The organism is Frankia sp. EI5c (genome assembly GCF_001636565.1).
GTDB lineage: Bacteria > Actinomycetota > Actinomycetes > Frankiales > Frankiaceae > Parafrankia.
On record NZ_LRTK01000007.1, the window covers coordinates 115,343 to 172,663 of the forward strand.

Here is a 57,321-nt window from a genome sequence, read left to right on the forward strand (position 1 = left end):
TTTCTCGAGTTTCGGGTCCTGGAACGCGGCGCCGGTCGTCTCGTGCCGCAGACCGGCGGCCAGCCCGTCGAAACCGTCCTCCTCCCACAGGTTGACGACCTGCGGCCACCGGCCCGTGGTCCCGACGACCCCCCAGACGCCGTAGCACAGCTGATTGCGTTCCTCCTGGCCGATCGGACTCCAGTTCGCCGTCATGTGATGGACGTACCTCCCACGGTTCGCGCCCTTGATATCAATGAACTCGTGCGTGTAGACCTTGGTATTCATGGACCACGCCCTCCTGGCGCACGAACGGCGCCGGAACATTCCCCAGACGACGTCGACAGAATAACTGGATCGCCGATCCCGTGGCTAGTGCCGGTTTTACCGGCGACAATCACCAGGACCCTTCCTGGCGCCTTCCCGGCGCGTGCCCGGCGCGTGCCCGCGGGCCGTTACCAGAGATTCGGGAGGATCGATGAGTACGTCGTTCAGCACGGAGCTGGAGGAACTGCGCTCGGCGGTGCGCTCGTTCCTCGACGACTCCACCCCGCCGGACACCGTCCGTGCATATATGGGCACGATCGCGCATTTCGACCGGGCGGCCTGGTCCGTCCTGGCCGAGCAGCTGGGCCTGCTGGGCCTGGGCATTCCGGAGGAGCACGGCGGAGCGGGCCATGGTTTCGCGGAGCTCTCCGTGGTCTTCGAGGAGATGGGCCGGGTCCTGTTCGGCGGGCCCTTCCTCGCCACCGTGGCCGCGGGTCAGGCGATCCTGCACACGGGTCACGTCACCGCCGCTGCTGAGCTGCTGCCCGGGATCGCGGCCGGCCGGACCATCGCCACCATCGCCGTCGCGGAGCGCGACGGCCGTTGGGAGGACGCCTCGGTACAGGCACGTGCCACCCGGGAAGGCGACCGGTGGCGTCTGGACGGCACCAAGATGTTCGTGCTGGACGGCTGCGTCGCGGACCTGATCCTCGTCGCTGCCCGCACCGAGCGTGGGGTCGGTCTGTTCGCCGTCGACGCNGGGACGGCCGGCGGGATGGAGCCGGCCGGGCTGCGCCGCACCCCGCTGGCGACCCTCGACCAGACCCGTGAGCAGGCCCGGATCGACCTCGACGCGGTCGAGGCACGGCTCATCGGCGAGGATGGCGCCGGCTGGGCGCCGATCGAGCGGACCTACCAGCGGATTCTCGTCGCGCTCGCCGCCGAGCAGGCCGGCGGCGCCGCCCGGGTGCTGGACATGGCGGTCGACCACGCCCGTTCCCGCCTGCAGTTCGGCCGCCCGATCGGCTCCTTCCAGGCGATCAAGCACAAGTGCGCGGACGTCCTGATCGAGGTCGAGTCGGCCCGCTCCGCCGCCTGGGCCGCCGCCGAGGCGGCCGCGACGGACGACCCGGAGCTACCGCTGCTGGCCAGCCTCGCGGTCGCCTACTGCACGGAGGCCCACCTGCACGCCGCGGCGGAGAACATCCAGATCCACGGCGGGATCGGGTTCACCTGGGAGCACCCGGCGCACCTCTACTTCAAGCGCGCGGGCAGCGCTCGGTTGATGTTCGGCGACCCGGCGTACCACCGCGAGCGGGTGGCGCGGCTCATCCCCGGCTGACCCCGGTCGCGGGTCGCGGGTGACCTCCAGGCGCCGGCGCGTCATGGAACTCACCCCGGTGATCTGACGATGACGGTCAGCATTCCGGGCGCGGGCGAGGGTGACGCGTTCGCACAACTAGAGGGCTTTGCGTGTCCTGCCCGGATGCCTCTTGACAACGACCACGCCGGATGGGCCGCAAGCCACTGGGGCCGGCGGACACAAGGTGCCCTTCAGTCACCGTCGGCGAACACCCGCGGACCCGCGGCGGGAGGCGGGCGACGGCTGCCGAGGGGCTTGTACGCGCTCTGAAAACCCTGGTAGCGGGCATCGGGGCTCGACGCCACGAGTGCCGCGGCCCGGTCGCCGCGCCCCGGTCACGCAGCCGCCGGCGACCGCGTCGCCCGGCGGGACCACCAACCGCGGAGCGGTGAACGAGCAGGAGCCCGCGGCGCGCGCCGGCCAGCCGCCCCGCCGGCCGCATGGCCCGCCCAACCGGCGGCATATCCCACGTGATCAGACAGCCCTGTCACCACAGCCCCGGTCAGCCCGACGGCCCCGACCGCCCACTAAACGTCGACGCGCTCGAAGATCGCCGCGATTCCCTGCCCGCCGCCGATGCACAGCGTCTCCAGACCGTAGCGGGCGTCCCGGCGGTGCATCTCCCGCAGCAGGGTCGCGAGGATCCGGCCGCCGGTCGCCGCGACCGGGTGCCCGAGCGAGATACCGGAACCGTTCACGTTGAGACGGTCCCAGTCGGCGCCGCTGAAGCCCCATTCGCGGGTGCAGGCCAGGACCTGCGCCGCGAACGCCTCGTTCAGCTCGATCAGATCGATGTCGGAGAGCTTCAGACCGGCCCGCTCCAGCGCGCGGGCCGTGGCCGGCACCGGTCCGATCCCCATCCGCCCCGGCTCGACCCCGGCGGCGGCCCAGCTCACCAGACGCGCCAGCGGGCGCAGCCCCAACCGCTCGGCGGCTTCCGGGTGCGTGACCACACACGCCGAGGCGCCGTCGTTCTGCCCGCTGGAGTTCCCCGCGGTGACCGTCGACTCCGGGTCCGTACGGCCCATGATGGCCCGCAGCGCGGCGAGTGACTCCAGGGTGGTGTCGGCACGCGGGTGCTCGTCGACGGCCACCAGCTCCGCTCCGCCGCGCTTCGGCACCGACACCGGGATGATCTCGTCGGTGAACCGGCCCGCGGCCTGGGCGGCCACCGCCTTCTGGTGGGAACGCAGGGCGAACTCGTCCTGCTCGGCCCGCGGGATGCCGTACTCGCGGCGCAGGTTCTCCGCCGTCTCGATCATGCCGCCCGGCACCGGGTGGTTCTCCCCACCGGCGGTGACCCGCCCGCGGGCCAGCGCGTCGTGCAGGGTGACGTCACCGCCCTTCGCCCCCCAGCGCAGCCCGGTGGAGTAGAAGGCGGCGTTGCTCATGCTCTCCGCGCCACCGGCGACCACCAGGTCCGACACCCCGGTCTGCACCTGCATGGCGGCGAGCGCCACCGCCTGCACACCCGACCCGCACCGGCGGTCGAGCTGCAGACCCGGGACGCTGACGTCGAGGCCGGCGTCCAGCGCGACGACCCGGCCCAGCGCCGGGGCGTCCATCGTCGGGTAGCAGGACCCGAACACCACGTCGTCGATGTCCGCCGACGTCAGGCCGGTCCGTTCGATCAGCCCGCGCAGCACGGCCGCGCCGAGCGCGTGCGCGCTCAACGGCCGCAACGCACCCCCGAAACGACCGACCGCGGTACGGACCGGCTCACAGATCACCGCTTCACGCATCACACACACCATCCGATCGTCCAGGCGCCCGCCCGCCGCGCCACGCGCCGCCACTCGTCCGCCGCTGTCCGCTTCATTCACCCACGGGCAACGCCTGCGGCGCGACCACACCTGTGGACGACGCCGGCGGCCGCGGCGGCTCGGGCGGCTCCGGCTTCAGCTCAGCCCACCGGGGCTCGCGTTTCTCGACGAACGCCCGCGGCCCTTCCTGCTGGTCCGGATGTCCCCATACCGAGACCAGCTCGTCGGCGCCGTTGCGGCAGGCGTCGCTCAGGCCGCTTTCCAGCGCCCCCCACAGCGCCCGCTTCGTCGCCGCCATCGCGGCGGGCGAGTTGCGGGCGATCGTCTCGGCGAGTTCCTGCGCCCGCTCCCGCAGCCGCTCCGGCGGGTCCACGAGCTCGCTGACCATGCCGAGGTCGTAGGCGCGCTGCGCGGGCATGCGCTCGTGCCGCCCGACCAGGGCCATCCGCATCACCGGCTCGAACGGCATCTTGCGCAGCAGGGCGATCACCTCGAAGGCGACCACCTGGCCGGCCGACACGTGCGGGTCGAAGAACTGCGCGTCGGACGCGGCGATGACGATGTCCGCGTCGGCGACGAAATGGAAGCCGCCGCCCGCGCACAGGCCGTTCACCGCCGCGATCACCGGCTTGCGGACCTTCCGGTGCCAGGCGGTGAAGTGCAGGTCCATCGCCTCGACGGAGGCGCGGTAGCGCTCCATGCCCAGCCCGTCGGTGGCGAGCTCGGTCATGTCCACCCCGGTCTGGAAAGCCCGCCCCTCCCCGGTGTGGACGATGACCTTCACCTCCGGGTCGGCGTCGAGCTCCGTCCAGGCGGTGGCGAACTCGTCCCGCATCAGGCTGCTCATGGCGTTGAGCTGGCGCGGGCGGTTGTTGATCAGCCAGCCGACCGGCCCGCGCCGCTCGACGATCAGGGTTTCGTAGAACGAATAGCTCACCGGTCCGCCTCTCTCCCGGGTGCGCCGGAATCGACCCACCGCGGCTCACGTCGCTGCGCGAAGGCCTCGGGGCCTTCCACCTGGTCGGGATGACCCCACATGCCCATCAGCTCGGCGGCGCCCGTCCGGCAGGCCTCGGACAGGCCGGCCTCCAGCGCCCCCCACAGCGCCCGCTTCGTCGCCGCCATCGCGGCGGGCGAGTTGCGGGCGATCGTCTCCGCGAGTTCCTGCGCCCGCTCCCGCAGCCGCTCCGGCGGGTCCACGAGCTCGCTGACCATGCCCAGCTGGTAGGCCCGGGCGGCGCTGATCCGCTCGTGCCGCCCGGTGAGCGCCATCCGCGCGACCGTCTCCGCGGCCATCCGGCGGCTCAGCGCGATCCCCTCGAACGCCGTCGCCTGGCCGACCGACACGTGCGGGTCGGTGAACTCCGCGTCGGCGGCCGCGATGACGAGGTCGGCGTCCGCGACGAAGTGCAGGCCGCCACCGGCGCACAGGCCGTTCACCGCCGCGATCACCGGCTTGGCGACCTTCGTGTGCCAGGCCGTGATCCGCAGCTCGGCCCGCCTCGTCTGCCGGGAGTGCGCCCGCAGCGCCGCCGGGTCGCGGCCGAGCTGGACGACGTCGAGGCCGGTCTGGAACCGGCGCCCCGCCCCGGTGTTGACGATGACCCGGACGGCGGGATCCGCGTCCAGCTCCGCCCAGGCCGACGGCAGGGCGCTGAGCATGGCGGCGTCCATGGCGTTGCCGACCTCGGGGCGGTCGAACACCAGCCAGCCGACCGGCCCGTGCCGTTCGAGGAGCAGCCCCTGGGCCATCCGTCAGCTCCGCGGGATGTCGCGCCAGGGCGTGCCCCGGTACGCGTCGGGCTCACGGGGCAGGCCGAGCACCCGCTCGGCGAGGATGTTCTTGTTCACCTCGGTGGTTCCTCCCTCGATGGTGTTCGCGCGGCTGCGGAGCATGCCCCGCACCTCGTGGACGAGCGACTCGGCGTACCGGGCGGCGGCCTCGTCGGTCCCCTCGGGTGCCGGCTGGCCGGCCTGAACGGCCGGGCTCTCCCAGGCCGCCCCCGCCGGGCCCAGCAGGTCGACGGCGAGTGCCTGCATGCGCTGGTTGAGGGTGCCCTGGTGGACCTTGCCGATGGAGCTCTCCGGGCCGGGCGGCAGGCCGGCCCGCAGCCGGCGCCGGACCCGCTCGTTGGTCCAGCCGCGGATCCGCTCCTCGCTGTAGAGCTTCACGATCTCCTGCCGGACGACCGGGTCGTCCCAGCCGCCGGGCAGCCCGTCCGCGCTGACCCGGCGGGCCAGCCTGAGCAGGTGGGCGATGCCCGAGCCGCCGATGCGGTCCACACCGCCGGAACCCGCGCCGGAGACCATCTGCCGCTCACCGGACAGCGTCGCCCCCGCCACCCGCCAGCCGTCGCCCACCGCGCCCACCCGCTGGCTGTCGGGGACGACCGCGTCGTCCAGGAAGACCTCGCAGAAGTCGACCTCGCCGGTGATGTGGCGCAGCGGGCGGACCTCCACCCCCGGCTGGCGCATGTCGATCAGGAAGTAGGTGATGCCGGCCCGCTTGGGCACATCCGGGTCGGTGCGGGCCAGCAGCACACCGAAGTCGGCGCGGAAACCCCAGGTCGTCCACACCTTCTGGCCGGTGACGATCCACGAGTCACCCTCGCGGACCGCCCTGGTCGCCAGCGAGGCGAGGTCGGAGCCGGCACCCGGCTCGGAGAACAGCTGACACCAGAACTCCTCGTTGCGCACGATCGGCGGCAGGAACCGCAGCCGCTGCTCCTGGGTGCCGTGCGCGAACAGCGCCGGTGCCGCGTTCGACAGGCCGAGCGGGTTCAGCCGGCCGAGGTTGAACGGACGCAGCTCCGCCTCGGCAACCCGGGCCAGGTCGGGGGGGAGGCCCAGCCCGCCGTAGGCCCGCTCCCAGGTGGGAGCCACCAGGCCGGACCGGCCGAAAACCGGGTACCAGCGCTCGTAGTCGTCCCGGGTGCGCACCTGCCGGATCGCCGCCGCGCCGCCGCGGGCGGCGGCCTCGCGCCACGCCGGCGGAACGTGCCTGGTCACCCAGTCCCGGACGGTGTCGCGGACCTGCTGCGCGCCGGGCTCCGGCGGCAGCCTCAGCCGGCCGTCCTCACCCACCGGATCGGCGCCCAGATCAGCGCCCACCAGGTCAGGGTCGTCCACTGACACCCGCGGCTCCTCCAGCATCTCGGGCTCCTCCACCGTGTCGGCCACCATGTCGGCCCTCTCCACACCCACACCCACACCCGCGCCGGACGCCGGTGACCGATCGCCGATCGCCGATCGCCGGGCGGCGGGCGGCTACCGGCCCTCGAACCGCGGGCGCCGCTTCTCCCGGAAGGCGGCGAGGCCCTCCCGGAAGTCCTCGCTGCGCGACGACAGCTCCAGCCCGAACCCCTCGTCCCGCAGCTGGCTCTCGAGATCCGCACTCGCGCCGGCATGCAGCAGCCACTTCGTCAGGCCGACCGCCACCGTCGCCGCGGCGGCTAGACCGTCGGTGATCTCCCGAACCGCCGCGTCCAGCTCGGCGGGCGGTACCGCCCGGTCGATCAGGCCCCACTCGGCGGCCCGCTCCCCGCCCACCCGGTCGCCGAGCAGCAGCATCCGCCGGGCGCGGACCTCCCCCACCCGGCGCGGCAGCATCCAGGTCAGACCGCTGTCCGGGGTGAAGCCACGGTCGGCGAAGGGCGCCCAGAACGTCGCGTCGGTCGTGGCCACCGTGACGTCGGCGGCGACCGCCAGCGCCAGCCCGATCCCGGCCGCCCAGCCGCGCACCGCGCACACCACCGGCGTCTGCACCGAAAGGACCACCGGGATCAGCCGGTGCGCCGCGGCCGGCAGCCGCCGCTGGATGCTGCCGGCCCGCGGCCGGCGACCGCCCGCCGAGGCCGCGTTGCGGGCGACGATGTCGGCGCCGCCGCAGAAGTGCTCCCCCTGGCCGGAGAGCACGATCACGCGGACGGCCTCGTCCTGGCCGGCCGCCTCGATGGTCTCGGTGAGCCCGCGCATCATCGCGTCGTCGATCGCGTTACGCCGGTCGGGGCGGTCCAGCCGCAGGTGCAGCACCCCGCCGTCGGCGCTCACCAGCAGGCCGNGGACGGCCGTCATTCCGCGAGCTTCATTCGGCGAAACCTCATTCGGCGAACCGTTCGATGATGGCGTCGAGAGTGCGGTCGAGGCCCTCGGTTCCGCCGGGCGCCTCGGGGAGCACCACCGGCCCGTGCTCGCGGCTCGGCAGCAGAATCGTCGCCGAGCCCGGGGTCGTCAGAGTGCCGCGCTGGTTGGTGGCGGTCAGGTCGACGTCCACCGCGGGGCGCCCGCCCTCGGCGAGATAGCGGCGGGCGACGGTGCCGCGTACCCGCTGGGTGTCGCCGACGTAGTTGAACGCGCGGAACTCGGCACGCAGCTTCCACAGCCAGGCGTCGTCACCCATCCAGTCGGTGCACAGGTGGATGAGCCAGGTCTCGCGCATCCGGCCGTAGTCGAAGGTGGTCGGGTTGCCGGAGCGGCGGGCGAACTCGGGGTCCCAGTGGACGCGCTGTAGCACGTCGGGGATGTTGAGCTCGTCGCGGTGGTAGAAGCCGGGGATGCGCCGCCGGTTGGCCGCGGCCAGCCGCAGCGGGACCACCCCGTAGAGGCCCATCCCCATGCCGACGTGCCAGCACACGATGTCGGTGACGGTGAGCGGCCCCTTGACCAGCGGGCCGAGCTCGTCGCCGACGGTGACGTCCTCCCAGTAGCGCGGGAGCGCGCCGCGGCGGGTCTCGGCGGCGTAGGCGGCCTCGATCTCGGCGATCTGGTCGTCGGTGTAGGGCGCCGGCTCGATTGCGGCGTACTTGCCGCGGCCGCGCGCTCTGGAGCGCTCCGTGCGGATCATCATCTTGTACTGGCCGGCCAGCGGCGTCCCCGCGGCGTCGGCGAAGACCTGGCCGGTCCACTCGTGGATGGCGCGACCGGCGAACTCGCTGCTCTTGTCGTGCACGCCGACGAGCGCGTTGCGGCGCCGTACCCGGGTGCCCGGTCGCAGCGGCGCCCACCACTCGCGCAGACTGGCGGAGTAGAAGGCGTGCACCCCGCGCAGCGGGTCGCCCTTCATCAGCTCACGCCGGTCGGCCGGGACCTCGGTGATCTCGTCCTCGCCGATCAGGGTGTCCCCGCCGACCAGCGGCGGGGGGGCGATCAGGCCCTGCCAGCGGGTCGCGGCGGCGTAGTCCTCGTCGCCGTAGAGCGGGTTGTCGTCGCCGTAGGCGGTCGCCACATGGCGGAACGCGTCCGCACCGGGCAGCCGGTAGTGCGGCGGACGGGGGTTGGGCTCGGGCACCCCGATCCGGGCCCGCAGCCGGGCGACCCCCTCGTCGGTGATCACGCCGCCGGGCCGCCGCGGCCGCCGCGTGCGGTCCGAACCGTCCGAACTCTCGGCGCCCCGGCCTTCGGGCGCTTCGGTCCGGGCTTCAGCCGAGACCGAAGCGGACGGGGACGGGGACGGGGACGGGGACGACTGCGACGCGGCGTCGGAACCGGAACCAGAACCGGAACCAGAACCGGAACCGGAACCGGTGCCGGTGCCGGTGCCGGTGCCCGTCACCATCTGCGTGACCTCGCACTCATGGATATTGTATATAACATGCCGCACGGCGGCGCGCCCTCCGCTCGCCCGAACACGTGGGGGCGGGTCAGTCCTCGGCCGCGGCCATTGACTCGATGACCGGCACGACCACCCGGGCCAGGTAGCCACGCAGCGCCGGCTCCGACGCCGTCCGGCTGCTGTCGAACATCAGCAGCGACAGCAGCCAGCGCACGATCGTCTCCACCACCTCGTCGAGGTGCGGCGCCAGGCGGGGGTCGTAGCCGACGATCGGGGCGATGATCGGCCGGGCGACCGCGAGCGCCTCCGCCGAAAGCGCGTCCGTCGCGTCCCAGGCCCCGCCCATCCCCATGATCGGCTGGAGGGCGGGCTCCGCCCGGAACTCGCGGCGGACCGCGACCAGCGCCTCGACCGCGAACTCGCCCGCCGTGCGGGCGCGGCGCCGGGCGGTGACCGTCACCCGCTCGGCGACCTGGGTGCCCACTCTCCCCAGGGCCGCCGAGACGAGCGCCTCACGGGTGTCGAAGTAGGCGTAGACGGTCGGGCGCGACACCCCNGCCATCACCGCAACCGCGCTGATCGACGTCCGTTCGATGCCGCGGCGGCGGNTGCACGCCACCGTCGCGTCGAGGATCTTCTCCCGGGCGGTGACGGAGCGGTCCGTCACCTGCGCCGCCCGGGTCGCCGGACCGGAGCCGTGCCCGGGACCTGAAGCGTGCCCGGAGCCGGGACCGGGAGCCCGACCGGACCAGGGGGCGCGCCGGGCTTTCGCATCGGTCTCGTGCGCGGGCTCCACCCGTCTCCTCCCAGGCCGACGGATGTCCAGCGGTGCGGGCTCGGGCCCGGCGGTGGCGGGCACACCGTGGGCCCCGGTGCCGCCGCGACCACGGTACCGATCCGATTCGGCGGTCAGCTTATCCTGCCCGTCAGCCGGTCCCGGCCGGCTGGCCGTCCTGCGGATCGGCGGGTTTCGGCTCGGGCGTGAGCAGCGGCGAGTGGGTGTTCGACGGCCACTGCGGCCGGTAGTAGCCGCGGAAGTGCAGCTTCCCGCCGCGCAGCTCACGGATCGTGAGGAAGTCACCTTTGTAACCCCGGTGGTCATAGGGCGCGAAGGTGATGTAGGCGCCCGGCCCGCCGTTCGTGCAGGGCATCCACTTGATCTTCTCCAGGCCGAGCCGGACCTCGCTCGGCACGGCGATCGACGCGTTGGCGATGCCGTGGATGCCGGCGCGCGCCGTGTCATAGCCCAGCGCCACGACGACGTTGCGGGTCACCCGCCCGAAGCGGGCCTCGAACCGCCTGGTCATGGCCTCGTAGTTCGGGTTCGCGCCGTCCTCGCCGAGCTGGTCGACGCCGTGCCAGCCCTCCAGCCCCTCCGCCCAGGCGTTGGAGTTCGAATAGAACATGAAGGCGGTGCCCATGAATCGCGGCGGGTCCCACTCCAGGGCCTTGAACGCGGCCGCGAAATGGAACGTGGAGTAGCCATAGCCCATGTAGACGATCGACTGGGCGCCCTGCGCCCGCATCGTCGCCAGGTGCTCCCGCAGGTTGCGCGGGTTCGGCCCCAGGCTCACCTCCTTCACGATCTCCACGCCGACATTCTGCGCGGCGATCCGGAAGTAGTCCGAGTAGTGGTCGCCGGACGACCCCTTCTCCCAGAAGAAGCCGACCTTGGTGTGGCCCTGCTGCGCGCACCAGTTGGCGCCCATGACCGCCTCGGTCGGGATGTCGCCGTTCGCCACCGTGAAGCAGTAGTCACCGGCGAACTTGACACTGCCCGTCCAGCCGATGCAGGCCACGCCGGTGGCGTTCACGACATCCTGCAGGTTCAGCGAGTTGTCGGAGATCATCGGGCCGAGCACGACCACGCAGCCGGCGTCGACCAGCTTCTGGTAGCCCTGCCTGACCTTGCGGTAGTTCTCCCGCGGCAGCCCGCGCGCGTCGACGGTGACGATCTCGACGGGGCGGTCGTAGACGCCCTCGTTCAGCGCGTCCTCGATCGCCAGGATCGTGGAGTCGATCCAGTCGGACAGTAACTGCCCGAGATCGATGTCGACCAGGACGCCGATCTTGACCGGCTCGAAGGGATCGCCCTGGGTCACCAGGCCCCGGGTCGGCGGGTAGACGACGATCGACTCGACCGCCTTCTCCCCCACCTGGCCGCCGCCCTCGTACCAGCGGCCCTGCGCGTCGTTGTAGGTGACGGCGTCCGTCCCCCGCTCGACGGTCGACACGGCGCGGTCGGCCCGGGCGATCCCGTGGTCCACCGGGGCCGGGAACATCCGCTCCGCGTACCGGACGGGCTTTTCCTCGCTCATCACGCGACTCCTCACTGCCGGGCCCGACGGGTCCCGGCCGAGCTCTCGAAAGGTCGAAACCGGCTCAGGCCCGGTGCAGCAGGGTCATCACCTCGGTCACGACGAGGTTCCCGGCCTCGTCCCGGAACTCCGAGCGCAGCCTGACGAAGGTCCGGGACCGGCCGTCCCGGCCGGTGGTCACCCGCACGTCGTCCACCGTGCCCGTGAGGGTCAGGACGGCGCCGACGAGCACCGGCGCATGGTAGGTGAACTCCTGCTCGGCGTGCAGGATCAGCCCGCCGCCCGCCCGCAGCGCGGAGATCACCTCGGTCACGTCGACGGCGTCCGCGGGCGGGGCCGGGCGCAGCTCGTCGTACGCGGCGAGCAGGCGGGCGGCGAAGGTGAAGGTGGGCGGCGCGGGAATGGCCGCGAACCCGGCGGCGGCCGCCGCGTCCGCGCGTTGGTGGACGGGCGAGGTGTCGGTGACCGCGGTGGCGAACGCGGCGACCTGCCCGCGCTCGACGACGACGGTCGCCGGCACCAACGGCCGGCCGGTCAGCTGGGTCGGATCGTTCATGTGAGATCTCCCGGAGAGGTCAGGCGGGCCGGAAGACCGGGATGAACACCTCGCCGACGTCGGTGAAGTCGACCTTGAGCCGCATACCGATGGTCAGCTCGTCCTCGGTGGTGCCGACGATGGTGGTCTCCAGCCGCGGGCCCTCGTCGAGGTCGACGATGGCGGCGAGGTAGGGCACCCGGTCCCGGAACGGCGGCAGGTCGTTGGCGCGGACCTCCGACCAGGTGTAAAGCGTCGCGGTACCGGCGGCCCGCTCCCAGTCGACGTCCTCGCTCCAGCAGGTGGGGCAGAACGGGCGCGGGTACAGGTGCGCCCGACCGCAGCCGCCGCACCGGCGGACCAGCAGTTCCCCCCGCCGCGCCGCCTCCCACCAGGGCGCGGTCTCCGCCTCGACGGTCGGCAGGTCGTACCGGGGGCCGCTCATGCCGACCGCCGTCGGGGCGCCGCGACCGCGGAGCCGGTCAGCACGGCGGTGCCGGCGTCGTTTAGCACCCGGCAGTCGAGCTCGACCAGGTGGGTCTCCTCGTCCTTGCCGCGCACCGTGATCTCGGTGGTCAGCACGTCGTCCGGCCAGGCCTGCTCGGTGAAGCGGACCCGGTAGCCGCGCAGGTTGCCGACCCCGACGAAGTCGGTGAGCGCCGTGGCCAGCAGGCCGGCGGTGAACATCCCGTGCGCGAACACCCCGCGCATGCCGGCGGCGCGCGCCCTGACCTCGTCATGGTGCAGCGGGTTGAAGTCATGTGACGCGCCCGCGTACCGCACCAGGTCGGTACGGGTGAGCCGGTGGCTGCGCGCCGGTGCCCGCGTTCCCTCCCCGAGATCCTCGAAGAAGACTCCGCCTTCGTCCATGCGCTCTCCTGACGACGCTGCCCCGACCCCGACCCCGACCTCGGTCCGCACCGGGCCGGCGCGGCCCGCCGGCGACGGGCTCAGATTGGATAGTAAATACAAAGTGACCGCCGGGCACCGGACTGGCGGCGCGGAGCTAGCGGCGCGGGACGACCAGCGCGTCGACAGCCACGACTCCCCGGCCCGCGGGCAGCACCATGATCGGGTTGATGTCGAGCTCGGAGATCCGGTCACCCAGGTCGACGGCGAGCGCCTGCAGGCTCATGATCGCCGCGACCAGGGCGTCGACGTCACCGGCCGGGCGGCCGCGGGCCCCGTGCAGCAGCCGGGCGCCCCGGGTCGACTCGATGACCGCCCGCGCCCGGGCCTCGTCGAACGGCGGCACCGCGAAGGCGACGTCCGCGAACACCTCGGTGAACACCCCGCCGAGCCCGAAGGTGATCGTCGGGCCGAACGGCGGCTGGTGGGAGAGGCCCAGGATCACCTCGGCGACCGCGCCGGTCACCAGCTCGGCGACGACGACCCCGTCGACCCGGGCGGCCGGCGCCGCGGCGGCCGCGGTGGCGGTCAGCCGGTGGTAGACCGACCGGACGGCGGCCGGGTCGGGCACACCGACCGCCACCAGGCCCAGGTCGGACTTGTGCCCGATATCCGCGGAGGCGATCTTCAGCACCACCGGGAACCCCAGCTCCGCCGCGACCGCCGCGGCCTCGTCCGGCGAGGTGGTGAGCCGTTCCGTGACCACCGGGATGCCGTAGCCGGCGAGCAGCCGCTTGGAGTCGACCTCGTTCAGCGTGCCGGGACGGGTGTCCAGCAGCGCCCGGGCCAGCCCCGGCCCACCCGCGGCGGGCCGGGGGTGGGCCGGCCGGGTTCGCGGGGCGAACGGACTGCGGTAGTCGCGGACGAACGCCGAGAAACGGCCGAGCTCCGCCAGCCCGCGCACCGCGGCGCCGAACGAGTGGAACAGCGGCACCCCCGCCGCGCACAGCGCCCGGTAGGCGTCGTCCTCGCGGATCGGCGAGGTCCAGGCGGCGACGACCGGTTTACCCTCCCCGGCGCGGGCCCGCTCGTGCAGCGCGATCAGGTCGCGGGCCAGCGCGTCGCTCATCCCCGGGAACACCCCGGTGATCGGCGCGAACAGTACGTCCACGTTCGGGTCGTCGAGCATGATCTCCAGTACTCGGCGGTTCTCCGGCCGCGCGGTGATGACGCCACCGGAATCGACGGGGTTGTCGCGCTTCAGGTACCAGGGCACGTACTCACCGAGCGCGGCCACCGTCTCCGGGGTGAAGGTCGGCACCGGCACGCCGGCCATCCCGCACAGGTCCGCGACGTGCGAGGCCGTGCCCCCGGACATCGCGTAGACGGCGACCCCGCCGGAACCCGGCAGCAGGTCGGTGTGGCAGAACATGCCGGAGATCTCGATGACCTCGTCGAGGTCGTCCACCCGGATCACGCCGTACTGGTCGAACACGGCGTCGTGCACGGCGTCCGGCCCGGTCAGGTGGCCGGTGTGGGCCGCGGCCATCGCCCGGCCCTGCTCGCTGCGCCCCACCTTGATCGCCACGATCGGGATGCCGGCCCGCGCGCAGGCGTCGGCGGCGAGCATGAAGGCCCGCCCGTCCTGGAAGCCCTCCACGTAGGTCGCGATCGCGCCGACGTTCGGCCTGGTGGCGAGATGACCGGCGACATCGGCCCATTCGATGTCGGTCTCGTTGCCCAGGGTCGCCCAGATCTCGATGCCGATCCCCAGCACCTGGCCCTGGGTGATCGGCCGGCCCTGGTAGCCGGACTGGGTGATGATCGCCAGCTTGCGGCCGGGGAGGCCCTGCTGCCAGGGCTCGAAGATGTTGAGGTTGGTGTTCGGGCCGATGATCCGGGTGGCGCCCCTGGCGAGCGCCCGCAGCCCGGCCTCGGCCGCGTCGCCCTCCGCGGTGCCCAGCTCGGAGAAGCCGGCCGAGAACACGATGACGAAGCCGGCCCCGCGCGCGACGGCCTCCGCCACCGCCGGCAGCGGGTCGCGGACGAGCACGACCACGACGTCCGGGTCCGCCGGCAGGTCGGCGACGGAGGGGTAGGCCGGCACGCCGAGGATCTCGCTCTTCTTCGGATGCACCGGAACCACGTCGGCGCCGAGCGCCCCGAGCCGCTCCCGCACCTGCGTCCACTGGGCCCGCTGCGGGCTGCCCTCGGTGTCGGTGGCCCCGACGACGGCGACCACCCGCGGGGAGAACAGCCGCGACCAGTCGACCGGCCGCAGCCGCGCGGGCGGGTGGCCACGACCTGCCGGGGCGTCCGGTCCGACGTCGGGTAAGGGCATGGCCGACCTCCTCGATGCGCTCCCGGCCCGCGGCGCTCCCGGCAGGTGGCCGGTGCGCCCCACCCGGCCTGACCTGCGCCGGTTGGCGATCGATATCATATACATTATCCTCTCGGTGCCGAGGCGGAATGCCTGGCCAGCCCGGCGCGAACAGCGGGCCGACCGGTCGAGACGGTGAGGGCGACCATGACGGATCAGATGACGCGCGACCTGGCGGCGGCCCCGGCCGGGCAGCCTCTCGGGCAACCGGTCGACGAGGCGGTACTGGCGCGGATCCCGCGCCTGGTCGACATGGACGCCCATGTCGTCGAACCGCCCGACGTGTGGAGTTCGCGGCTGCCGCGGCGTCTCCGGGAGGCCGGCCCGCACATCGTCCACGCGCCCGCCGGCGAGGTGAAGCTCGTCGGCTCCGGCTACGTCGAGGCGCCCGGCACCGACGGCCCGGACGTCGCCTGGTGGGTCTACGAGGGTCGCCACACCAGCCTCAAGCGCTACATCGCCGCCGCCGGCGTCCCCGCCGACGAGGTCACCATGGACGGCATCACCTACGACGAGATGCGCCCGGGCTGCTGGAAGGTTCCCGACCGGCTCGCCGACATGGACGTCAACGGCGTCGAGGCGCAGCTCTGCTTCCCGAACTACCCGCGGTTCTGCGGGCAGATGTTCCTCTGGGGTTCCGACCGCGAGCTCGCGCTGCTCTGCGTCCGGGCCTACAACGACTGGATGGTCGAGGAGTGGTGCGGCACCTCCGGCGGCCGGCTGCTGCCGCTGTGCATCGTCCCCCTCTGGGACGTCGACCTGGCCGTCGCCGAGATCCGGCGCAACGCCGCCCGCGGGGTGCGCGCCGTCGCCTTCAGCGAGCTGCCCGCCTACCTCGACCTGCCCAGCCTGCACTCCCGCTACTGGGACCCGTTCTTCGCGGCCTGCGCGGAGACGGGGACCGTCGTCGCGATGCACATCGGCTCGGGCACGAAGACGCCGCAGACCTCCGCCGACGCGCCCGAGGCGGTGGCCGCCACCATCCTGTTCGGCAACAGCGCGGCCAGCCTGGTCGACTTCCTGTTCGCCGGCGTGCTGCACCGCCACCCCGCCCTGAAGCTGATGTACGCCGAGGCGCAGATCGGCTGGATCCCCTACGTGCTGGACCGCGCCGACGACGTCTGGCTCACCCACCGGGGCTGGGCGCACGGTCAGCAGAACTGCCCCGAGCCGCCGTCGACCTACTACCGCCGCCAGGTCTACAGCTGCTTCTTCAAGGACCCGGTCGGCGTCTCGCTGATCGACCGGATCGGGGTCGACAACGTGGTCTTCGAGACCGACTACCCGCACCAGGACGGCACCTGGCCCCGCTCGCGCGCCGCCGCGGCCAGCCAGTTCGGCCACCTCTGCCCGCTCGACATCCACAAGGTGGCCCGGGGGAACGCCGCCACGCTGCTCGGGCTCGACATCCCCGCGCCCGACCTGGCCAGTGCCGATGCCGATGCCGGGTCCGCGGCCGGCGCCGAACCGGGCCGGCGGTAGTCGCGATGCGGCTGGTCGACCTGCTCGAAACCCGCCCGGACGACGAGACGACCCCGGCTGTCTTCGTCGCGGAGCACGCGGTGACCCGGGCGGCGCTGCGCCAGGGCGCCGTCGACCTCGCCGCGCGGCTGCGCGCCGCCGGGGTGCGGCCGGGTCACCCGGTGGCGGTGATGCTGCCGAACACCGCGGACGTCGTCGCCGCGATGTTCGGCGTCTGGTCGGCGGACGCGGTGTACGTGCCGCTGAACCCGCGCAGCGCCGACGCCGAGATCGCCCACCTGGTGGCGGCGGTGCATCCGGCGGCGGTCGTCACCCTCGCCGCGTGGTCGGGCCGGTTCACCGACACCGGCCTGCCGGTCATCGTCTCCGACGCGGACGAGCGCACCGGCCTCGCCCCTGACGGCCAGGCGACGCCGATCGCCTGGCGGCAGGCGCCTGAGGTGGGGACCGCGCCGGCCGTCCCCGCCCACGATCCGGACATCGCGCTGGTGCAGTTCACCTCCGGGACGACCGGGAAGCCCAGGCCGGTGCTGCTGCGCCACGCCGGCTACCTGGCGCTGCTGGAACCGGTGCTGCGCAAGCTGGTCGGCGACGCCGCCGCCGGCGACCTGGCCAGGCGGGCCGCTCCGATGCCGAACCTCATCCCGACGTCGATGTCGCTGTCCGCCGGCATCTACAACGTGCTGTTCGCGTTCCGGGTCGGCGCGCCGGTAGTGATCATGCCGACGTTCACGACGGCGGCGTTCGCCGCGGCCGTCGCCCGGCACGGCATCCGCTCCACCGTGCTGCCACCCGCGGCGATGAACATGCTCACGGACGACCCGGCGATCACCTCGCTGGCCCCGCTGCGCTACGTCCGTGGCATCACCGCCCCGCTCTCCCCGCTGCGCGCCCGGATGTTCCGCGACCGGTTCGGCGTCACCGTGCTCAACTGCTACGGCCAGACCGAGATCGGCGGCGAGATCATCGGTTGGAACGCGGCGGACGCGCGCACGTTCGGCGAGACCAGGCTCGGCTCCGTCGGCCGGCCGCACGCCGGGGTCACCCCGCGCGTCGTCGGCCCGGATGGCGCGGAGCTGCCCGTCGACACCCCCGGTGAGCTGCAGGTGCGCACCCCCGCGGTGTCCGCCGGGTACGCCGACGGCTCCGCGCTGGGCGACCGGATCACCCCCGACGGCTGGTTCCGCACCGGCGACATCGCCCGCATCGACCCCGACGGCTTCGTCTGGATCGAGGGCCGCGTCTCCGACATGATCAACCGGGGCGGGCTGAAGGTGTTCCCCGGCGAGGTCGAGGAGGTGCTGCGCCTCTCCCCCGGCGTCGCCGACTGCGCCGTCGTCGGCGTCCCCGACGACCGCCTCGGCGAGGTGCCGTGGGCGTTCGTGGTGACGTCCCCGGGCGCCACGCTCGTCCCGGACGCGCTTCGGGACGTCGCCCGCGAGCACCTGCTCCCCTACAAGGTGCCCGCCCGCTTCGTCCAGGTGGACGAGCTCCCCCGCACCGAGGTCGGCAAGGTACGCGCGGGCGACCTCCTCCGCCTCGCCGAGAAACTGGCCTCGCCCGCGCCCTGAGGGACGGCGGGGGTGAGCGAAAAAGCTGCTCAAAAGCAAGCCAAGGATGGATCGTGTCAATCTGATCCTTCCCGACACCGTTCAGCGCTATGGTGATCCTGGGCGAAGGGAACATGTACGACGCCAGGCGCCGACGGGAGAAAGATGCGAGACGGCTTGGGAACGCATGTGCGGGTGAGCGACGGCCTCCTGTATGTCGGATTCAACGTCTACAATCTTCGCAACGTAGCACAGATCTCCCGCGAGCGGCGCATTGTCGGCTACGCAGGCCTCCGGCTTCAACGGATTTCAAAGGCCTTTCCATGGTTCATCCCCAGCCTCCTGTGGTTCCCCTTCGCCTCGACTCTTGACGACGAGGAGTGGGTAGTCCAGATACACACGCCGTTGCTGGTCGTTCTGAGCGCCGTCATCGGCTTCGCGATTGTCGCGCCAATCCTCCAGCCAGACCGGCGCATCTTTGTCATGACACTCGGGAGCGGCGAGGCCCGGGTCGACGCCCTGGCCAGCCGAGATCCAGGCGCGATCTCCGCCATCCACCTGGTCATCGACGCCCTGCGACACAGGGAGGACTACAAGGTCGCAAAAATCATTCACAACGTGATGAATATCGAGAGAATAGGGAACATCGACAACCGTGGCGGACAGCTGGGAAACAGGGTGGTGATATCCGCCATGGCCGCACCTCCCAGCAGTCCCGCCGGCGACCTCTAAGGCGGCGCCAGTGAGAGGAGTAGCAGCCGTGGGAAGCGNGTTTCCACACCCGGACGGCGAACACTCGCCGCAGATCACTGTGGGAAATATCGGAACGTTCGACAATCGCGGCGGGTTTTTCGGCATGTCACTCCAGGCCGACCACGAGTTGAGCACCCAGCGCCGCTCCGGTTCCGCTGACCCGTCCCGCTTTCCACCGACCGGATCGGCCACGGGAGCCGACTACGAGGCCGCCCAGCAGACCTCAAGTAATCCGGGCGTCCTCACGGAACTCGAACTTGAGACACTCGCCCGGATCTACTGCGACCCAAAGTCCGCCCGGGAAGCCCTTGCGCGCGCGGGCCTACCGATTCAGCGACTGCCAGAATGGAACGACCCGATCAGCTTCTGGCGTCGCGTCGGCGAGCTGGTCGGGAACGGCGTCGTGGCAGGCGGCAGGGAGAAGGTTCTTTCTGTCGCCTGCGCGGATTTCCCAGCGAACCCGGTACTGACCGCGCTGCACGGCGAGCGCCCGCCCGTGGGCGAGTGACGCGACGCGGCCGGTCGGCGTCAGCCGAGGAAAAGGCCGGGCGGAGTGGACCCGGCGGACACACGGCGGTTCCGGGTCACGAGCAGGCTCGCGGCGGTGCGGCAGGTCGCGGACCGGCGGCGCCGACTCTGACCGAGAGAACCCCGAACACGTTCCGGCCGCGCACCCTCCCCACCGCACCCCTACCGCCTGCGCCTGCTCCTGCGTCCGCTGCCAGACTCCGGTGTATGCGCGCGGTGGTGCAGACGGTCAGCCAAGCCTCGGTGACTGTGGACAGCGAGGTAGTCGGCTCGATACGCGACGGGCTGCTCGTGCTCGTGGGCGTCACCCACACCGACACGGCGGCGACCGCCGAGAAGCTCGCGGGCCGCATCCACACGCTGCGGATCCTCGACGGCGAGAAGTCGGCGGCCGACACCGGCGCCCCGGTTCTCCTCGTCAGCCAGTTCACCCTCTACGCCGACACCAGCCGCGGCCGGCGGCCCGGCTGGCAGAAGGCCGCGCCAGCCGAGATCGCCGAACCGCTGGTCACCGCCGTCGCCGAGGCGCTGCGCGCCCGCGGCGCCCACGTCGAGACAGGCCGGTTCCGCGCGCACATGCTGGTCGAAAGCGTCAACGTCGGCCCGCGGACCATCATCCTCGACCTGGAGAACTCGTGATCGACAAAGGCGGTAACCCCGGTGGCGCCGGCGGGGTCGCGCTGGTCACCGGTGCCTCGTCCGGTATCGGCGCGGCGGTCGCCGCCGCGCTCGTCGCCCGCGGCCACCGGGTGATCGGCACCAGCCGCGACCCGGCGACGGTCGCCGAGCCGGTCCCCGGGGTGGAGTACCGGGCGCTCGACCTGACCGACTCCGCCGCGGTCGAGAGCCTGGTCGCCGCGGTGGGGCCGGTCGACGTCCTGGTGAACAACGCCGGCGAAAGCCAGAGCGGGCCGCTGGAGGAGCTGCCGATGGAGGCGGTGCGGCGGCTGTTCGAGCTGAACGTGTTCGGCGCCGTGCGGCTGACCCAGCTGGTGCTCCCCGGGATGCGCGAGCGCGGCCACGGCCGGGTGATCATGGTCGGGTCGATGCTGGCCAGCTTCCCGCTCGCCTACCGCTCGTCCTATGTGGCGTCCAAGGCGGCGATCAAGGGCTTCGCGAACGCCGCCCGGCGCGAGGTCACCCCCTACGGTGTGTGGATCAGCACGGTCGAGCCCGGATCGGTCAACACCGGGATCAGCGAGCGCCGCACCCAGTACCTCGCCGCCGACTCCCCGCACGCGGCGCGGTACCGCACCATGCTGGCGGCACTCAACGCGAACGAGGCGAACGGGATCACGGCCGGCGCGGTGGCCGCGACCGTGCTGCGGGCGGTCGAGGCCCGGCACCCGAAACCGCTCTACGCGGTGGGCAGCAACGCCCCGCTGGTGTTCGCGCTGCGCCGCCTGCTGCCCCGCTCCGCGGTCGAACGCGCGGTCGCCCGCCGGCACGGCCTGCGCTGACCGGCGTCAGACCTGGAAGGTGACCTCACACCTGGAAGGTGACCTCGGTCAGTTCCTCGGAGAGGACCCACATGCGCTCGGCGGCCGCCGCGTCACGCGAGGCGGCGTTGGACTTCACCGGCACCGGACGACCGGTCATCTTCAGCAGCCCGGACGGCCCGTAGTACTCGCCGCCCCGCGCCGACGGGTCCGTGGCCGCGCGCAGAACGGGCAGCGCGCCCTTGGCGGCCGGGTGCACGACCGGGTTCGGGATCCGGTCGATGACCTTTTTGATCTTCATCTTGACCGGGCCGACGTTCATGCCGCCGACCTCGGTGTTCGCACCGCCGGGGTGCGCCGCCAGCGACTGCACCGGCGAACCGGCCGCGGTGAGCCGGCGCTGCAGCTCGTAGGCGAACTGCAGGTTCGCGAGCTTCGAGCGGGCGTATCCCTTGAACGGGCTGTACTTGCGCGTGAAGTGCGGGTCGTCGAAGTCCATCTTGCCGAACAAGTGGCCGTTGCTGCCGACCGTGACGACGCGGCCGGCCTCCGCGGCGGCGACCGCCCCGAGCACGAGCGCGGTGAAGGCGAAGTGGCCGAGGTGGTTGATGCCGAAGTGCTGCTCGAAACCGTCCTCGGTCTTGCCGTAGGGCAGCAGGATCACACCGGCGTTGTTGATGAGCACGTCGATGACGGGACGTTCCCCGACCAGCGCCTCGGCCGCCTTGCGGACGGAGGTGAGCGAGTTGAGGTCCATCTGCAGCACGGAGATGTCCGCGTCGGGCGTGGCCGAGCGGATGCTGTCGAGAGCGTCCTGCGCCTTGACCGGGTTGCGGCAGGCCATGACGACCGTCGCGCCACGGGCCGCGAGCACCTTGGCCGTCTCGAAGCCGATGCCGGAGTTCGCCCCGGTGATGACGGCGGTGCGCCCGGAAAGGTCGGGAACGTCGGCCGCACTCCAGCGCCGCCGCTTCGACGCTCCTGACATGCCGACCTCCGTGATCCGTACACAGGGCGAAACCGCCGCCGCGCTCGACGAGACCGGCGGCGCCCCGTTACGGGCTCCGCTCGCGATCCCCCCTTGGCCTACCTCGTCACCTTAAGGCAGGCCACCTTCCGGAAGCACGTCACGGGTCGTCCACACCGGCTGACGCACCGGCAGACAACCTGCGCCGACCTTTGTCCTCAGCCGATGTCATCGTACGATGACATCCGTTGCCGTCCGCCGGACGAACGAGCCACCGGCCGAACGAGCCAGCAGAGCCGAAAGGCAGGGGCACAGGTGCACGGGAAGCAGGAGCAGGAGCAGGGCGGCGTAGCCCGGACGGAGCCGACCGGCGGAGATCAGCGGAAGCGGCGCACCCGGCGAAGGCGGGGAATCCGTGGGATGCGGCCGCGTTCCGGTGTCTCGACCCATCCGCGCCCGCGCCTGTTGCTCGCCGTCCTCGTCTACTGCGGTCTGGTGATCGCGGTCATCGGCACCCTCGGCACGCCGCTGATCCCGACGATCGCGACCGCACAGCATGTTTCGCTGGCCGACGCCCAGTGGCTGCTCACCCTGACGCTGCTGATCGGCGCCGCCTGCACCCCCCTGCTCGGGCGGCTCGGCGACGGCCAGCACCGGCGCGCCGTGATGCTGACCGGGCTGGGCTCCGTCGCGGTGGGCTCCATCCTCTGCGCCACCGCCTACGACTTCACCCAGCTGCTGGTCGGGCGGGGCCTGATGGGCGTCGGGATGGGCCTGATGCCGCTGGCACTGGCGATCGCCCGCGACCTGTTGCCACCGGCCCGGCTGGCCCCGGGCATCGCCGCGCTGTCGATCACGGTGGCGACCGGGGCCGGCCTGGGCTACCCGCTCAGCGGCCTGCTCGCGGAGAGCTTCGACTACCACGCCGGCTTCTGGGTGGCGGCCGGGCTGGCCGCGGTGGCGATGGCCGCCGTGTTCACGGTCGTCCCCCGCCGGCCGAGCGCCCGGCCGGCGGCCGGGCGGGTCGACCTGCCGGGGGCACTGCTGTTCGCCGCGGCCCTCAGCCCGCTGCTGCTCGCGCTGAGCGACGGCGCGGCCTGGGGCTGGACGTCGCCCGCGGTGCTGGGGCTGCTCGCGGCCGCCGTCACCTGCGGGGTCGCCTGGGTGCTGGTCGAGCTGCGCACAGCGAACCCGCTGATCCAGCTGAGGTACCTCGCGGCCCGGCCGGTGCTCATCGCCGACGTGTGCGCGGCACTCGCCGGCTTCGGCATGTTCATCGCGATGACTCTGATCAACCGGCTCGCGCAGGCTCCGACGTCCACCGGCTACGGCTTCGGGGTCTCCCCGACGATGCTCGGCCTGGTGATCCTCCCGATGGCGGCCGGGACGGTGCTGGCCAGCCGGTGGTCACGCTGGCTGGGACCGCGCACGGGCGGTGCCCGGGGGTTGCTGCTGACCGGGCTGCTCGCCGCCGCGCTCGCCGAGTTCGGGCTGGCCTTCCGCCACGATCATCTGGTCGAGCTGGGCGCGGCCACCTTCGGATTCGGCATCGGCATCGGGCTGGCCTTCGCGGCGATGCCCACCCTGATCATCGGAGCCGTCCCAGCCCAGGAGACGGGCAGCGCCACCAGTTTCAACCAGGTGATGCGGACCGCCGGTGGCTCGGTGGGCAGCGTGCTCGGCGCGGCGCTGCTCGCCGCGCACACCCCCGCCGGCCAGGCCGAGCCCACCAACAGCGGCTACACCGTGGCGTTCGCCGTGGCCGGCGGTGTCAGCCTGCTCGCCATGCTGGCCGCACTGGCACTGCGCCCGTCGCCGCGCGCGGACAGCCGCTCCCTCCCAGCCCCCCGCCGGGCAGGACTGGAGACCCTGCGGGAGGAGTCCGCGGGCAGCTCCGCTTCGGGACTCGTGATGGCGCAAGATGTCCAACCATGAACAACACCCGGCGGCGCGACGCGGCCCGTAGCCGCCAGGCGCTGCTCGCCGCGGCGGCCGACCTGTTCGCCGAGCGCGGCTACGCCGGCACCGCGATCCGGTCGGTCGGCGACCGCGCCGGCGTCGACCCCGCCCTCATCGCCCGGTACTTCGGCGGCAAGGAAGGGCTGTACCAGGCGGTCCTCGCAGCCGATCCGCTGATCGGGCAGACCGGCCGGGGCAGTGCCGGCGCGCACGAGGTCGCTGCCGGCGGCGACTCGGGCGTGACCGAAGCCGGCCCGCGCTCGGCCCGGGAACCGGCCGCCGGCGAGAGCGCCGGCGCCGGCGAGCCCGGGGCCGAGCCGGCGCCCGACCCGCACGCGGCGGTGCGCGCTCTGATCGACCGGGCGCTCGACAAGTGGACGTCGACCGGCGTGAGCGCCGCCGCTCAGAACGTGTTCCGCCGCGAGGTCGACACCGCGGCCCGCCAGGCCACCCGCGAACGGCTCGACACCGTTCTCCTCCCCCTGCGCGGCACGACGGCGGGAGCCGATCCGGAGCTCGCCGCGGAGCTCGCCGTCGCCCTGCTGTTCGGGGTCGGCGTCGCGCGCGACGCCGCGACGCTCACCCGACTGTCCACCGCGACCGCCGACGAGCTGCGCGAGCCCCTGACCGCCGCGCTCGTCGCCGCACTGGGCCTCGCGGACCGCGAGCAGCGGTAGAGATGGGATGTCGGGTCACGCAAGGGGTCCTGTCACGGCCTGATCGCCGCGTCCGCGGCGGCGATGTCCTTGTGGAAACGCTTGTGAACCCGCAGCTTCTCGCCGGTGGCCTCGGTCGTCCCCCACAGGCCGCTGACCGGCCCCAGAACGGTCTCGCGCGGCAGGACCGCGACCGGGCTGTCTCCCTTGGGCTTGGTCGCGGTTAAGGCTCCCGCCTGGAGAACCAGAATCCGCTGGTCGGTGACGACGACGATTCTGTATCGGATCCAGAAGATGATCAACAAGGTGAGGAAGAAGAAGTACGGCGTCGGCCCGGTCTGCGCCTGGAATACGTGCTGCACGCTCTCCCCCGGCGCGAGGTAGGGCTGGGCGCGTGCGGCGAGCTTGTCCCGGAGAGCCATCGGCGATCCTCATCACTTGTCAAAGGGAAAGAAATTCCGAAGTGGGAGGAACAGCCTACCCGTCGGGTCGGTGTTACGCCGGCGGGGNCATTATCCGGACTGGTCCCGAAGCCCCGGCTTCCGTTCCTCGGGGCAACTGACGCAGGCCGGCAAGTCCGTACCGGGCGCATCTGTTCGGGTCCAGTGCCGGTGTGACATTCTGGTCGGGCCTTTCCGGTGGGGTGAGGGGGACGGATGGCTGGATTGATACCGCCCGCGGATGTACGGCGTCTGCTGGCGATGGTGGATGCGTCGGGTCGACGGTTCGCGCCGGAGGAACACGAGGATTTCTTCGACGACTACGCCGACATCGTCACCGGGAACGGGGCGCTGCCCGTCTTCGATCCAGGCCGGTCGGACGACGCGGCCACCGGGGTGTTGGACGTCGACGTGTTCCTCGGCATCGGCCTGGCGGTCCTCGGCCAAATCGCTCTTCGGGTGCTGGCGGCCCTGGAGGACCTGGCCGCCGACGGCACCGTCTCCGGGGTCACCCTGTTCGCACGCCGGCTGTTCCGGCGCGGCCCGGTCGACCCGCACGATCCGTCCGCCGGCACGGAGACCGACCAGGCCCGCGACGCGGCCACCGAAGCCAAGGTGACCGTCGACGTCGTGGCCGGGCAGCTGACCGAGCAGGTCCGGGTGGCACTGCCCACCGCTCTCGCGGTGGACGCGGCGCAGCTGCAACTGATCGTGACCGTCCAGATCCAGGCCCTCGCGGACCCACAGGTGCCTAGACCCGTCCGCTACTCGGACGATGCCTGACCAACCGGAGGGAACGGCTGCACGGGCCGAGGCGCTGGCCCGCGCCGAGACCGGTCTGGTATTGGCCACCCTCGCGCCGTTCGCGATGCTGATCCCGATTCTCGTGGTACTCGGCTGGTGGGACCGCGGCACCACGGTGATCGATGCCGTGGTGTCGGCCGTCGCCGTACCGATTCTCACCGCCGTTTTCGCGACCGCCGTGCCCTTCGCCTTCGCGATGCAGCGGTTCGGCAACGACGCCTATTCCTACGATCTGGCGGCGCAGGAGACCAGACCCGTCGACTGGGCGGCGCCGAAATGGGCGCCCGTCGGCGAGGTCGTCACCTCCCTCACGGGCCTACCCGCCACCAGTGTCCCGGCGGTTTTCCTGATCACCCCGACCGCGAACCTCGCCGTCGTACACCGCCCTTCCCAGGCGCCCGGGCGCCTGGGAAGGGCGTCGGACTGGTCGGTTCGCCACCGCCGACCGCTCATGGCGGCCNGCGCCGTTCTCGGCGTCGTTGCCGCCTTCTGGCCCGACAACCCACCAGCCTGGCTGGACGCCGTGACGGGCACCCTGCTCGCCGTCGCGGCAGTCGGGCTGCTCCCACTGGCGGCGGTGGGCGGCCGGGCGCTGTGGCGACGGAACATCCGCGACCCGCGCCTTCTGCTCGTCATACCCACGCTGTGGACGGCAGCCTTCCGCAAGAACCCCCAGCGGGCCCGGGTGCTGCTCGGCCACGAGCTTTCCCACCTCCGCCACCGCGACGCGCTGCACCGCCGGGTCCTCGCCCCCTACCGGGCGTTCGCTCCGGTGTTGGCGTTCGTGGATTCCGGTGTCGTCTTCTGCGCCCGCATTCCCGCGGGTGTGCAGATGGCGTTGCTGGTCGCGATCACCACCGTCGGAGTGACCTGCGTCCGCCGCGCCCACCGGCTCTACGGATGGATCCAGGAGGAACGCGCCGACGCGGAGGCGTGCGCCGACCGGGCCGAGGCGAAAGTCCTGGCCGATGCGCTGGCGGGAATGCTTCCCGATCGGCCCTCCGACGCTCAGGCCCGGCGGTTCGCGGCGCTGCGCGGGGCCGCGGCAACCGGCGCGCTTCCAGCCGCCCGCCGCGTGATCCGGCAGATGCTGTGGGGCTTCGCCCTGCCCTGCGTCACCATCGCGATCCTGGTGCTGACCGGCGTACTGCCGGTTGACCTGACAACTGTCGGTTAACCCTTACCCTTCGTATCGAACTCGGGGCGACCAGTCACAGCACCCTCCCCGATCTCGCCCGCGCGGTCAGCCACGAACTCCATCACCTGGGTCAGCCGGATGTTGTTGCCGGACGGGTCGCGCAACGACGTGTCGATGCCGTAGGGCTGGGCCGTCGGCGGATCGTTGAAGACCGCCAGGTCAGCGACGGTGAGCGGCTCGGCGTACCGGCCGTCCACCAGGTCCTTGGCCCGCAGCAGGTGACGGGAAGGGAGCACCACCCGGCCATTCAGCGTCAGCCCGCCGACGCGGACGAGCCGTGCCCGGGCTCCGGCTCCGGCTCGCGTACCCGGGCGCGCAGCTCGTACTTTATGATCTTGCCGGTGGCGTTCATCGGGAGGGCGTCGACAACCTCCACGCGGCGCGGCACCTTGTAGTTGGCCATCCGCTCGCGGCTCCACGCGATGACCTCCGCCGGGTCGACGGCGGACCCCGCGCGGGGGATCACGAAAGCCATTCCGACCTCGCCGAGCCGCTCGTCGGGGATGCCGATCACCGCGACCTGCGCGAGGTCGCGGCGTTCCAGCAACATCGCCTCGATTTCGGCCGGGTAGGCGTTGAAGCCGCCGACGATGAACATGTCCTTCTTGCGGTCCGTGATCCGGATGTTGCCCGCCTCGTCCTGCACGCCGATGTCACCGGAGTGCAGCCAGCCGTCGGCGTCGATCGTCTCGGCGGTGGCGGCGGGGTCGTCGAAGTACCCGCGCATCACGTTGTAGCCGCGGATGACGATCTCCCCCGGTTCCCCCGGCGGCAGCGGGGTGCCGGTGTCGTCCACGACCCGCACCTCGACGCCGGGTATCGCCCGGCCGGACGTCCGCGCGATCGTCTCCGGGTCGTCGTCGTGGCGGCAGGCGGTGGCGGTGCCCGTGGTCTCGGTGAGGCCGTAGGCGGTCAGCACCGTCTCCAGGCCCAGCTCCGAACGCAGGCGGCGGACCAGCTCGACCGGCACCGACGCCGCCCCGGTGACGGCGAGGCGCANGGTGGACAGGTCGTAGCCGGACAGGTCGGTGTTGAGGATGCTCTGGTAGATCGCCGGCGGGCCGGGCAGCATGGTGATCCGCTCCTCGGCGACCCGACGCAGCACCGTGGGCACGTCGAACACCGGGTGCGGCACCAGGGTCGCACCGGTCAGCAGGCAGGCGAGCAGGCCGGACTTCAGCCCGGCGGTGTGGAAGAACGGGTAGACGAGCAGGTAGCGGTCGCCGTGGCGGAGCCCGACGATCTCGGACCACGAGGTGTACACACCGGTCGACGCCCCGTGGGTGAGCATGGCGCCCTTCGGCGCGCCGGTCGTCCCGGACGTGAAGACGATGTCGGACAGATCGTCGCCCGTCAGCGCGGCGGAACGGGACGCCACTTCGGCGCCGAGGCGGCCGAGCCCCGCCGGCCTGTCACCGCCCGGCGCTCCGTTCCCGTGCCCGTGCCCGTGCCCGTGACCGTTCCCCGTCGCCGCCGGCGTGCCCCCCGTCGCCGGCTCCGCGGCGCGGAGGAGGAAGTCCGCCCAGCCGGTCGCGCCCGGCCGTCCGGGTGAACCCAGGAGGATGATCTCGTCCAGCCCCGGCGGGGGCGGCTGGTCGGCAAGCATCGCGAGGTAGTCGGTGTCGAGGAAACCGTCGACGACGAAGAGCAGGCGGGAGCCGGCGGTGCGCAGGATCCGGGCCGCCTCGCCCCCCTTGAAACGGGAGTTGATCGGCGCCAGCACCGCCCCGGCCCGATAGGCACCCAGGGCGACGAGCACCCATTCGCAGCTGTTCGGCGCCCAGACCGACACCCGGTCACCGGCCTGGACGCCGGAGGCGACGAGCGCACGGGCCACCTCGGCCGACCGGATGTCGAGATCAGCGAAGGTAAGCCGTCGGTCACCGTCGACGAGGGCCTCGTCGGCCGGCCACCGGGCGGCCGCCCGGGCCAACACCGCCGGGATGGTGGCGGTGGCCGGGCCCGTTCCCGCAGGTGTCGCCGTTGCCGCCGCCGTTGCCGGTGCCACCGTTGCCGCGGTGGCCGCTGGTCGCGCGTTCATGAGGCACCCCTTCGCGCCGGGGCGGGCGCGCTGCCCACCGTCGAGCCCCGGGCAGACCTGCGCCCGACTCGGCGACGGCCCGGTGCCGCGACCGGCGGCGGTTCCCCGCGAAGCGGTACGCGACAGTCGCAGATTATATAACGTATTCAATCACCCGCCAGGAGAGTCGCCGGTCATCCCACCGGCTCGGCCCTCCGCGTTGAAACGGAGGCCCGGCATGCCCGACGCGACAGCCCCCCTCGCCGGTGTACGGGTCGTCGACGTCTCGATGCTCGGCCCCGGTGCCCTCACCACCCATCTCGCGGACCTGGGCGCGGACGTCGTCAAGGTGGAGCCGCCGGGCGGCGACTACGTGCGCCGCATGGTGTGGCCGTTCGTCGACGGCGTCTCCCTGCTGCACCTGCACATCTCCCGCGGCAAGCGCAGCATCGTGCTCGACCTGCGCACCGACGGCGGTGTCGCGGTGTTCCGCGACCTCGCCCGGACGGCGGACGCGGTGGTCGAGGCGATGCGGCCCGGCGCGCTGGAGCGCCGCGGACTCGGCTACGCGGCCCTGCGCGAGCTCAACCCGCGGATCGTGCTGGCGTCCATCTCGGGCTACGGCGCGAGCGGCCCCTACCGCGACCTGCCGAGCCACGGCATCGCCTACGACACCTGGGCCGGGGTGGTCGCGCCCGCCGTCGACGAGGACGGGTTCACCTACCTGCCGGACCACGCCTCGATCGGCATCCACGCGGGGCCGCTGTACGGCGCGCTCGCCGTGGTCTCCGCGGTGCTCTCCGCCCGCGAGACCGGGCAGGGCCGGCACGTGGAGGTCGGTCAGTCCGACGCGGCCGCGGCGATGGACTGGCTGCGGATCGAGACCTACCGCGCCTACCGGCGGCCCGCGGACGAGGTGACGGGCAACCCGGCCGACGACTACGAACGGCGCGAGCCCGGCACCGGCGGGATGCGCGACGCCGTCCGCTACCAGGTGTACGCGACCTCCGACGGCCACATCCTGTTCATGGCCTCGGAGCGGCGGTTCTGGCGCAACTTCTGCGCCGGCGTCGGCCGGCTCGACCTCTACGAGGCCCGGCCCGGCGCCGAGTACGCCGACCACGCCCGCGGCGACGTGCGGCTGCGCGAGGAGTTGCGCACGATCTTCGCGGGCCGCACGACCGCGGAATGGGTGCGTTTCGGCGGCGAGGTCGACACCCCCCTCTCCCCCGTGAACTCCCCGCGGTCGATCGACACCGACCCGCAGTTCGCCGAACGGCTGCCCTGGCTGCCCGCCGCGGAGCTGGGGGTGGACGAGATCCCGTTCCCGGTACGCCTCGACGGCCGCAACCCGGTACCGGCCCGGCGGGCGCCGACACCCGGCCAGCAGACCGACGAGGTGCTCGCCGAACTCGGCTACGACGACGAGCGGGTGCACAAGCTGCGCGCCGAGGGCGCGTTCGGACCACCCGAAGACAACTGATTCCTGGTGCAGGCAGCCGGCCGGGTGTCGCTCGACCCCGGCCGACGTGGAACGAAAGGGCAGACCTATGGGGTTGCTCGACGGCAAGGTAGCGATCGTCACCGGCGCCGGCCACGGCATCGGGCGCGGGCACGCGCTCGAACTCGCCCGGCAGGGCGCGAAGGTCGTCGTCAACGACCTCGGCGGGAGCCTGCGCGGCGAAGGCCAGGGCCGGGCGGCGGACGAGACCGTCGCCCTGGTGGAGAAGCGCGGCGGCAGCGCCGTCGCCGACTACTCCGACGTCGGTGACCACGACCAGTGCGCGGCGCTCATCCAGCGGGCTCTCGACGCGTTCGGTCGGCTCGACATCCTGGTGAACAACGCCGGCATCGTGCGCGACGCCGCCGTGTGGAACATGCCGGTGGCGGACTTCGACGCGGTGATCCGCGTCCACGTCCGCGGCACCTGGTCGACCTGCCACCACGCGGCCCGGCACTGGCGCGCGGCGGCGAAGAGCGGCGAGACCGTGCGTGGACGGATCATCAACACCACCTCGGGCGCCGGGCTCGGCGGCAACTTCGGCCAGTCCAGCTACGCCGCGGCGAAGGCGGCGATCGTCGGCATCACCCAGACACTCGCGCTGGAACTGCACCGCGTGGGAGTCACCGTGAACGCGGTCGGGCCGTCCGGCCTCACCCGCATCACGGCGAGCATCCCGGGCATGGGCGACTCCTACGAGCCTGACGAGGTCCCCGACGACGAGTGGCGCGGAATGGACCCGTCGAACAGCTCCCCGCTCGTCGCCTGGCTGGCGAGCGACGAGGCCGACCACGTGACCGGCCAGGTCATCCGCTCGATCGAGGACCGGATCATCTGGATGCAGGGCTGGAAGGAGCGCAAGGTGATCTCCGCCGGCCAGCAGCGCTGGGACGCGGCGAAACTCGGCGAGATCATCAACCAGGACCTGTTCGAGACCCGCGGCCCCGGCATGCGTTTCTGACGTCAGGTGGTCGCGCGCCGCCCCTGGGCGGCCCGCAGGCGGTCGCGGACCGCGCGGACGTGGTCGGCGAAGCCGGGCCGGTCGACGGACCACTGCTGGGCGGCCAGTTCGAGCGCCACCGCCTCGTCGGCCCCGGTGCAGGCGGCGGTGGCGCGCAGGGTCTGCTTGGTGCGGATCACCAGATCGCGCTGGCGGCCGGCGGCGCGCCGGGCCAGCCGGAAGGCCTGCTCGGTCAGCTGGTCGTCCGGCACGCACCGCCAGGCCAGCCCGCTGCGGGCCGCCTCGGCACCGGTCAGCCTGTCCCCGCACAGGGAGAGCGCCGCCGCCCCCTGGGTGCCCACCCGTTCCGCGAGCCGCCACAGGTGCCCGCCGCCCGGATGGATGCCGACGTCGAGGAACCGCGGGTCGAACGACGCCGACTCCGCGGCGATGATGACGTCGCAGGCCAGCGGCAGGTTCACCCCCGCACCGATCGCGGCGCCGCCGACGGCCGCGATGGTCGGCACCGGGGCGTGGGCGACCGCGAGCATGCCGGCGTAGGTGTCGGCGAGCGGCACCCGCGGCGAGATCAGGTCGTCCAGGTTGCCGCCGGCGCAGAACACCGGCGGGGTCGCGGCCAGCACGATCGCGCCCGCGCCCGCGGCGATGACCTCCTCGACGGCCGCCGCGAGCGCGCTGCTCATCTCGTAGGACAGCGCGTTGCGGTGCGCCGGGTCGTTGAGGGTGAGTACCGCGAAACCGTCGATCCGCTCCACGGTGACCAGCGGCGCCGACGCCGGCCGGCCGCTCATCGGCCGGCCGCCCCGTCGCTCCGCTGACCGGCCGCCCCGTCGCTCCGCTGGCCGGTGGCCGCGGCCGGGCGCTGGCCGGATGCCGCGTGCGCGCTCAGGTCGGCGAGCCCGGCCGGGTCGAGCGGGGTGCTGGCCGGGTTGAGGGTCAGCTCGTCGAGTGCGATGCCCGGGTGCCCGAGGGCCAGCGCGGTCGCCTGGGCGATCGCGGCCCCCACGTCGTCGACGTGCATGAAGTCGGCGGTGACGAGTCCGGACGAGGCCCATTTCGGCAGCAGCTCGCCGAGGAGGTCGTCGGCGAACTCCCGGTGGATCTCGGTCGGCATCGTCGCGCCGACCGCGAGCCGCAGGAACCGGTGCTCGGGGTGTTCCAGGCGCCAGCTGCGGATCGAGTGGTCCAGCGCCGCCTTGCTGGCCGCGTAGGTGCCGAGGCCGTGCACGGGGTTCCCGACTGCGCTGGACGACAGGTAGACGAACAGCCCCGGCTCGTCACCCCGAGCCGTGACCGCGGCGGCGGTGACCAGCGCCGGGGCGACGACGTTGGTGGCGAAGGTGTCGGTCCAGGTCGGCGCGTCCGTCCGGGCGAGGAGGCCGAGCGGTGAGGAACCGATCGGGAACAGCACCGCGTCGAGCCCGCCGAACGCGGCGGTCGCCGCGGCCACCACCCGGTGGCATTCCGTCTCCTGCCGCAGGTCGGCGGGCAGCGCGAGCCCGCCGTCCAGGGCGGTGGCGAGCTCGTCCAGCAGCCCGGCACGCCGGCCGACGGCGGCGACCCGCGCGCCGCCGCCGCCCAACGCGAGGGCGGTCGCCCGCCCGATGCCGGTGGACGCGCCCACCACCAGGACGCGCCGTCCGGTCAGATCGATCGTGATGCCCATCGGGTTCCCGTCCAGTAGAAGGAGCGTCGCCGCGACTCGGGTGCGGCTCGGGCTCAGGTGCGGCTCGGGCTCAGGTGCGCGGCAGGCCGAGGATCCGTTCGGCGATCACGTTGAGCTGGATCTCCACGGTGCCGCCGCCGATCAGCTTCGGCGGCACCGTGAGATAGCCCTGGGCCAGGGCTCCGGCCGGTCCGTCGGCGATGGCCGCGGCCGGCCCGGTCCAGCGCATCGCGCGTTCGGCCACCCTGGTCGCCAGCGTGCCCGCGAGGACCTTGGAGACGCTGGACTCCGCCCCCGGGCGCAGGCCGGACAGGCTGCGCAGGGTCGTGCGCAGCGCCAGCGCGGCGAGCGCGTGCGCGGGCCCGAAGGTCTCCCCCAGCTCCCGCAGGACGTCCGCCGGCGCCGCGGCGAGGCCAGGTGTGCCGGCGAGCTCGGCCAGGGCGGTCGGGATGTGCTGCATGCCGCTGATGCTCACCCGCTCGTTGCCGAGTGTGGTGCGGGCCAGCGTCCAGCCCTGGTTCACCTCGCCGACCAGCCGGTCGTCGGGCACGAGGACGTCGTTGAGGAACACCTCGTTGAACAGGAACCCGCCGTTGGACTCGCGCAGCGGCCGGACCTCCACCCCGGGCGCGCGCATGTCGACCAGGAAGTAGGAGATGCCCTTGTGCTTCGGTGCCTCGGGGTCGGTGCGGGCCAGGCAGATCCCGTACTGCGCCTCGTGGGCCTTCGACGTCCAGACCTTCTGCCCGGTCAGCCGCCAGCCGCCCTCGACCCGCTCGGCCCGGGTCGACAGGGCCGCGAGGTCCGAGCCGGCGCCGGGCTCGCTGAACAGCTGGCACCACTCGATGTCGCCGCGCAGGGTCCCGGGCACGAAGAAGTCCCGCTGGGCGTCGGTGCCGTGCGCGAGAATCGTCGGCAGCGCCCAGTCACCGACGATCAGCATCGGGGGTTCCAGGCCGGCGCGTTCGTACTCCCGTTGGATGACGAGCTGTTCGATGGGGCTCGCGCCGAGGCCGTAGGGCCGCGGGTAGTGCGGCACGACCAGCCCCTCCGCGGCGAGGCGCACCCGCCGGGCCGGGCCGTCGGCGGGCAGCGCCGCCACCTCGGCGAGGATGCCCGCGATCCGCCGCCGGAAGGCGGGGTCGGCGCCGGAGAGATCGACGTCGAAGTCGCGGGCGGTGGTGCGCACCAGCTCGCCGAGTTCGCGCTGCCACCGGCTGGTCGGCCCGAGCAGGTTCTCCAGGGTCATCGCCCGGCGCCAGTAGAGATGGGTGTCGTGTTCCCAGGTGTAGCCGATGCCACCGAGCAGGGTGATCGTCGCCAGGCCGAGCTCGGTGGCGCCCGGCAGGCAGACCACGGCGGCACCGGCGGCGGCGAGGGCGAGCTGGTCGTCTCCCTCGTCGAGGGCCCGGGCGCCGTCCCAGGCGGCCGCGGCCATGGTCTGGACGTCGACGAACATCCGGGCGCACTTGTGCTTGATCGCCTGGAAGGAGCCGACCGGCCGGCCGAACTGCTCGCGGACCTTCACGTAGGCGAGGCCGGCGTCCAGGCACCAGCGGGCGAGCCCCACCGCCTCGGCGGCGAACAGCACCGCGGCGACCGCCCGCACCTGCGCGGACGTGACGGCGACCAGCTGGTCGGGGGCCAGCGCGACGTCGCGCAGGGTGACCGACCCCACCGACCTGGTGTGGTCGACCGGCTCACCGGCGGTGGTCTCGACGCGCTCGCCCTCGGCCGGGTTCGGTGCGACGGTGAACCAGATCTCGCCGCCGTCAGGGGTCCTCGCCCCGAGCAGCAGCAACCGGGCACCGGCCGCGCCGAGCACCGGCTCGGTCGATCCGCTGACCCGGTACCCACCGGCGTCGCCGGGCACCGCGCTCAGCCCGGCGGCGGACAGTGCCGTGGCCGCGGGCGCGCCCTCGGCGAGCGCGGGCAGGGTTCGCTTGCGCACGTCGTCGTCACCGTGGCGGGCGAGCACCGCGCTGGTCAGCAGCGACGGCAGCAGTGGCCCGGGCAGCAGACCGCGGGCGGCCTCCTCGACGACGACCGCGAGCGCGACCGGCCCGGCGCCCGCCCCGCCGTACTCCTCGGGCAGGTGCAGGGCGGTCAGCCCCTGCTCGACGACGGCGGGCCAGTAGGCGGGCAGCTCGCCGCCGACCCAGCCGGCCAGCCCGGCCCGCACGGCCGCGGACGGGGCGTGGCGGGCGACGAAGCCCCGGACCGAGTCGGCAAGCGCCGCGTGGTTGGAGTCAAGGCCGATGGACACGTCTGTCTCTCCTCGCTGCCGCTGGCTGGCAATCCGGCCACCGGTTCCGGCGGGCCGGCGGGCGCCGCGCACCGGCTCAGGCGTCCAGTTTCAGAACTCGGCGGGCGTTGGCGTGCAGGAACTTCGGCCATACGTGGTCACGGAAGGGCACATCCTGCATGTCCCGCATGATGCGTTCCAGGGTCAGGCCCATGGGAAAGTAGCCGCCGTAGATGACCTTGTCGGCGCCGCGGCTGTTCGCGAAGGCGACGATGTCCGCCGGGTAGTACTTCGGGGCGAAGGCGGACGTCGAGTAGTACAGGTTGGGCCACTTCAGCAGCAGNTTGATCGCGAGGTCCGTCCACGGCTCACAGCCGTGCCGGGTGACGAACACCAGGTCGGGGAAGTCGTACATCACCTGGTCGATCAGCTCGACCTTCTGCGGCGCGAACGGCAGCCGCGGCCCGGGCACGCCGGCGCAGACGAAGACGGGGATGCCCAGTTCCACGCACTTCGCGTAGACCGGGTACATCTTCTCGTCGTTGATCGCGACCTGCGGGAACGTCCCGGCGGGGAACACGGTGGCCGCCCGCACCCCGTACGTCTCGAAGTCGGCCACCAGACCGCGCACACTGCCCATCACATCGGACGGGTTCTCGATCGACGTGCTCGGCACGAACCTGTCCGGGAACGTGCGCAGCGCGAGCTCCGCCGCCTCGCCCCGGCAGCCGATCAGCCCCTTCTCGATGTTGAAGCGGTCCATCTCCCGCAGGGTGACGCTCNCCGGGTCGTCGGTGGGCAGGTCGTGCGGCACCCCCTTGAACATGTACTCGGCCGGGAACTCGAACGCCNTGGACTCGGCATCCTTGAGCTGGCGGCGGATGAAGTCGTACTGGGACGAGTCCCGGGCGGGAAACGAGATCATCGTGTCGATGACCGGTACACCCAGGGGGAACGACATGGCGTCGGGTCCTTCGGTGTGGGGCGGGCGGGCGGGAGCGGGTCGTCTGCTCGCGGCGGCGGATGTCGGCGCGGGTACGGGGCCAGAATTCGAATATAATATTCGACTTGCCCCCGTGCGCCGTTCAGGATGTCGAGGTCGCGATCGTGCTTGCTGTCGCCGTCGCGGTCGCGGTCGCGGCGGTGGTCGCGGGGAGGTACTCGGCTCGCAGCTGGCCCTTCGCGAGCTTGCCGGTGGGCATCCGCGGCAGCTCGGACCGGAACACCACGACCCGCGGCACCTTGAAACCGGCGAGGCTGCCGCGCGCGAACGCCCGCAGCCGCTCGGCGAGCTCGGGGGTGCCCTCGACGCCGTCGACGGGCTGCACGACGGCGTGCACGTATTCGCCCATCTCCTGATCCGGCAGCCCGAACACGGCGACGTCGGCGACCTGCGGGTGCATGACCAGGGCCGCCTCGACCTCGGCCGGGTAGATGTTCACGCCGCCGGAGATGATGGTGAAGTTCTTCCGGTCGGTCAGGTACAGATAGCCGTCCGGGTCGAGGTAGCCCAGGTCGCCGCAGGTCGTCCAGTTCGGGTGGTCGGGGTGGCGGCTGGCCCGGGTCTTCTCCGGGTCGCCGTGGTACTCGAAGGGCGCCTCGTCCCGCTCGAAGTAGAGCAGCCCCGGGGTGCCGGCCGGTACCTCCCGGCCCTCGTCGTCGCAGATCCGCGGGACGCCGACCAGCGCGCGGCCCACCGACCCCGGGTGCGCCAGCCAGTCGGCGCAGCTGATGTACGTGACGCCGCAGCCCTCCGTCCCGGAGTAGTACTCGTCCACGATCGGGCCGACCCAGTCGATGACCGCCCGCTTGACCTCCACCGGGCAGGGCGCGGCCGCGTGCATGACCCGGCGCAGGCTGGACACGTCGGCCCCCAGCCGCGTCTCGGCGGGCAGCTTCAGCAGCCGCACCAGCATGGTCGGCACCACCTGGACGTGGGTGATGCGCTCCCGCTCGATCGCGGCGAGCGCCGCCCGCTCGTCGAACTTCTCCATGACGACGAGCGTCCCGCCGAGCTCGTGCACGCACACCGCCCACTGCAGGCTCGCCGCGTGGTACAGCGGCGCCGGGCACAGGTAGACGCTGCTCTCGTCCATGCCGAACAGGAACGTGCCCATGGCGGCGATGCCGCCGCGGGCGGGCCGGTCCACCGGGTCTCCGGACAGCGGGCGGCGGATGCCCTTGGGCCGGCCGGTCGTGCCGGAGGAGTAGAGCATGAACTCCCCGCGCGGCTGCTCGGCCAGCGGTTCGGCGGAGCTGGCCGCCAGCGCCTCCTCGTAGGAGTCGAAGCCATCCTCGGTGCCGTCCATCATGAGCCGCAGGCCGCAGGCCGGGGCCCGTCGGGCGATCTCCACCGCCGTCGCGCCGAAGCGTTTCGTGGCGACCAGGGCCCGGGCGCCGGAGTCCTGGACCAGCCAGGCGGCCTCCGCCGGGGCCAGGTGCCAGTTCACGGCGGTCAGGTACAGGCCGGAGCGCAGGGCCGCCCAGACGACCTCCGGGTAGCGCACCTGGTTCTCCGCCACCAGCGCCACGGTGTCTCCGGGGCGCAGGCCGTGGCGGTGCCAGAGACGGGCCAGCCGGGTGGAGCGTTCGTCCAGCTCGCGGTAGGTGATCCGGGCGCCGGAGCCACTCATGATCACGGCAGGCCGGTCCGGGTGGGTGGTCGCGTGCAGGCCGGGATACATCGTCGGACCTCCAACATCCGGGCTCGGCCGGCCGGGCTTCCAAGCCGTCACGCCGGCCGAGCGCTCGCCGGGGCCGCACCCTCGCCGAGAACGATCAGATCATGAATAAAATATATGGTAGCCGGAGCCGCCCACCTACACAATTGACAGTCACTGGCAGAAACGTAAATATTCGGGGCAATCGCCGTCCAGCCGATCCGGAGGAGCCCCATGTCGCTGGAGACCATCGACGTCTACGACCCAGGCCGCTACGAGAGCGGCATCCCGCACCAGGACTTCCAGCTTCTGCGGGCGCAGGCGCCGGTGTTCCGCCACCCCGACGACCAGGTCCCGGACGGCTTCTGGGCGGTGACCCGCCACCCGGACGTCATGCGCGTCTCCCGCAGCCCGGAGCTGTTCTCCTCCAGCAGGTGCACGGCGATCCTCGGCGAGATGCCCGAGGAGGACCGCGCCCAGCAGCGGCTGATGATGCTGAACATGGACCCGCCGGAGCACACCCGGCTGCGCGGTCTGGTCAACCGCGGCTTCACTCCCCGGATGGTCAGCCAGATGCGGGAGCGGCTGCGCCGCGCCAGCGAGACCATCGTCGATGACGCGCTGGCCGCCGGCAACGGCGACTTCGTCGAGCTGTGCGCCGCCGACCTGCCGCTCATCGTCATCGCCGAGCTGATGGGGGTGCCGCTGGAGGACCGCCAGAAGCTGTTCGACTGGTCGAACCGGCTCGCCTCCGCCACCGACCTGCGGCTGGCGAAGGACGGCGACGCGACGGTCGCCGTGATGGAGCTCTACCAGTACGCGAACGACCTGGGCGCGGTGAAGCGCGGCTGCCCGGCCGATGACATCGTCACGAAGCTGATCTCGCCGGACGAGAACGGCGAGGAGCTGTCCGAGCTGGAGTTCGACCTGTTCTTCCTGCTCCTGATGTTCGCGGGCAACGAGACCACGCGCAACGCCATCACCGGCGGCATGTTCGCCATGATCAACAATCCCGACCAGTGGGAGCGGCTGCGCGCCGACCCGGATCTCGCCCCGACGGCGGCCGACGAGATCGTCCGCTGGGTGAGCCCGGTCAACGCCTTCCGCCGCACCGCCACCCTNGACGTCGAGCTCGGCGGCCAGCTCATCCGGGAGAACGACAAGGTCGTGGTGTTCTACGCCGCGGCCAACTTCGACGAGGACGTCTTCCGCGATCCCTACACCTTCGACATCAGCCGCAGCCCCAACCCGCACCTCGGCTTCGGCGGCGGCGGCCCGCACTACTGCCTCGGCCGCCACCTCGCCATGCTGGAGATCGAGGAGATGTACCGGGCCCTGGTCGAGCGGGTGCGCCGGGTGAAGCTGCTGGGCCCGCCCACCCGGCTGCGGTCGAACTTCATCAACGGCGTGACCGCGATGCCGGTCCGGTTCGTCCCGGCCTGACCCGCACCCGTCCTTCCCGACCCGCCCCGCCCTGCGGCATGACCGCGCTCATCCCGTCTGACCTGCGCTCATCCCGCCTGGCCCACACGCGGCGCGCCGGTGCCCGACACTGTTTCCGTACGTCACGCCCACATCTCCGTACGTGCACCCCTGAAGGGAAATCGAACATGGATCTGAGCGGTACGTCCGGGATCGTCACCGGTGGTGCGTCGGGCCTCGGGGCCGCGACGGCGCGGGCCCTGGCCGCCGCCGGCGTCCAGGTCGTCGTCACCGACCGCGACGACGCCCGCGGCGAGGCGGTCGCCAAGGAGATCGGCGGCGTGTTCGCCCACGTGGACGTCACCTCCACCGAGGACATCATCGCCGCCACCGAGCTCGCGAAGACCCTCGGGCCGGTGCGCTCGCTGGTCAACTGCGCCGGCATCGGCGGGGCCACCCGCACCATCGGCCGGGACGGCAGCTACGACTCCGCCCACAGCCTGGAGGCGTTCCGCAAGATCATCGAAATCAACATGATCGGCACGTTCAACTGTGTGCGGATCGTCGCGACGGCGATCGCGGCGACCGAGCCGCTGGCCGACGGCGAGCGCGGCGCGATCGTCAACACCGCCTCGCTCGCCGCCTTCGACGGCCAGATCGGCCAGGCCGCCTACTCCGCGTCCAAGGGCGGGGTCGTGGGCATGACCCTCCCGGTCGCACGGGACCTGTCGGTCGTCGGGATCCGGCTGAACACGATCGCCCCCGGCCTGATCGACACTCCCATCTACGGCGAGGGGCCCGGAGCCGAGGAGTTCAAGGACAAGCTCAGGCGGGATGTGCTCTTCCCCCGTCGGCTCGGCACCGCCGACGAGTTCGCCTCCCTCGCACTCGAACTGCTGCGGAACAGCTACCTGAACGCGGAGGTCATCCGCATCGACGCCGGCACCCGCTTCCAGCCCAAGTAGCCGGTTCCCGACCGACCGCCGCACCCCGCATGGGTGCGGCATCGCTATCGTCACCCCGACCCGGGCCCTGGCGGCCTCCCTCGCGGTCGCCGCGCCGACTACCGTCCGCTGATCCTGTCGATGACGAGGAGCATGAGGGGGACGGTTGCGAGGAAGGCCGCCGCTCCCCACGACGCGCCGCCTGCGGGGCCTCCCCCGGTAATCCAGCCGACGAACCCGGCGATGAGGCCGGAGCTCAGCGCGAGCGAAAAGGCCAGTGCCAGCTCAAGGAGCCGCGTCCCCAGTGGGCTCCCGGCCGTCACAGGTGCGCTGTCAGGCGCGGGTGATGGATTCACGGGCGCCGGTGATGTAAGCATGGTTGGTCTCCTTCGACACGGGAGGCGATGCCCGGCGCCCGACGATCACCTCGGCAAAGGATCACGATCGCGCGGCGTCGGGCGGGTAACCCTTCGGGCGTTGGTGACTGCGCGGTCACCAACGCCCGCGAACCCTCTCGACCTGTGCTGTGCGGTCGTCCCAGATCACTTCAGCCCCCCTTCCGCTCGGCGACGGGGGTGGCGCGGAGGCTCGCACGAATCACGGGGGCGCTACCCAGGGTGCGGATGGCGTAGCCCAGACGACGGCGGCGGGGAAGCTCGGACAGTTCCGAGTGGAACTCCTCTGCGTACCTGGTGCGATGACCGGCGGGCAGGAACCAGCAGGCCGCGGCGGTAAGAGCCCACACCGTCCGGCCCGGCGATCCGTCGAGCTTCTTCCAGCGCTGCCGGCCGGCCGCCCGGGTCTCATCCGAAGTGCGCGCAGACCCTCTCACGAAATCCCCACTCATGATCTTCACCAGCACCGGCATGGCCTCGATCATGGAAATGAACAGCCAGAGGAGGATCTGCGCGGCGAGTATGGTGCCGCTTCGGTCCGCCAGGCGACTGAATGCCGCCATTCTGGGAAGCAGCCCGCTGTAGTTCCTGCCGGACTGGGCGACGTGGGATTCCTCCTGCTTTCGCAGACGATCCAGCTCGCCTTTCTTTTCAGCCAACGCAGCACGCATGGTCGGGCTGGCACCTGTCGGCGACTCCGCTTCCGCGGCGGCCCGCTCCTGCAGGCCCTCGACCTCCGCCTCATACACAGGGAAAGCAGCGAAGCGCGAATCGCTGGCCAGCTTGCCGCGGATGGCGGCCTCGTCCTCCCGCTGCATGGCCGCGAGCTCGACTTGGATCACAGGGTCGAACACCCGCAGAACCAGCGGGGTCGAGACGGAAATACCGAGCAACACAGCGAGCAACAGCCGTGGCAGCGCGACGCGGAAGTTGGCACCGCGGCGCCGACCCGTCATCGCCGAGATCAGCCACCGGTCGAGATTCAGGATGAGGTAGCCCCAGAGGAGGGCACCCACCCCGGCGCAGAAGTGCGGAAGCCCTGCCTCGCGAAGCGCGATGGCGCAGCACACAGCCGCCATGCTTCCGGACATCGCGACGCTCGCACCCAGTGCCAGATACTTCGCGCGCGCATGCGGAAAGCTCTCAAGGAGCTTGCTGTCCGCACCGGAAAGCCGGATCAGCACCCGCGAGGCCATCACCGGCTTCCACCCTCGGCGACGCGAGGCAGGAGTGCACCGATCCGGCTGATCGAGCTGTGTGCGTGAGCCAATGCGTATCGGGCCTGCTCGACGCCGTCCACACTGAGCTGGTAGTACCGCCGCCGCGGGCGCCCCTCTACCTTGGGATCGATGTCCTCCCACTCACTGGTCAGCCATCCACAGCCTTCCAGCCGGGCGAGGATCGGGTGGATCGTGCCGGTCGCGAGCCCGGCCGCCTGGCTGAGCTCGAGCCCATACATCGGCTGTAGCGGGCGTTCGAGCAGGGCCCGGAGGACGAGCTGCGTCGGCAGCGTCATTTTCGGTCCGGATCGCGCCATGCTCTAACTCTAGCTAGGCCCCTAGCTAGAGTTCAAGTCTGGGTACGATCGAGTTCACGGGACGGCCCTCTCCCTGCGAGGAAGCCCGAGCGGAACTCAGCCGCGGCCACAACTGTCACCGCGGCGGACACGGCCAGCTGCCAGCTGCCAGCCGCCGGCCCTGGCCGTGTGCCCGCCCGGTGGTCACGGCTAGAGGTCCAGGAGGTTGTGGCCGGACTCGGTGGGGTTGAGGCCGGCGCCAAGCCGTTCCGCCCGCACGGCCAGGGTCTTCGCGGCGTCGTCCCGGCCGAGCATGAGGCAGTACTCCCCCGCCCGGATGCCGCGCAGGACGTCGCGCGCCAGCTCGTCGAGCGGCTGGACGGGAATCTCCCGCCCGGCCTTCGCCGCGCTCTCGACCAGGCCGGCCACCGTCATCGCCGGGGTGGTCCGCGGCTTCTCCCGGGCCAGCTCGGCGGGCCGGTTGCGGTCGGACGTCCACAGGCCGGTGTCGAGCAGCCCCTTGCCCGAGGGCAGGAACAGCGAGACCGCGATCGGGTGCCCCTCCTCGGCGAGCTGGGCGCCCAGGCATTCGGTGAGCACCGACACCGCCGCCTTGCTCGCCGCGTACACCGAGGCACTCGGCAGCGGGGCGACCGCGCCGTCGCCGGAGGAGGTGTTGACGACATGCCCCGGCTCCCCGGAGGCGATCATCCGGGGGACGAAGGAGCGGATGCCGTTGGCCACCCCGTGGACGTTGACGCCGAAGGTCCACCGCCAGTCGTTCGGCGTCGACTCCCACACCTTCGCCGCCGGCGGGCCGACCCCCGCGTTGTTCACCAACACGTGGGTGCGCCCGTACAGGCTGAAGACCTGCTCGGCGAGCGCCTCGACACTGGCCTCGTCGGAGACGTCCGCGACGAGGCCGGTGACCTTCGCTCCGGTCCGCCCGCGCAGGTCGGCGACCGTCGCCGCCAGCGCCCCGGACTCGATGTCGGAGAGCACCAGCACCGCCCCGGCGGCGGCGAACGCCTCGGCGAGCGCCCGGCCGATGCCGGCGGCCCCGCCGGTGATGACGACGACCCGGCCGGCGAAGTCGGTGATCGGCCCGCTCACGCGGCACCTCCGTGGATCTCCTCGACGGTGGGCCCGATGCGGTCGACGACCGGAGCGAGCTTCGCCAGGTCGAAGCCGTACAGCTCGGCCGCGTTGCCGCCGAGGATGAGCCGGGTGTCGGCCTCCGGGACGTCGCCGAAACGGCCGCGCAGCCACTCCCGGGTGTGCGGCCAGGTGCCCTCGGGGTGCGGGTAGTCGTGCCCCCACATCAACCGGGTGATCCCGATGTCGTGGCGCCGGGAGATCTCCAGCTCGCCCATCACGGACGATGCCATCCACACGTTGCGCTGGTAGTACTCCGACGGCTTCATCCGCATGCCGTCCCGGAACGTCTTCGGCCCGAACTTGCGGGTGGAGTGGTCGCCCTCCCACTTGGCGTCCATCCGGGCCAGGATGTCCGGCACCCACCAGGCGCCGTTCTCGGCCAGCGCGTATCTCAGCTTCGGGTGCCGCTCGAAGACGCCGCCGAGCAGCAGGGCCCACAGCGGGCGGGCCGCCCACCAGTACGCCTCGGTGGCGTAGATCGACAGGAAGCCGGGCGCCCAGGTGTAGTCGGTGGGGCCGACGCCGGAGTGGGTGTGCACGACGAGGCCGGCCTCGGCGCACACCGACCACAGCGGGTCGTAGACGGGATCGTTGTAGGCGGGGAAGGTCCCCCACTTGGTGGGGATCATGATTCCGCCGCGCAGGCCGTTGGCCGCGGCCCACTCGGTCTCCGCGACCGCCGCGGCGACGTCGTGTAAGGCGGGGATGATCGCGATGCCGTACCGGCGGTCGGGGTCGTTCTGGCAGAACTCGGCGGCCCAGCGGTTGTGCGCCTTCGCCCCGGCCATCACCAGCTCGGGGTCGCTGTCGCCGGAGGAGTTCAGCCCGGACCCGAACGGCGACGCCGACACTCCGCCGACGCCGGCCGAGTCCGCGTCGGGGAAGACGACCTCGGCCGCGATGCCCTCGGAATCCATCTCCTTGGTGCGCACGGCCGGGTCCCAGGCACCGTTCATGCCGCCGTGGTCACCGATCTCGGAGTTCCACTCGGCCAGGAACCGCAGATGGTCGTCCGAGCTCACCAGCGCGGACGCCTGGACGTCCGCGGCGAGCGCCTCGTCGAAGGCCTTCCGGTGGCGGGGCTCGATGTACTCGCGGTACTGCTCGCCGGGCAGGCCCGCGTGGGTGTCGGTGGAGATGAGGAGGTACCGGTCACTCATGGCTGCGTCCTTGGGATGCTCGTGACGGCTGGTGGTTCGCGGCGGCTGGTGGTTCGCGGGCGGCGGCTAGTGGTCGTAACGGCTGAAGGAGAAGGGCTCGAACGCCACCGGGTCGACCGGGCCGACGACACTCGCCCTGTTCGACGACGACCGGGTGGTGTAGGTGATCGACACCGTCTCCAGGACGGGCAGGTCGACGATCGGCGCCGTGGGCTCGTCCCGCAAGATCAGCTTTCCCTCCACCCGTTCCACCGTGACCGGGGTGCGCACCTGGTCGAAACGCACCAGCAGCGGGTCGCTGTCGAACCCGGAGCCGGAGACCGCGGGTGCGAACTTGAACCACCACTGGGTGGCCGGGTAGGGCGCGGGGACGGGCAGGGCCTCGGTGACGTCGCCGACGATCTCGACGAAGGTGACCCCGTTGCGCGCGATCCGGCCCTCGACGTGGCTGCCGTCGCGGGTCAGCGCGAGCTCGGCGAGTTTCTTCGGCTCGCCGTTCCGCTCCCGGCTGATCGAGATCGCCGACTCCAGATCGATCGGGATGAGCAGCGGGTACTCGCCGGTCACCCCGTCGTACCCGGCGTCGACGGCGAGGTAGCCGACGAGCTCCTTGTAGTGGTACTCACCGAACCGCAGGTCGATGTCGGTGACCCGCACGTGCACCCGGGGCTCGGCCGGCGGGGTCAGCGGCGGCGGCAACACCGCGGCGAGCACCTCGGGATCGGTGAGGTAGACGACCTCCAGTGACGGGATGGGGGGCAGCCCACCCCCGACGTTCGACTCGGCCGCGGAGCTCTTCTCGACGTCGCGTACCCAGCGGTTCCCCATCGGGGCCTCCTCGCAGCAGGCTTTCGGGCAGCAGGCTTTCGGGCGGGCGGGTTTCGGGCAGGACGGACCGCGCCGTGTGCGCCAGGCGCGCGCAACGGCCGGACCCGGTCGGCACAGGGCTGGGCTGGTCAGCTCAGAGCTGGTCAGCTCAGAGCTGGTCAGCGCTTCTTCGCGCCGTCGGGCCAGGAATAGAACTGCTGGCACCAGCGACGCTGCTCGGTGATCGCCTTCTCGGACGGGCGCAGCACCGGCGGGTCCTTGTAGATCTTGTTCTCCCAGATCGGGAGGTCCTGGCTGACCGCGTCGGTGAAGCTGCGCGCCGCCTTCTCCGCCGCGTCCGCGCCGTGCTTCGCCGGGCAGGTGAAGATCCACCGGACGTGCACGTTCTCCTCGTCGATCGGCGTCGTCGAGGAGATGAACGTCGTGTAGCCCTTCACCCGCAGCACTCCCAGGCCCAGCCCGAAGCCCTCGCGGATGAAGTTGCCGTCCATCCCGACCGCCCGCTTGTAGTGGCCGTCGACGTGGAACTCCTGCTCGGGGATGGCCGGCGTCCCGTGCACGTAGAGGAAGTGGGGGGTGTCGACGTTGTTCTCGGCCATCTCCTGGCAGCAGGTCGCGATCTCGAAGTCCCGCACGATGATCGGCAGCCATTCGGGGTCGTGGAACTCGGGGACCTCGGGCACCTCGTAGGTCGGTTCCGCCCGCTCGCCGTGGTGCCAGGCCCAGATCATGTGGTTGCGCTCGACGACGGGGTAGGAGCGCGCGGCGGCCGTCTTCGGGATGTGGTCGACGTCGTCGTAGGGCACCTCGACGCAGGCCCCGGACGAGCCGTCGAAACGCCAGCCGTGGAACGGGCACTGCAGCGAGCTGTCGACGACCCGGCCGCCGACGCCGAGATGGGCGCCCAGGTGCGGGCAGTAGGCGTCGAACAGGTAGGGCGTGCCGTCGGCGCCGCGGAAGAGCACCAGGTCACGGCCGAAGTAGAACAGCGACTTCGTGCGGCCCGGCTCGATCTCGTCGGCCCGGGCGACGATGAACCAGCCGTTGGGCACCGGGAACGGGAAGCGGGGAGCCCGCTCCCGCCGGGCCCGGGTGCGCAGGGACAGATCGGTGAGCGTGTCCGGCCGCTGGGGCATCGGCAGCCCGACCAGCTCGTCGGCGGCGGTGGTGGTGACGGCGGTCGTCTCGTACAGACCGATGCCACGTCGACTGGTCGGAGTGCGGTCCGAGGTGGTCATGACGCCTGCCTCCCAGAAAGGTCCACGCCGGAGCATGGACGGATGTGGGATAAGATATACAATCTCTCGCGATCGGACGGTGTGGGAACCGATCACTGAACCGACATTCAACCCGAGCGCCACCGCGTTCACAAGCCCGGGCGGCCGGGCATCCGCAAACCCGCGGCCCGGGCCGACCGGGCCGGCGGAGTGCGTCCCGGCGGCGCGCCGGCGCGACGAGAAGCAGGAGTGGACTGTGACCGACGGAGTCTGGGGCAGCGCGCCCCGGCACACGACGACCGAGTTACTGCTGCGGCGGGCCGAGAAGGATCCCGACTCCGAGTACCTGGACGTGTGCGGAACGCAGCTGACCGCGGGCCAGGTGGTGGCGGCGGCGTCGGCGCTGGCCGGCGCGCTGCGCGACCTCGGGGTGAGCCCCGGGGACCGGGTCGCCAGCCTGCTGGAGAACTCACCGGAGGCCCTGCTGGTCTGGTGGGCGACGCAGTGGGTGGGCGGGGTCGCGGTACCGGTGAACACCGCCTACAAGGGCGAGTACCTGCGTCACCAGCTCCGGGACTCCGGCGCGGCGGTCCTCGTGGTCGCCGCGGACCTCGCCGACCGCGCCCAGGCCGTCACCGCCGACCTCGACTGCCTGCGCCACGTGGTCGTCACCGGATCGGAGCCCCTTGCGTTCCCCGGTGCCACCACCCACCGGCTCGACGATCTGCTGACCGCCGCCCCGCTCGCCGGCCCGGTCGACCGGGCCCCCTCGGATCTGGCGACGTTCATCTACACCGGCGGCACAACGGGGCTGTCGAAGGGCTGCATGCTCAGCCACAACTACCACGAGGCCCTCGCCCAGCAGATCGGCCACAGCTGGGGCCGCACCAGCGCGGACGTCCTGTGGACGCCGCTGCCGATGTTCCACTACAACGCCCTGGTCACCGCCGTCATCGGTGCGCTGGTGTTCGGCGGGCGGGCGGCGATCCACCGGAAGTTCTCGGTGTCGAACTTCTGGCCCGAGATGAACCGCACCGGCGCCACGATCACCTCCACCCTGGGCACCATGGCCTACCTGCTCGCCCACGACGCCGACCGGCCGGAAATGCCGCGCTCGGGCGCGCCGGCGGCGAACGGCTCGCTGCGGCTGATGGGTGCGGCGCCGCTGCCCCCCGAGGTCGACGACATCATCCGGTCCCGCTTCGGCATCGACACGTTCTCCGGCGCCTACGGTGTCACCGAGGCCAGCCTCATCTCCTGGCAGCCCCCCGGCGTGCGCAACCGGCCCCGGGCCGCCGGGATCATCAACACCGACTACTTCGACGTCCGCATCTTCGACGACGCCGACGTCGAGGTCCCCCGCGGCACCGATGGTGAGATCGTCATCCGGCCGAAGCTCCCGCACGTCATGTTCGAGAGCTACTGGGGCCGCCCCGAGGCCACCGTGGCGGCCAGTCGGAACTGGTGGTACCACACCGGCGACATCGGGAAGATCGACGACGACGGCTACCTCTACTTCGTCGACCGCAAGGCCGACTACCTGCGCCGCCGCGGCGAGAACATCGCCAGCTTCGAGGTCGAGCGCATCCTCATGGGCCACGGCCAGCTCGCCGACGTCGCGGTGCACGCCGTCCCGAGCAGGCTCACCGAGGACGACGTCAAGATCACCGCAACCCGCGCACCCGGCTCCGCCCTCACCGAGGAGGAGCTGTTCCGCTGGTGCGTCGACGCGCTGCCCTACTTCGTCCTGCCCCGCTACATCGAGTTCCGGGCCGAGCTGCCCCGCAGCCCGGTCGGCCGGGTGCTCAAGCGCGAGCTGCGCGCCGAGGGCGTCACCGCCGCCACGTGGGACGCCGAGGCGGCCGGCATCACCTACGAGAAGCGCTGACCGTGCCGCGTCCGGGCCCGGGAAACAGCGGGAGAACAGGGGAGATCCGTTGACCGAGCAGGTTGTGATCGTCGGCGCGGCGCTGTCGGACTGCGGGCGGGTGGACGCGAAGACCCCCTTCGCCCTGCACCAGCAGGCCGCCGCCCGGGCGCTGGCCGACGCGGGGCTGAGCCACACCGACGTCGACGGGGTGGCCTCGACCGGCCTCGGTGTGCTCGCTCCGGTCGAGCTGGCCGAGTACCTGGGCCTGCGCCCGACCTGGACCGACTCCACCAGCGTCGGCGGCGCCGCCTGGGAGGTGATGCTGGAGCACGCGGCCGACGCGATCCGGGCCGGCACCGCCCACACGGTGCTGCTCGTCTACGGGTCCACCGCGCGCTCCGACCTGAAGAACCGGCTGCGCACGGCGAACCTCTCCCTGTCGTCGCGCGGCCCCAGCCAGTTCGAGGTGCCCTGGGGCCACACGCTGATCGCCAAGTACGCGATGACGGCCCGCCGCCACATGCACGAGTTCGGCACGACCATCGAGCAGCTCGCGAACATCGCCGTCGACACCCGCCACAACGCCGGCCTCAACCCGGACGCGATGTACCGCGAACCGCTGACGGTGGACGACGTGCTGACCGCCCCCATGGTCGCCACACCGTTCACCAAGCTGCACTGCTGCATCCGCAGCGACGGCGGCGGCGCGATCGTGCTGACCTCGGCCCGGCGGGCGGCCGATCTGCCGGGCCGCCCCGTCCAGGTGCTGGGCACCGGCACGGCCAGCAACGTGACGACGATGTCCGAGTGGACGGATTTCACCCGCTCGCCCGCCGAGGTGTCCGGGCGGCTCGCCTTCGGCCGGGCCGGGCTTACCCCCGCCGACGTCGACGTCTGCCAGTTCTACGACTCGTTCACCTCGACGGTGCTGCTGACCTTCGAGGCACTGGGGTTCTGCGGCCGCGGTGAGGGCGGTGCGTACCTGGAAGGCGGGACGATGCGGGTCGGCGGGCGGATGCCCACCAACACCGACGGCGGCGGGCTCTCGGCCTGCCACCCCGGGATGCGCGGCATCTTCCTGCTGGTGGAGGCGGTCCGCCAGCTGCGCGGCGAGGCTACCGGCCGGCAGGTCCCCGCGGCCCGGGTCGCCTGTGTGAACGCCACCGGAGGCTGGTTCAGCTCGGCTTCGACGGTGCTGCTCGGGGTCGGCTGAGCAGCACCGTCGAGGCCGCCGGCACCCGCCGGCGGGCGGCGCGGCCACCACCAAGGTGGTGGCGAACCGGCGGGCCTTGCCGCCCCTCCATCAATGTGATTAATTATACAATATCTGAAACTTTGGCATTCGCACAAACCGTCACCTACGCGGTTCTGGAGGCATCTTGCCGACGCCGACACCGACGCCCACCGCCGCGCCGCCCAGCGCAGGGGCGGCCCCACTGCTGCGCCTGAACTCGATCAGCAAGCGCTACGGCGGCGTGCACGCGCTGACCGACGTCGGCCTCACCGTCGCCGCCGGCACCGTGCAGGGCCTGATCGGGCCGAACGGCGCGGGCAAGACCACCCTGTTCGACATCATCTCCGGGATCACCCCCGCCTCCGCCGGGACGGTCCGGTTCGCCGACACCGACGTCACGGCGGTCTCCGCCACCCGGCGCGCCCGGCTCGGCATGCGCCGCACGTTCCAGCGGGCCCAGGTCTTCAGCTGGCTGTCCGTGGAGGACAACGTCCTCGCCGGGCTCGAATGGCGCGGTGGCGGTGGCGGGGTCCTCGCCGACCTGGTCTCGCTGCCGACACGCCGCGCGCTGGAGCGGCAACGCCGCGAGCGGGCCGCGGAGGTCCTCGACTGGTGCGGCCTGACCGCGCTGCGCGGGGTGCCCGCCGGCGCGCTGCCCCTCGGCCAGCAGCGCCTGCTCGAGCTCGCGCGGGCCATCGCCGACCGCCCACGCCTGCTGCTGCTCGACGAACCGACCTCGGGCCTCGCCCACGCCGAGTCCGACCGGTTCGGGGAGCTGGTGCTGTCGCTGCGCGGCCAGGGGTGCGCGGTGCTCCTCGTCGAACACGACGCCGCCTTCGTGATGCGGACCTGTGACCGCATCACCGTCCTGGACCTGGGGGCGGTGCTCGCAGAGGGCACACCGGCCGAGATCCAGGCGAACCAGGCCGTCCGCGACGCCTACCTCGGCTGATGGCGACACCCGGTCCCTCCGCCGCGGATTCCGCCGCTCCGGGGACAGGAACTCCGGGGACAGGAAAGGGAGAGCGCTGATGCGAACCATCCGATTACTGGTCGCCGCGGCCGCCTCGCTGGCGCTCGTCAGCGGCACCGTCGCGTGTTCGTCGGACGGCACGCCGCAGGACGGCCCGACGGTGGCGGCCGGCTCGGTGACCGCCGGCCCGCCCGCGGGCTGGGACGACGGCGGCTACACCGTGGACGCGGCGACGTTGAGATGTGACCGGACCGCCGCTGATCCCACCCGCGGCATCACCGAAACCGAGATCACCGTCGGTGGGCTTGCCTACCTGACCAGCCCCAGCGGCAGTTCGATGACCGGCACCGAACTGGGCGCGCAGGCCCGGTTCGACCGGGCCAACGCCGAGGGCGGCATCAACGGGCGCAAGATCAACTACATCGGGACCCTCGACGACGGCAACGACCCGGCACGCAACGGCGCCCAGGCCAAGGTCCTCGCCGCCCAGAAGAAGGTCTTCGCCGTGGTGCCGCTGATGACCAGCAGTGCCAGCTACCTCGACACCTTCTGCCAGGAGACCGTCCCCTTCTTCGGCTGGGGCTTCAACCAGGGGTACTGCCAGACCTCGATCGGTTTCGGGATCACCGGCTGCCAGTTCCCCGCCGGGGAGGTCACCTCCACGACCTACGGCCTGATGATCAAGGCCATGTTCGGCGGCCACGCCGCCGGCAGGAGCACCGCGCTGGTCGGCGTCGACAACGACTCGGCCCGGGCCGGGCTGAAGGAGCTCGGCGCGCAGATCCGGGCGGTCGGGGTGCGGACCGTCTACGAGGAGAGTCCCATCCCGGTCGCCGGGCTGACCGACACCACCGCAGTGGTCAGCGCCCTGATGACCTCCGACAACGGCGCACCGCCGGACGTCGTGCTCTACGTCGCCGACTTCAACTCGATCGTCAGGCTGACGGCCGCGATGACGGCTTCCGGTTTCAAGGGAAAGAACCTCAACCCGGTCGGCTATGACCCCCGGCTCGCGGGATTCAGGGACCTCCAGCAGTCCTACACGATCGCGCAGTGGACGCCCGGCGTCGACACCAGCGTGCCCGCGGTGAAGCAGCTCGTCGACGACTTCGCCGAGTACACCCCGGAGGCGGCCGTGAGCCTGCCCGCGATGGCCGGCTACTGGGCCGCCGACCTGTTCGTGCGGGCGGCCACCGAGGCCGGCCGTGACCTCACCGTCGACCGGCTCCTGAGCGTTCTCAACTCCGGCTTCTCGTACTACGTCGAGGACGCCGTTCCCGAGACTCGGTGGCCGACCAACCACAACGTCTCGGCACCCTGCGCCTCGATCGTCCAGCTCAACGGCGACAGGTACGACATCACCAGCAAGCTTTCCTGCGGCGCCNTCCTCAAGAAGTAGCGGCCGGGAAACAGCGAACGACCAGACGGCTGTGCGCCGACGAGGAGGAAACACGTGACCACGTTCTTCAACCTGGTGGTCTCGGGGCTGGTCACCGGCGCCTTATACGCGATCCTCGCGTCCGGCCTGACCCTCACCTACCAGACGTCCGGAGTGTTCAACTTCGGGCAGGGCGGCGTCGCCTTCGCGACGGCCTATCTGTTCTTCCAGCTCAACACCGGTCAGGGCCTGCCCGTCGTGCCCAGCGCCGTTCTCTGTGTCGGCGTTTTCGCGCCGGTGCTGGGCTGGCTGCTGCACCGCATCCTGTTCAACCCCCTGCGGGACGCGTCCATCGCGGCGCGCATGGTCGCCACACTCGGGCTGCTCATCGCGCTGCCCGCACTGTGCCTGTGGATCACTGCCCTGCTGCGCGAGAAAGTCGACCTCGACCTCCCGACCCTCGCGGACGTCTTCGTCATCCCGGGCCTGGGTCCCACCCCCAAGGACATCTACACCTTCGGCGATGGCCTGGTCCTGGACAGTAACCAGATCGCGGTGCTCGGCGCCGCGGTCTTCTCCGCGCTGCTGCTGTGGTACCTCGTCCGCCGCACCCGCATCGGGCTGGAGATGCGCGCCGCGGTGAGCCGGCCCGCCATCGCCGCGCTGCGCGGCGTCGACCCCGACCGCGCCTCCGCGGTCTCGTGGATCACCTCCTGCGGGCTCGCCGGCCTGGTCGGCGTCCTGATCGCGCCGATGAACGGCCTGGCCACCTTCACCTACGACACCCTGCTGTTCATCTCCATCCCCGCGGTGGTGCTGGCCCGGTTCGCCTCCATCCCGCTGGCGATGGTCGGCGGCCTGCTGCTCGGTGTCGCGCAGAACCTCGTCAGCGGCTACGTCGACCTGGACATCACCGGCTTCCCGACCGCGGTGCCGTTCATCATCCTCTTCGGCCTGCTGTTCTACTTCGGCGCCGCGCGCGGCCGCGCCGCCGGCACCACCCAGGAGGAGAAGCCGCCCGCCGACGACCCGAGCGACCTCTCGATCTGGCGGCGCCGGCTGCTGTGGGCGCTCGCCACCGCCGGCCTGCTCGCCTACACGGCCTTCGGGGCCACCGACTTCTGGGCCGGCCTGCTGGCCCAGGGAATCGCCACCGCCATCGTCCTGATGTCGTTCATCGTCGTCACCGGTATCGGCGGCATGGTCAGCCTGGCCCAGGTCGCCTTCGTCCTCGCCGGTGCGTTCACCGCCGGCATCCTGATCTCCCACGACGTCCCGTACCTGATCGCGCTGCTGGCGGGCGTGGCCGTCGCGGCGGTCACCGGCGCGATCGTCGCGCTGCCGACCCGCCGGCTCGGCGGGCTGCCGCTGGCGCTGTCCACCCTGGCGCTCGCCTACATCGGCCAGAACCTGCTCTTCCAGATCCACGACATCTCCAACGGGTCCGGCGGCTGGGCCCTCACCGCCCCGGACCTNGGCCTCGTCGACACGGCCAACCCCCGCTGGCTGGTCGCGCTGCTGCTCGTCCTGCTGGGGCTGACGATCTGGTTCGTGCACGCGCTGCGCGGGTCCAGCACCGGCCGGGCCATGCTCGCCGTCCGCTCCAGCGACGTCGGCGCGCAGACCAACGGCATCGCCGTCGGCCGGATGAAGCTGCTCGTGTTCGTCATCTCCGCGGCCATCGCCGGGTTCGGCGGGGTCCTGCTCGCCACCAGCAAGGGCCGGGTGACCAACACCGACTACGACGCGTTCGTCGGCCTGTTCTGGCTGGCGACGACCATCACCTTCAGCATCCGCCGGCCGGCCGGGGCCGTCCTCGCCGGCCTGGTCACCGTGCTGGCCCCCCAGGCGTTCGAGAGCATCCCGGACTCGCCCCACTTCATGCAGATCCTGTTCGGTCTCGGTGCCATCGGCCTTGCCCGCGACCCGGACGGGGCGCTCGCCGCGATCAGTCGCGCCGGGCAGCGGCGCCGCGGCCGCGGCTCCTCCCGGACCGCACCGGCGGGCGCCAGGCACCGGCTCGGCCGAGCGACCGCCACCCCGCGGCCCGCGGCCGCCCCGGCCGGAGCCGCCCCGGCCGGAGCCTCCCCAGCCGGGGCATCCCCAGCCGGAGCCGTGGGCGACCGGGCGGACCTCACCGCGGCCTCGGCGCATCCCGTGCTGCGGGTCAGCGGGATCCGCGCCGGTTACAACGGCATCGAGGTGCTGCACGGCGTCGACCTGGCCGTCGGGCCCGGCCAGGCGGTGGCGCTGCTCGGCAGCAACGGCGCCGGGAAAACCACCCTGTGCGCGGCGATCGGCGGCCTGGTCACGCCCACCGCGGGCAGCATCGAGCTCGCGGGCGAGGACGTCACCGCCATTCCCGCGCAGCGGCGCCGCCGCGACGGCATCTACCTCGCCCCGGAGGGGCGCGGGATCTTCCCCGACCTCACCGTCGAGGAGAACCTCACCATCTGGCTGCGCGGCGGCGACGAACGCGGGCGAGCCTACGACGCGTTCCCCGCGCTGGCCCGCCGACGCCGCCAGCTCGCCGGCTCACTGTCCGGCGGCGAGCAGCAGCAGCTGACACTCGCCCCGGCGATCGTCCGCCCACCGCGGCTGCTCATCGCCGACGAGCCGTCCCTCGGCCTCGCCCCACTGGTCAGCGAGCAGATCTTCGCCGCCCTCCGCGAACTCCAGCGGCAGGGAACGGCCCTGCTCATCGCCGAGGAGAAGAGCCGCAACGCACTCGCTGTCGCCGACCACGCCTCGTTCCTCACCGTCGGCCACATCACGTGGTCCGGCCCGATCGCCGAACTCGACACCGAGGAGCTGGCCACCGCGTACCTCGGCGCCAGTCCGGCATCCAGTCCGGCGTCGACCGGCCCAGCGGCGACCGGCCCAGCGGCGACAGCCCCGGTGCCAGCCAGCCCCGCGGCCGGACGTGCCCCGGCCGGCGCGGACCTCCCCGCGAGCGGCTGATGCCGCCACCCGAGCGGATACCCCGGCCCCGGCACCGGCCACACGCGAAGTACCAGGTGGAGCGCCGCAGCAGCGGCCGCCAGGTCGCCGACCACATCCGCGCGCTGATCTTCACGGGAGTGCTGCGCCAGGGCGACCGGATCCGTCAGGACATGATCGCCGAGGAGCTGGGCGTCAGCCGCATCCCGGTGCGCGAAGCGATGATCACGCTGGAGAGCGAGGGCTGGATAGCGATCGAGCCCCACCGGGGCGCCTTCGTCCACGGCCTGGACCGCAACTCCGTCATCGACCACTACGCGCTGATGGGTCAGCTCTACGGCCTGGCCGCCGAGCAGGCCACCGCACGTGCCACCGCGGCCGACTTCGGGGCGCTGTCGGCCGCGGAGCTGCAGCTGCGGACCGCGGAGGAACCGGGCGACGTCCTGCAGGCGAACGAGGTCTTCCTGCGCCAGGTCTTCGCCATGGCGGACTCGCCGCGGCTGTCGTCCTTCTCCCGGCTGATGACCGGGATCATCCCGGGGAACTTCTTCGCCATCGTCCCCGGAACCATCCCGGCGCAGAAGGAGGGGCTCGGCGCCGTCGCCCGGGCGATGGCCGCCGGTGACGGCGGCGGCGCGGCGGCCGAGTTCGTCCGCCTGCTGCGCGGCCACGGGGAGCACGTCGTCGAGCTGCTCGAGGCACGCGACGTCCTCTGGCGGCCCGCCCACTGACCTGGCCCGCCCACTGACCCGGCCCGCCCACTGACCTGGCCCGTCGGGCCGGCAAGACCCGCGACCACGTCTTTCCACGAACAGGAGCCAGCTCGATGTCCGACAACCCTCCCGGCAGGGCGGCCGTCCTCGGCGAGCCGCGGATGCTGATCGGCGGGTCCCTCGTCGACGCCGCGGACGGACGCGTCCTGCCCAACATCAACCCGGCGACCGAACAGGTCCTGGGGTACGTGGCGGACGCCTCGGCCACCGACCTGGACGCCGCGATCGCCGCCGCCCGGACGGCCTTCGACACCGGCGACTGGCCGACCAACCCGGCCCTGCGGATGCGCTGCCTGCGCCAGCTCGCGGACGCCCTGGACCGGCACCGGGAGGAGCTGCGCACGCTGACCGTCGCCGAGATCGGCGCGCCGGTGGCGCTGACGCACGGCCCGCACCTCGACGCGGCGCTGGGGATCGTCTCCTACACGGTCGAACTCGCCGAGAACTACGCCTACGACCGCGACCACGGGGTCTACGACTCGCCGGTCACCTACTCCGCCAGCCGGCGGGTGGTCAGCCGGGAGCCGGTCGGTGTCGTCGCCGCGATCACGCCGTGGAACGTGCCGATGCAGATCAACCTGGCGAAGGTGGTGCCCGCGCTGGCCGCCGGCAACACCGTCATACTCAAGCCGGCGCCGGACTCCCCGTGGACGGCCACCGTGCTCGGCCGGCTCGTCGCGACGGAGACCGACTTCCCGCCCGGGGTGTTCAACGTGGTCACGACCTCGGACAACCGGGTCGCCCAGCGGCTCGCCGAGGACCCGCGGGTCGACATGATCAGCTTCACCGGCTCGACGGCGGTGGGCCGGCTGCTGATGGCAGCCGCCGCCCCGACCATCAAGAAGACCTTCCTGGAGCTGGGCGGCAAGTCCGCGCACATCGTCTGCGAGGACGCCGACCTCGCGAAGGTAATCCCGATGGCCGCCACGGTGGCCTGCTTCCACTCCGGGCAGGGCTGCGCGATCGACTCCCGGCTGCTCGTCGCCCGCCCGCTCTACGACGACGCCGTCGCCGCGATGAGCGAGGCAATGGCGAGCTTTCCCTACGGCGACCNGACGGATCCGTCCGTGCTCATGGGCCCGCAGATCAGTGCCGCCCAGCGGCAGCGCGTGCTGGACCTGATCGCCGTCGGCGTGCGCGACGGCCAGAAGATCGCCGTCGGCGGGGGGGTGCCCGAGCGCCTGCCCACCGGCTTCTACACCGAGCCGACGCTGTTCGTCGACGTCGATCCGGACTCCGCGATCGCCCAGCAGGAGTTCTTCGGCCCGGTCGCGGTGATGATCCCCTTCGACACCGACGACGACGCGGTGCGCATCGCCAACAATTCGATCTACGGTCTGGCCGGGTCGGTGAGTTCCGGTTCGCTCGACNGCTCCATGGCGATAGCGCGCCGGATCCGCACCGGCTCCGTCAACGTCAACGGCGGCCAGTACTACGCCCCCGACATGCCGTTCGGCGGCTACCGGCAGAGCGGCCTGGGCCGGGAGATGGGCGTGCCCGGGTTCGAGGAGTACCTGGAGACCAAGGTCATCGCCGTCGGAGTTTAGGCCGCCGGCGCCCGCCGGAGTGCGGGCGGCCCGGCAACGCAGGAGCGGCTCGGCAGCCCGGCCGCACCGTCGACAACCCTGGAGGGCTTCGATGCCGACCTGGCCCGATCTCACCCGCATCCCGCCTGGGCT

At 72.2% G+C, this 57,321-nt stretch carries 49 protein-coding genes and 13 pseudogenes (1 of these 62 running past the window's edge); 28 read left to right on the plus strand and 34 right to left on the minus strand.

Annotated elements, in window-relative coordinates; genetic code table 11:
- Positions 1–457: 457 nt before the first annotated feature.
- Both UG55_RS32775 and UG55_RS32780 read left to right on the plus strand, forming a co-directional pair.
- A partial coding sequence (locus tag UG55_RS32775; protein WP_242423778.1) for an acyl-CoA dehydrogenase family protein occupies positions 458–1,005 on the plus strand: 548 nt, incomplete at its 3' end.
- A 1-nt stretch (position 1,006) separates the two neighbouring features.
- A pseudogene (locus UG55_RS32780) lies at positions 1,007–1,588 on the plus strand (acyl-CoA dehydrogenase family protein); the annotation flags it as partial.
- A 548-nt stretch (positions 1,589–2,136) separates the two neighbouring features.
- Here UG55_RS32780 and UG55_RS05545 read toward each other — a convergent pair.
- The 14 genes and pseudogenes from UG55_RS05545 to UG55_RS05600 form a co-directional block, all read right to left on the minus strand.
- Positions 2,137–3,351 (minus strand): acetyl-CoA C-acetyltransferase, encoded by a 1,215-nt coding sequence (locus UG55_RS05545; RefSeq protein WP_066064150.1) that lies wholly within the window; start codon positions 3,349–3,351, stop codon positions 2,137–2,139.
- A gap of 73 nt (positions 3,352–3,424) precedes the next feature.
- The gene (locus UG55_RS05550) at positions 3,425–4,309 is read right to left on the minus strand and encodes an enoyl-CoA hydratase/isomerase family protein (protein WP_242423779.1); all 885 of its coding nucleotides are present in this window, start codon (positions 4,307–4,309) and stop codon (positions 3,425–3,427) included.
- The gene (locus tag UG55_RS05555; RefSeq protein ID WP_066063739.1) at positions 4,306–5,124 is read right to left on the minus strand and encodes an enoyl-CoA hydratase/isomerase family protein; all 819 of its coding nucleotides are present in this window, start codon (positions 5,122–5,124) and stop codon (positions 4,306–4,308) included. Before UG55_RS05555 ends, UG55_RS05550 begins: the two co-directional genes overlap by 4 nt.
- Before the next feature lie 3 nt (positions 5,125–5,127).
- Positions 5,128–6,576 carry an acyl-CoA dehydrogenase family protein gene (locus UG55_RS05560; RefSeq protein WP_242423780.1) on the minus strand — a complete coding sequence of 483 codons (1,449 nt, stop codon included), beginning with the start codon at positions 6,574–6,576 and terminating at the stop codon, positions 5,128–5,130.
- A 63-nt stretch (positions 6,577–6,639) separates the two neighbouring features.
- The gene (locus tag UG55_RS05565) at positions 6,640–7,422 is read right to left on the minus strand and encodes an enoyl-CoA hydratase-related protein (protein WP_313954579.1); all 783 of its coding nucleotides are present in this window, start codon (positions 7,420–7,422) and stop codon (positions 6,640–6,642) included.
- A gap of 49 nt (positions 7,423–7,471) precedes the next feature.
- Complete coding sequence (locus tag UG55_RS05570; RefSeq protein ID WP_066064156.1) at positions 7,472–8,704, minus strand: MaoC family dehydratase N-terminal domain-containing protein; 1,233 nt, start codon at positions 8,702–8,704, stop codon at positions 7,472–7,474.
- A gap of 307 nt (positions 8,705–9,011) precedes the next feature.
- Positions 9,012–9,479: TetR/AcrR family transcriptional regulator (locus UG55_RS05575; RefSeq protein ID WP_242423781.1), on the minus strand; the 468-nt coding region annotated here is incomplete at its 5' end.
- Between the two features lies 1 nt (position 9,480).
- Positions 9,481–9,531 (minus strand): annotated as a pseudogene (locus UG55_RS45175) (hypothetical protein); the annotation flags it as partial.
- A 1-nt stretch (position 9,532) separates the two neighbouring features.
- Positions 9,533–9,782, minus strand: a pseudogene (locus UG55_RS45180) (hypothetical protein); the annotation flags it as partial.
- Positions 9,783–9,849: 67 nt separating this feature from the next.
- Positions 9,850–11,241: an ABC transporter substrate-binding protein gene (locus UG55_RS05580; RefSeq protein WP_066063748.1), complete on the minus strand. Its 1,392-nt coding sequence runs from the start codon at positions 11,239–11,241 to the stop codon at positions 9,850–9,852.
- Positions 11,242–11,305: 64 nt separating this feature from the next.
- Positions 11,306–11,797, minus strand: a complete 492-nt coding sequence (locus UG55_RS05585) for a MaoC family dehydratase N-terminal domain-containing protein (protein WP_066063753.1) — start codon at positions 11,795–11,797, stop codon at positions 11,306–11,308.
- Positions 11,798–11,816: 19 nt separating this feature from the next.
- Positions 11,817–12,221, minus strand: a complete 405-nt coding sequence (locus UG55_RS05590; protein WP_066063756.1) for a Zn-ribbon domain-containing OB-fold protein — start codon at positions 12,219–12,221, stop codon at positions 11,817–11,819.
- The gene (locus UG55_RS05595) at positions 12,218–12,646 is read right to left on the minus strand and encodes a MaoC/PaaZ C-terminal domain-containing protein (RefSeq protein ID WP_066063758.1); all 429 of its coding nucleotides are present in this window, start codon (positions 12,644–12,646) and stop codon (positions 12,218–12,220) included. The genes UG55_RS05590 and UG55_RS05595 overlap by 4 nt, the downstream gene beginning before the upstream one ends.
- Positions 12,647–12,782: 136 nt before the next feature.
- Positions 12,783–14,966 (minus strand): acetate--CoA ligase family protein, encoded by a 2,184-nt coding sequence (locus UG55_RS05600; protein ID WP_066063765.1) that lies wholly within the window; start codon positions 14,964–14,966, stop codon positions 12,783–12,785.
- Positions 14,967–15,164: 198 nt separating this feature from the next.
- On the opposite strand from UG55_RS05600, the gene UG55_RS05605 reads away from it, so the two are divergent.
- From UG55_RS05605 to UG55_RS05630, 6 genes are all read left to right on the plus strand, one after another.
- Positions 15,165–16,487, plus strand: coding sequence for an amidohydrolase family protein (locus UG55_RS05605; RefSeq protein ID WP_242423782.1), 1,323 nt, complete (start codon positions 15,165–15,167; stop codon positions 16,485–16,487).
- 5 nt (positions 16,488–16,492) lie between these two features.
- The gene (locus UG55_RS05610) at positions 16,493–18,058 is read left to right on the plus strand and encodes a class I adenylate-forming enzyme family protein (RefSeq protein WP_066063772.1); all 1,566 of its coding nucleotides are present in this window, start codon (positions 16,493–16,495) and stop codon (positions 18,056–18,058) included.
- 174 nt (positions 18,059–18,232) lie between these two features.
- Complete coding sequence (locus tag UG55_RS05615; protein WP_128422857.1) at positions 18,233–18,769, plus strand: hypothetical protein; 537 nt, start codon at positions 18,233–18,235, stop codon at positions 18,767–18,769.
- A 124-nt stretch (positions 18,770–18,893) separates the two neighbouring features.
- Positions 18,894–19,298: an effector-associated domain EAD1-containing protein gene (locus UG55_RS46665; RefSeq protein ID WP_396230817.1), complete on the plus strand. Its 405-nt coding sequence runs from the start codon at positions 18,894–18,896 to the stop codon at positions 19,296–19,298.
- 227 nt (positions 19,299–19,525) lie between these two features.
- On the plus strand, positions 19,526–19,957 hold the full coding sequence (gene dtd / locus UG55_RS05625) for a D-aminoacyl-tRNA deacylase (protein WP_066063778.1): 432 nt from the start codon (positions 19,526–19,528) through the stop codon (positions 19,955–19,957).
- On the plus strand, positions 19,957–20,778 hold the full coding sequence (locus UG55_RS05630; RefSeq protein ID WP_066064159.1) for an SDR family oxidoreductase: 822 nt from the start codon (positions 19,957–19,959) through the stop codon (positions 20,776–20,778). The genes dtd and UG55_RS05630 overlap by 1 nt, the downstream gene beginning before the upstream one ends.
- Positions 20,779–20,803: 25 nt before the next feature.
- Here UG55_RS05630 and UG55_RS05635 read toward each other — a convergent pair whose 3' ends face one another.
- On the minus strand, positions 20,804–21,745 hold the full coding sequence (locus UG55_RS05635) for an oxidoreductase (RefSeq protein ID WP_066063781.1): 942 nt from the start codon (positions 21,743–21,745) through the stop codon (positions 20,804–20,806).
- Positions 21,746–22,144: 399 nt separating this feature from the next.
- Between UG55_RS05635 and UG55_RS05640 the strand changes: the two genes are divergently transcribed.
- Positions 22,145–23,659, plus strand: coding sequence for an MFS transporter (locus UG55_RS05640; RefSeq protein WP_083986438.1), 1,515 nt, complete (start codon positions 22,145–22,147; stop codon positions 23,657–23,659).
- Positions 23,656–24,360: a helix-turn-helix domain-containing protein gene (locus tag UG55_RS05645; RefSeq protein ID WP_066063782.1), complete on the plus strand. Its 705-nt coding sequence runs from the start codon at positions 23,656–23,658 to the stop codon at positions 24,358–24,360. The genes UG55_RS05640 and UG55_RS05645 overlap by 4 nt, the downstream gene beginning before the upstream one ends.
- A 32-nt stretch (positions 24,361–24,392) precedes the next feature.
- Here the strand turns inward: UG55_RS05645 and UG55_RS05650 are convergent, their stop codons facing one another.
- Positions 24,393–24,761, minus strand: coding sequence for a hypothetical protein (locus UG55_RS05650; protein WP_066063783.1), 369 nt, complete (start codon positions 24,759–24,761; stop codon positions 24,393–24,395).
- Positions 24,762–24,995: 234 nt separating this feature from the next.
- Between UG55_RS05650 and UG55_RS05655 the strand changes: the two genes are divergently transcribed.
- On the plus strand, positions 24,996–25,562 hold the full coding sequence (locus UG55_RS05655; RefSeq protein WP_128422858.1) for a hypothetical protein: 567 nt from the start codon (positions 24,996–24,998) through the stop codon (positions 25,560–25,562).
- Positions 25,555–26,043: hypothetical protein (locus UG55_RS29835; protein WP_206779346.1), on the plus strand; the 489-nt coding region annotated here is incomplete at its 3' end. The genes UG55_RS05655 and UG55_RS29835, both read left to right, overlap by 8 nt.
- Before the next feature lie 713 nt (positions 26,044–26,756).
- Here the strand turns inward: UG55_RS29835 and UG55_RS32790 are convergent.
- From UG55_RS32790 to UG55_RS32800, 3 genes and pseudogenes are all read right to left on the minus strand, one after another.
- Entirely contained in the window at positions 26,757–27,017 is a 261-nt protein-coding gene (locus UG55_RS32790; protein WP_242423784.1) for a hypothetical protein, read from the minus strand.
- A gap of 17 nt (positions 27,018–27,034) precedes the next feature.
- A partial coding sequence (locus UG55_RS32795; protein WP_242423785.1) for an AMP-binding protein occupies positions 27,035–27,780 on the minus strand: 746 nt, incomplete at its 5' end.
- A 1-nt stretch (position 27,781) separates the two neighbouring features.
- A pseudogene (locus tag UG55_RS32800) lies at positions 27,782–28,822 on the minus strand (AMP-binding protein); the annotation flags it as partial.
- A 217-nt stretch (positions 28,823–29,039) separates the two neighbouring features.
- Between UG55_RS32800 and UG55_RS05675 the strand changes: the two are divergent.
- Positions 29,040–30,284, plus strand: coding sequence for a CaiB/BaiF CoA-transferase family protein (locus UG55_RS05675; RefSeq protein ID WP_066063791.1), 1,245 nt, complete (start codon positions 29,040–29,042; stop codon positions 30,282–30,284).
- A 67-nt stretch (positions 30,285–30,351) separates the two neighbouring features.
- Positions 30,352–31,263: an SDR family NAD(P)-dependent oxidoreductase gene (locus UG55_RS05680; protein ID WP_066063796.1), complete on the plus strand. Its 912-nt coding sequence runs from the start codon at positions 30,352–30,354 to the stop codon at positions 31,261–31,263.
- 2 nt (positions 31,264–31,265) lie between these two features.
- Here UG55_RS05680 and UG55_RS05685 read toward each other — a convergent pair whose 3' ends face one another.
- The 8 genes and pseudogenes from UG55_RS05685 to UG55_RS05705 all read right to left on the minus strand — a co-directional run bounded on the left by UG55_RS05685 (position 31,266) and on the right by UG55_RS05705 (position 37,858).
- Positions 31,266–32,054 carry an enoyl-CoA hydratase-related protein gene (locus UG55_RS05685; protein WP_066063798.1) on the minus strand — a complete coding sequence of 263 codons (789 nt, stop codon included), beginning with the start codon at positions 32,052–32,054 and terminating at the stop codon, positions 31,266–31,268.
- On the minus strand, positions 32,051–32,929 hold the full coding sequence (locus tag UG55_RS05690; RefSeq protein ID WP_066063800.1) for an SDR family oxidoreductase: 879 nt from the start codon (positions 32,927–32,929) through the stop codon (positions 32,051–32,053). Before UG55_RS05690 ends, UG55_RS05685 begins: the two co-directional genes overlap by 4 nt.
- Positions 32,930–32,999: 70 nt before the next feature.
- On the minus strand, positions 33,000–35,195 hold the full coding sequence (locus UG55_RS05695) for an acyl-CoA dehydrogenase (RefSeq protein WP_066063801.1): 2,196 nt from the start codon (positions 35,193–35,195) through the stop codon (positions 33,000–33,002).
- Between the two features lie 76 nt (positions 35,196–35,271).
- Positions 35,272–35,517, minus strand: a pseudogene (locus UG55_RS32805) (amidohydrolase); the annotation flags it as partial.
- A 1-nt stretch (position 35,518) separates the two neighbouring features.
- Positions 35,519–35,956 (minus strand): annotated as a pseudogene (locus UG55_RS32810) (amidohydrolase family protein); the annotation flags it as partial.
- Between the two features lies 1 nt (position 35,957).
- Positions 35,958–36,025: pseudogene (locus UG55_RS46670) on the minus strand (hypothetical protein); the annotation flags it as partial.
- Between the two features lies 1 nt (position 36,026).
- Positions 36,027–36,237: pseudogene (locus tag UG55_RS46675) on the minus strand (hypothetical protein); the annotation flags it as partial.
- A gap of 22 nt (positions 36,238–36,259) precedes the next feature.
- Entirely contained in the window at positions 36,260–37,858 is a 1,599-nt protein-coding gene (locus tag UG55_RS05705; RefSeq protein ID WP_066063805.1) for an acyl-CoA synthetase, read from the minus strand.
- Positions 37,859–38,068: 210 nt separating this feature from the next.
- Here UG55_RS05705 and UG55_RS46680 point away from each other — a divergent pair.
- The 3 genes and pseudogenes from UG55_RS46680 to UG55_RS05715 all read left to right on the plus strand — a co-directional run.
- Positions 38,069–38,955 (plus strand): cytochrome P450 (locus UG55_RS46680; protein ID WP_396230812.1); only part of this gene is annotated, 887 nt, incomplete at its 3' end.
- Position 38,956: 1 nt separating this feature from the next.
- Positions 38,957–39,277: pseudogene (locus UG55_RS32820) on the plus strand (cytochrome P450); the annotation flags it as partial.
- A 167-nt stretch (positions 39,278–39,444) separates the two neighbouring features.
- Entirely contained in the window at positions 39,445–40,221 is a 777-nt protein-coding gene (locus tag UG55_RS05715; protein WP_066063811.1) for an SDR family NAD(P)-dependent oxidoreductase, read from the plus strand.
- Positions 40,222–40,319: 98 nt separating this feature from the next.
- Here UG55_RS05715 and UG55_RS05720 read toward each other — a convergent pair whose 3' ends face one another.
- The 7 genes from UG55_RS05720 to UG55_RS05750 form a co-directional block, all read right to left on the minus strand.
- Positions 40,320–40,523 carry a hypothetical protein gene (locus tag UG55_RS05720; RefSeq protein ID WP_066063813.1) on the minus strand — a complete coding sequence of 68 codons (204 nt, stop codon included), beginning with the start codon at positions 40,521–40,523 and terminating at the stop codon, positions 40,320–40,322.
- 224 nt (positions 40,524–40,747) lie between these two features.
- A complete protein-coding gene (locus tag UG55_RS05725) occupies positions 40,748–41,791 on the minus strand; it encodes a DUF4407 domain-containing protein (RefSeq protein WP_128422860.1) in 1,044 nt (347 codons plus the stop codon).
- Complete coding sequence (locus UG55_RS05730; protein WP_242423786.1) at positions 41,791–42,111, minus strand: PadR family transcriptional regulator; 321 nt, start codon at positions 42,109–42,111, stop codon at positions 41,791–41,793. The genes UG55_RS05725 and UG55_RS05730 overlap by 1 nt, the downstream gene beginning before the upstream one ends.
- Positions 42,112–42,321: 210 nt before the next feature.
- Positions 42,322–43,224: an SDR family NAD(P)-dependent oxidoreductase gene (locus tag UG55_RS05735; protein WP_083986440.1), complete on the minus strand. Its 903-nt coding sequence runs from the start codon at positions 43,222–43,224 to the stop codon at positions 42,322–42,324.
- Positions 43,221–44,429 carry an amidohydrolase family protein gene (locus tag UG55_RS05740; protein ID WP_066063821.1) on the minus strand — a complete coding sequence of 403 codons (1,209 nt, stop codon included), beginning with the start codon at positions 44,427–44,429 and terminating at the stop codon, positions 43,221–43,223. Before UG55_RS05740 ends, UG55_RS05735 begins: the two co-directional genes overlap by 4 nt.
- A gap of 66 nt (positions 44,430–44,495) precedes the next feature.
- A complete protein-coding gene (locus UG55_RS05745; protein ID WP_066063823.1) occupies positions 44,496–45,257 on the minus strand; it encodes an acetoacetate decarboxylase family protein in 762 nt (253 codons plus the stop codon).
- 158 nt (positions 45,258–45,415) lie between these two features.
- The gene (locus tag UG55_RS05750; protein WP_083986441.1) at positions 45,416–46,495 is read right to left on the minus strand and encodes a Rieske 2Fe-2S domain-containing protein; all 1,080 of its coding nucleotides are present in this window, start codon (positions 46,493–46,495) and stop codon (positions 45,416–45,418) included.
- Positions 46,496–46,730: 235 nt separating this feature from the next.
- Here UG55_RS05750 and UG55_RS05755 point away from each other — a divergent pair, with 235 nt between their 5' ends.
- The 11 genes and pseudogenes from UG55_RS05755 to UG55_RS05790 all read left to right on the plus strand — a co-directional run.
- A complete protein-coding gene (locus UG55_RS05755; RefSeq protein WP_066064174.1) occupies positions 46,731–48,362 on the plus strand; it encodes an AMP-binding protein in 1,632 nt (543 codons plus the stop codon).
- A 49-nt stretch (positions 48,363–48,411) separates the two neighbouring features.
- Positions 48,412–49,557, plus strand: a complete 1,146-nt coding sequence (locus UG55_RS05760) for a thiolase C-terminal domain-containing protein (RefSeq protein WP_066063829.1) — start codon at positions 48,412–48,414, stop codon at positions 49,555–49,557.
- Positions 49,558–49,723: 166 nt separating this feature from the next.
- A complete protein-coding gene (locus UG55_RS05765) occupies positions 49,724–50,530 on the plus strand; it encodes an ABC transporter ATP-binding protein (protein ID WP_066063831.1) in 807 nt (268 codons plus the stop codon).
- Positions 50,531–50,609: 79 nt separating this feature from the next.
- A partial coding sequence (locus UG55_RS05770) for an ABC transporter substrate-binding protein (RefSeq protein ID WP_242423787.1) occupies positions 50,610–51,935 on the plus strand: 1,326 nt, incomplete at its 3' end.
- A 90-nt stretch (positions 51,936–52,025) separates the two neighbouring features.
- Positions 52,026–53,404, plus strand: a pseudogene (locus tag UG55_RS32825) (ABC transporter); the annotation flags it as partial.
- Between the two features lies 1 nt (position 53,405).
- Positions 53,406–54,890 (plus strand): annotated as a pseudogene (locus UG55_RS32830) (ATP-binding cassette domain-containing protein); the annotation flags it as partial.
- Positions 54,890–55,600: a GntR family transcriptional regulator gene (locus UG55_RS05780; RefSeq protein WP_066063837.1), complete on the plus strand. Its 711-nt coding sequence runs from the start codon at positions 54,890–54,892 to the stop codon at positions 55,598–55,600. The pseudogene UG55_RS32830 and the gene UG55_RS05780, both read left to right, overlap by 1 nt.
- Positions 55,601–55,743: 143 nt before the next feature.
- Positions 55,744–56,695 (plus strand): aldehyde dehydrogenase family protein (locus tag UG55_RS05785; protein WP_313954580.1); only part of this gene is annotated, 952 nt, incomplete at its 3' end.
- 1 nt (position 56,696) lies between these two features.
- A pseudogene (locus UG55_RS32835) lies at positions 56,697–57,012 on the plus strand (aldehyde dehydrogenase family protein); the annotation flags it as partial.
- Between the two features lies 1 nt (position 57,013).
- A pseudogene (locus tag UG55_RS32840) lies at positions 57,014–57,189 on the plus strand (aldehyde dehydrogenase family protein); the annotation flags it as partial.
- A 91-nt stretch (positions 57,190–57,280) separates the two neighbouring features.
- A protein-coding gene (locus UG55_RS05790; RefSeq protein WP_066063843.1) for a class I adenylate-forming enzyme family protein crosses the window boundary here: on the plus strand, positions 57,281–57,321 show its start. It continues 1,801 nt past the right edge of the window; the window shows 41 of its 1,842 coding nt (coding positions 1–41); its start codon is at positions 57,281–57,283; its stop codon lies off the right edge, out of view.

What these genes read in the sequence shown, in the direction of transcription:
- UG55_RS05600 (WP_066063765.1), bottom strand. Translation starts at nt 14,966, where the DNA reads ATGCCCTTACCCGACGTCGGACCGGACGCCCCGGCAGGTCGTGGCCAC.
- UG55_RS05595 (WP_066063758.1), bottom strand. Translation starts at nt 12,646, where the DNA reads ATGGACGAAGGCGGAGTCTTCTTCGAGGATCTCGGGGAGGGAACGCGG.
- UG55_RS05610 (WP_066063772.1), top strand. Translation starts at nt 16,493, where the DNA reads ATGCGGCTGGTCGACCTGCTCGAAACCCGCCCGGACGACGAGACGACC.
- dtd (WP_066063778.1), top strand. Translation starts at nt 19,526, where the DNA reads ATGCGCGCGGTGGTGCAGACGGTCAGCCAAGCCTCGGTGACTGTGGAC.
- UG55_RS05685 (WP_066063798.1), bottom strand. Translation starts at nt 32,054, where the DNA reads ATGAGCGGCCGGCCGGCGTCGGCGCCGCTGGTCACCGTGGAGCGGATC.
- UG55_RS05580 (WP_066063748.1), bottom strand. Translation starts at nt 11,241, where the DNA reads ATGAGCGAGGAAAAGCCCGTCCGGTACGCGGAGCGGATGTTCCCGGCC.
- UG55_RS05640 (WP_083986438.1), top strand. Translation starts at nt 22,145, where the DNA reads ATGCGGCCGCGTTCCGGTGTCTCGACCCATCCGCGCCCGCGCCTGTTG.
- UG55_RS05650 (WP_066063783.1), bottom strand. Translation starts at nt 24,761, where the DNA reads ATGGCTCTCCGGGACAAGCTCGCCGCACGCGCCCAGCCCTACCTCGCG.
- UG55_RS05680 (WP_066063796.1), top strand. Translation starts at nt 30,352, where the DNA reads ATGGGGTTGCTCGACGGCAAGGTAGCGATCGTCACCGGCGCCGGCCAC.
- UG55_RS05705 (WP_066063805.1), bottom strand. Translation starts at nt 37,858, where the DNA reads ATGTATCCCGGCCTGCACGCGACCACCCACCCGGACCGGCCTGCCGTG.
- UG55_RS05715 (WP_066063811.1), top strand. Translation starts at nt 39,445, where the DNA reads ATGGATCTGAGCGGTACGTCCGGGATCGTCACCGGTGGTGCGTCGGGC.
- UG55_RS05730 (WP_242423786.1), bottom strand. Translation starts at nt 42,111, where the DNA reads ATGACGCTGCCGACGCAGCTCGTCCTCCGGGCCCTGCTCGAACGCCCG.
- UG55_RS05740 (WP_066063821.1), bottom strand. Translation starts at nt 44,429, where the DNA reads ATGAGTGACCGGTACCTCCTCATCTCCACCGACACCCACGCGGGCCTG.
- UG55_RS05745 (WP_066063823.1), bottom strand. Translation starts at nt 45,257, where the DNA reads ATGGGGAACCGCTGGGTACGCGACGTCGAGAAGAGCTCCGCGGCCGAG.
- UG55_RS05590 (WP_066063756.1), bottom strand. Translation starts at nt 12,221, where the DNA reads ATGAGCGGCCCCCGGTACGACCTGCCGACCGTCGAGGCGGAGACCGCG.
- UG55_RS05725 (WP_128422860.1), bottom strand. Translation starts at nt 41,791, where the DNA reads ATGGCCTCGCGGGTGCTGATCCGGCTTTCCGGTGCGGACAGCAAGCTC.
- UG55_RS05690 (WP_066063800.1), bottom strand. Translation starts at nt 32,929, where the DNA reads ATGGGCATCACGATCGATCTGACCGGACGGCGCGTCCTGGTGGTGGGC.
- UG55_RS05545 (WP_066064150.1), bottom strand. Translation starts at nt 3,351, where the DNA reads ATGCGTGAAGCGGTGATCTGTGAGCCGGTCCGTACCGCGGTCGGTCGT.
- UG55_RS46665 (WP_396230817.1), top strand. Translation starts at nt 18,894, where the DNA reads ATGTCACTCCAGGCCGACCACGAGTTGAGCACCCAGCGCCGCTCCGGT.
- UG55_RS05585 (WP_066063753.1), bottom strand. Translation starts at nt 11,797, where the DNA reads ATGAACGATCCGACCCAGCTGACCGGCCGGCCGTTGGTGCCGGCGACC.
- UG55_RS05555 (WP_066063739.1), bottom strand. Translation starts at nt 5,124, where the DNA reads ATGGCCCAGGGGCTGCTCCTCGAACGGCACGGGCCGGTCGGCTGGCTG.
- UG55_RS05780 (WP_066063837.1), top strand. Translation starts at nt 54,890, where the DNA reads ATGCCGCCACCCGAGCGGATACCCCGGCCCCGGCACCGGCCACACGCG.
- UG55_RS05750 (WP_083986441.1), bottom strand. Translation starts at nt 46,495, where the DNA reads ATGACCACCTCGGACCGCACTCCGACCAGTCGACGTGGCATCGGTCTG.
- UG55_RS05605 (WP_242423782.1), top strand. Translation starts at nt 15,165, where the DNA reads ATGACGCGCGACCTGGCGGCGGCCCCGGCCGGGCAGCCTCTCGGGCAA.
- UG55_RS05635 (WP_066063781.1), bottom strand. Translation starts at nt 21,745, where the DNA reads ATGTCAGGAGCGTCGAAGCGGCGGCGCTGGAGTGCGGCCGACGTTCCC.
- UG55_RS05645 (WP_066063782.1), top strand. Translation starts at nt 23,656, where the DNA reads ATGAACAACACCCGGCGGCGCGACGCGGCCCGTAGCCGCCAGGCGCTG.
- UG55_RS05655 (WP_128422858.1), top strand. Translation starts at nt 24,996, where the DNA reads ATGGCTGGATTGATACCGCCCGCGGATGTACGGCGTCTGCTGGCGATG.
- UG55_RS05675 (WP_066063791.1), top strand. Translation starts at nt 29,040, where the DNA reads ATGCCCGACGCGACAGCCCCCCTCGCCGGTGTACGGGTCGTCGACGTC.